The following is a 56,864-nucleotide window of genomic DNA, read 5'->3' on the forward strand; positions in this document are numbered from 1 at the left end:
TGTTGCCGACCGAGGCGAGGGTCTCGTAACGGCCGCCGGAGCAGATCGAGCCGAAGCGCTCGTATCCCTGCAGCTGGGTCTCGTAGACCGTGCCGGTGTAGTAGTCCAGGCCGCGCGCGATCTTGAGCTCGGCGCGGATCAGGCCAGGGGCGTGCTCGTTGGCGGCCTCGACGACCTGTCGCAGTTCGTCAAGGCCCTCGTCGAGCAGCGGGTCGGTGACGCCGAGGGCTCTGACCAGGTCCACGAAGGAGGCGTCAGATGTCGAAATTTCGGCCAATTTCAGGCATGCTTTGGCCTGCGCGTCGGTCGCGCCCGCCGTCTCGATCAGAGCGGCCGCCACCTTTTCCGGGCCGATCTTGTCGAGCTTGTCCACGGTACGCAGGACCTGGGCGGTGTCCTGGAGCCCGAGGCCGCGGTAAAAGCCCTCGCACACCTTGCGGTTGTTGACCTGGATGGTCGCCTGCGGGATCGGCAGCGAGCGGAACGCGTCGCCGATCACCAGCGGCATCTCGGTGTCGAAGTGGAACGGCAGCGTGTCCCGGTTGACCACGTCGATGTCGGCCTGGAGGAACTCGCGGTACCGGCCCTCCTGCGGTCGCTCGCCCCGCCACACCTTCTGGATCTGGTAACGGCGGAACGGGAACTGCAGCTTGCCGTGGTTCTCCGTGACGAACCGGGCGAACGGCACGGTCAGGTCGAAGTGGAGGCCGAGCTGGTCCTCCTTCTTCGGGTCGTCCTCACCCTGGAGGCGGCGCAGGAGGTAGACCTCCTTGGACGTCTCGCCCTTGGACAGCAGGGTCTCGATCGGCTCGACGGCACGCGTCTCGAGCGGGGCGAAACCGTAGAGCTCGAAGGTGGAGCGGATCTTGTCGAGCGTGTACTGCTCGATCATGCGCTGCGACGGCAGCCATTCGGGGAAGCCGGAAATGGGCACTGTGTTTCTCCGTTTTTCTACAGACCTCGGCGCGGCGCAGCGGTCAGCTCCCGCAGGTACGGGTTCGACGCGCGCTCACGGCCGATGGTGGTGGCCGGTCCGTGGCCGGGCAGTACGACGGTCTCGTCGGCCAGCGGCAGGATCTTGTCCCGCAGGCTGGTCATCATCGTCGCCGTGTTGCCGCCCGGCAGGTCGGTACGCCCGATGGATCCCGCGAAGAGGACGTCCCCGGAGAAACAAACTTCCTCGGAATCGTCGCCCGGCAGGCGGAACAGCACCGACCCGCCGGTATGGCCGGGCGCGTGATCGACGGTGATCTCCAGGCCGGCGATGCTCAGCACCGCGCCGTCGGTCAGCTCGGCGACGTCGTCGGGCGCGCTGTATCGCAGGCGGCCACCGAACATCTGGGTCAGATCGGCGCTCAGCCCTTTCGCCGGATCGGCCAGCATCTCCAGGTCGGCGGGGTGCACGTACGCCGTGATGCCGCGCGCACCGCAGACCGGCGCGACGGAGAAGGTGTGGTCGAGGTGCCCGTGCGTGAGCAGCACGGCGGCCGGGTGCAGCCGGTGCTGGGCGAGGGTCTCCTCCAGCTGGTCGAGCACACCGATGCCGGGATCGACGATCAGGCACTGCTCGCCCGGGCCGGCGGCGACCACATAACAGTTGGTGCCGAAGGCCTCGGCCGGAAAGCCGGTGACGAGCACGGTGACGCCTCTCCCTCAAATCGGGGGTAAATCGTAACGAGCCTAGCCGGGCGGCCGCACACCACTTTCTCAGGAGGTACCCGTACACTCTTGCGGGCGTGTGGCGTGCCGCACCCCTTGACATACACAGGGAAGGGACAGCTTTCGGTGGCTCCCAGCAAGGACCGGCAGCGCAAGCTCGCGCGGGCGAAATTCGATCGGCAACAGGCCCGCCGAGCTGTCAGCGAGCGTCGTCGCCGCCGCATCACGGCGGGCGTCGGCACCGGCCTCGCCCTGCTGCTGATCATCGCGGGTGTCGCGTGGGCGGGCGGCGCCTTCGACAGCGACGACACCACCGACACCGAGGCCGGCGACATCTGCCTGTGGACGCCGCAGAACGCGGCGAGCAACACCGACCTGAAAGAGGTCGGCACTCCCCCGACGAAAGATCTGCCGGAGTCCGGCACCGAGACCATGACGATCGCCACCGACAAGGGCGACCCGATCGTGGTCAGCATGGACGTGGAGAACGCGACCTGCGCCGCGGCCAGCTTCTCGTTCCTGGCCGGCAAGAAGTTCTTCGACAACACCACGTGCCACGCGATCACCGCTGACGGCGCGGTGCAGTGCGGTGACCCGAGCGGCACCGGCAACGGCGGGCCGACGTACAGCTTCTACGACGAGAACCTGCCGGACGGTGCTCCGGAGCCCGAGCCCAGTGCGAGCGCCGCTCCGGCCGCCGAGGTGACCTACCCCAAGGGCACCGTCGCGATGGTCGGCAACCCGCCGGGCAGCAACGGCAGCCAGTTCCTCATGTTCTTCAAGGACTTCACGGCGGCCGATCCGGCGTACTCGATCGTCGGCACCGTCACCGGCGGTCTCGACACGCTGGAGAAGATCGGCAAGATCCCCACGGTCGAGAGTGACGCCGGCGAGAAGGTCACGCCCAAGGAGAAAATCACCGTGCAGACCCTGACCGTCGGCGCGGCCGACGCCGCCGCCCCTTCGGCCAGCGCGGACCAGTCATGAGCGCGCCCGACAAGAGCGAGACTGCTGACAGCGCCGCCGCCGAGAGCTTCACAGCCAACAGCGCTACAGATGTGAGCGCACAGGACGAGAGCGAGCCGGACGTGAGTGCGCAGGACAAGAGCGCGACAGACGTGAGTTCGCCGGATGAGACCAGCAGTGGAGGGAACGACGTGTCGTCGATCAAGGACCGGCAGCGCGCGGCGGCGCGAGCCCGGCTCGAGAAGGAGATGGGCGAGCGGGCCACGGCCGCGCGCAAGCGCCGCCGTAACCAGGCGATCTTCGGAGCCGCCCTCGCGGTGCTGGTCATCGCCGGCGTGGCCGTCGTCCTGGTGAACCAGCTGAAGGACGACCCGAAAGACACCGCGGCGGCCGCTTCGGCCGGCACCGTCGCCTGCTCCTGGACCCCGGCTGACGAGGCCACCGGCGGCAAGGTCAAGGACGTCGGCCTCCCGCCGACCACCGTGCCGAACGTCGGCACCAGCACGCTGACCTTCGACACCAACCTCGGTGCGATCTCGGCGACGATCGACCTGGCGAAGGCTCCGTGCACCGGCGCCAGCTTCAAGCACCTGGCCGAGAAGAAGTTCCTCGACAACACCAAGTGCCACCGCCTGGTCAACGAGGACACGTTCAAGGTCCTGCAGTGCGGCGACCCGTTCGCCACCGGCAAGGGATACCGCGAGACCGACGGCACCGGCGGCCCCAGCTACACGATGGTCGAGGAAAACCTGCCGACGGACACCACGAACCCGTACCCGGCCGGCTCGATCGCGATGGCGAACACCGGCCAGGCCGGCAGCACCGGCAGCCAGTTCTTCATCGTCTCCGAGGACACCCAGCTCTCGCCGAACTACACGCTGCTCGGCACGATCACCACGGGCCTGGACATCGTGAAGGACGTCGTGAAAGCCGGTGACGACGGCGCGTTCGACGCCTCCGCCGGTGGCGGTCACCCGAAGAAGGAACTCGACATCAAGACGATGACGGTCTCCTGATCCACTAAAAATGGCGGCCCCCTCGGGGGCCGCCATTTTTTTGTGCTTTATGCCCCGGACGTCACCCGGTAGGCATCGAAGACACCGTCCACCTTGCGCACCGCGGCCACCAGGTGGCCCAGGTGCTTGGGGTCGGCCATCTCGAAGGTGAACCGGCTGACCGCCACCCGGTCACGGGTGGTGGTGACCGTCGCGGAGAGGATGTTGACCCGCTCCTCGGACAGCACCCGGGTCACGTCGGCCAGCAGCTTGTGCCGGTCGAGCGCCTCCACCTGGATCGCCACCAGGAACGTGGACGCCGACGTCGGTTTCCAGGTGACCTCGACGACCCGCTCCTCCTGCTCGCGCAGGTCCTGCGAGTTGGCGCAGTCCTCCCGGTGCACGCTCACCCCGCCGGAGCGGGTGACGAAACCGAAGACGGCGTCGCCGGGAACCGGGGTGCAGCAGCGGGCCAGTTTCACCCAGACGTCCGAGACGCCCTTCACCACGACACCCGGGTCCTGTGCGGAGCTCCGGTTACGCGGCGGGCGGGTCGCGACGGCGGTCTCGGCGATGTCCTCGACCGCGCCCTCCTCGCCACCGAAACCGGCGACGAGTTTCTGCACCACCGACTGCGCGGAGGTGGCGTTCTCCCCCACCGCGGCGTAGAGCGAGGCGACGTCGGGCAGGTGCAGGTCGCGGGCGATCGTCGTGAGGTTCTCGCTGGTCAGCATGCGCTGCAGCGGCAGGCCCTGCTTGCGCATGGCCTTGACGATCGCCTCCTTGCCGTCCTCGATCGCCTCCTCGCGGCGCTCCTTGTTGAAGTACTGCCGGATCTTGGTCCGCGCGCGGGGGCTCTTGACGAACCCGAGCCAGTCCTGCGTCGGGCCGGCGGTCGCCGACTTGGAGGTGAAGATCTCGATCACGTCGCCGTTGGAGAGCGTCGACTCGAGCGGGACCAGCTTGCCGTTGACCCGGGCGCCGATGCACTTGTGCCCGACCTCGGTGTGCACCGCGTACGCGAAGTCCACCGGTGTCGAACCCGTCGGCAGCGGGATCACGTCGCCCTTCGGGGTGAAGACGTAGACCTCCTGGCTGGAGAGGTCGAAGCGCAACGCGTCCAGGAACTCGGACGGGTCACTCGCCTCCCGCTGCCAGTCGAGCAGCTGCCGCAGCCACGTCATCTCGTCGATGTGCGCCGGCGGGCCGACGATCGTCGCGCCCTTCTGCTCCTTGTATTTCCAGTGCGCGGCGATGCCGAACTCGGCGGTGCGGTGCATCGCGAACGTGCGGATCTGCATCTCGACCGGCTTGCCGGTCGGGCCGATGACAGTCGTGTGCAACGACTGGTACATGTTGAATTTCGGCATCGCGATGTAGTCCTTGAACCGGCCCGGCACGGGCTGCCAGTTCGCGTGGATGACGCCCAGCGCGGCGTAGCAGTCGCGGACCGTGTCGACCAGGATGCGCACGCCGACCAGGTCGTAGATGTCGTTGAAGTCGCGGCCCCGCACGATCATCTTCTGATAGATCGAGTAGAGGTGCTTGGGCCGGCCGGTGGTCTCGGCCTTGATCTTCGCCGACTTGAGGTCGAGGCTGACCCGGTTGGTCACCTGGCGCAGCAGGGCCTCACGCTGCGGCTGGTGCTCCCCGATCAGGCGGTTGATCTCCTCGAACCGCTTGGGGAAGAGCGTGCCGAACGCGAGGTCCTCGAGCTCCCACTTGATCGTGTTCATGCCGAGGCGGTGGGCCAGCGGCGCGAGGATCTCCAGCGTCTCCTTGGCCTTCTGCTCCTGCTTGGGGCGGGGCAGGAAGGTCAGGGTCCGCATGTTGTGCAGCCGGTCGGCCAGCTTGATGACCAGGACCCGGGGGTCCTTGGCCATCGCGACCACCATCTTGCGGATGGTCTCGGCCTTGGCCGCGTCGCCGAGTTTCACCCGGTCGAGCTTGGTGACGCCGTCGACCAGCAGCGCCACCTCGGCGCCGAAGTCGTCGCGCATCTGCTCGAGGCCGTAATCGGTGTCCTCGATCGTGTCGTGCAGCAGCGCCGCCACCAGCGTCGTGGTGTCCATCCCGAGGTTGGCCAGGATGGTCGCCACGGCGAGCGGATGCGTGATGTAGGGGTCGCCGGACTTGCGGTACTGGCCCGAGTGCCAGCGGGCGGCCACGTCGAACGCCTTCTGCAGCGCGCGGGCGTCCGCCTTGGGGTGGCTGGCCCGATGCGTCGCGATCAGAGGCTCGAGAACCTCGCTGACCTGTGTGCTCTGCCAGGGTGCGTTGAACCGGGCGAGCCGGGCGCGAACCCGCCGGCCGGTTGGCGCGCTGGCGAGCCCGAAGCCGCTGCCCGGAGTGTCCTCCGGAGCGAGTGGCTGAGTGGTCTCCAGATCACCGTCAAGCGTCTCATCGGGCGTGGCTTCGCCTCCGCCGTTCCGCGAGCTGTCGGTCGGCTGCACCGTGCCCTCCGCCGGAGGGGCGACGTCGCTGGACACCGGCCTCCTCACACCTTCGCTGGGAACCGGCTGTGGAAGTCGGTTCATGCCAGGGTTGGTCACCTTGGACCGCCCATCTTACCCGCACCGCCCTGCCGGATGGCCCGGCCGAACCCACGAATACGCGAGGGTGGCCGGGCGAAGAACATCGAAGAGGGATTCAAACGGTCAGCAGCGCGTGTACCGGGCGCGTGCCGAGCCGTTCACGTCCGTCGAGAAAACTCAGCTCCATCAGCACCGAGAAGCCGGACACTATTCCGCCGGCCTGCTCCACCAGGTCGATCGCCGCGCCGGCCGTACCGCCGGTGGCGAGCACGTCGTCGACCACCAGAACCCGCTGCCCGGGCACGAAAGCGTCAGTGTGCACCTCCAGGGTGGCCTCGCCGTATTCGAGCGCGTACGAGGCGGAGAAGGCGGGACGGGGCAGTTTGCCGGCCTTGCGTACCGGGACGACTCCGGCGCCGGTGGCGTACCCGATCGCGGCCGCGATCAGGAAGCCCCGGGCCTCGACCCCGGCGACCACATCGAAAGGGCTCTGATGGGCGATGATGCCGTCCACGGCCTTCTTGAAGGCCGGTCCGTCGCCGAAGAGCGGCATCAGGTCCTTGAAGACGATGCCGGGCTTGGGGAAGTCCAGCACGTCGACGGTGCCCCCGGCGACGACTGCGGCCAGCTCCGGGCCGCTGTCCCCGGTCACGATTTCGGTAGTCACGGTCGGACAGCCTAACGGCCCGCCATCAGCGAGGATGACGGGCCGTTGGGGTTGTTTCAGCTTTTGATCAGCTTTTGATCAACGGCGCTTGCCGGGGCGGTTGCCGGCGCCGCCACCACGGTTGGTGGTGTTGCGCTTGGCGACCGGCCGGGCGCCCGGCCGCGGCGTGGTGCCGGCGAACGCCGGAACCTCGTCGGAGTCGGTCGCGTTCGCCGGGCGGGTCCGCTCGGCACGCGGGGCCACGTCGTCGGACCGGCTCGCGCGTCGGGCCAGGACCCGGGCGTTGTGCGCCTTGATCTTCGGCTCGCGGTCCTTGAGCGCGCTCAGCACCGGGGCGGCGAACACGATCGAGGAGATGACGCCGAAGCCCATGCCGACGAAGAGCACCAGGCCGAGGTCCTTCAGGGTGCCCGCCCCGAACAGGCCGGCGCCGATGAAGAGCAGACCACCGACCGGCAGCAGCGCCACCAGACCGGTGTTCAGCGAACGCATCAGCGTCTGGTTCACCGCGAGGTTGGTGGCCTCGGCGTAGGTGCGGGAGCTGCCGGCCGTGAGGCCACGCGTGTTCTCCTGCACCTTGTCGAAGACCACGACCACGTCGTAGAGCGAGTAACCCATGATCGTCAGGAAGCCGATCACCGTGGACGGCGTCACCTCGAAACCGACGAGCGAGTAGACGCCGGCGGTCAGCACCAGGTCGAGCAGCAGCGACGCCAGCGCGGCGATCGCCATCCGGTACTCGAACCGGATGATCAGGTACGCGCAGACCAGGATGAGGAAGACGACAAGACCGAGGACGGCCTTCTCGGTGACCGCACCACCCCAGGCCGCCGACACCTGGTTGTCGCTGATCTGGTCGGCGGGAACCCCGAGGTCCTCGACCAGGGCGGTCTTGGCCTCCTCGGTCTCAGCGGTGGTCAGAGCCGGGGTACGGACCCGGAAGAACGAGTCCGCGCCGGTGCCGACCTGCTGGGCCGCGGCGATCTGCGCGTCCGGCTCGACGCTGTGCACGGCCTTCGCGACCGCGTCACCGGCCTGCTCCTGGGTGAGCGTCTGGCCGTTGGACGTTGCCGGGACGGTGAACTCGGTGCCACCGGCGAACTCGATGCCGAGCTCGAAGCCACGGATCAGGATGCTGCCGAGCGAGATCACCACGATCGCGATCGCGATCGCGAACCACGTCTTCCGGCGGCCGACAATGTTGATGTTCGCTTCGCCCTGGTAAAGGCGGGTAGCGAGACCGGGACGGGCCATCTCAGGCCTCCTTAACGTCGGTCCGGTTGCGCAGGACGCGGCCGAGGCCACTGACCCGCGGCGACATGAACGCCTTCGTGCTGGCGAGCACCGTCATGATCGGGTGCCGGAAGAGGAACACCACGAGCAGGTCGAGGACGGTCGAGATACCCAGGGCGAACGCGAAGCCCTGCACCGCACCGATCGACACGACGTAGAGGACCACGGCACACATGATCGTGATCGTGTTCGCCGAGATGATCGTCCGGCGGGCACGGTGCCAGGCACGCGGCACCGCGCTCCGCGGCGACCGGCCCTCGTGGATCTCGTCCTTCAATCGTTCGAAGTAGATGACGAACGAGTCCGCCGCGACACCCAGCGACACGATGAAACCGGCGATACCGGCGAGGGTCAGCGTGTAACCCAGGGTACGTCCGAGGAACACCAGCGCGCCGAAGGTCAGCAGAGCGGACAGCCCCAGGCTCAGGAAGATGACCGTGCCGAGCAGGCGGTAGTAGAAGAACGCGTAGATCGCCACCAGGCCCAGGCCGATCGCGGCGGCGAGAAGACCTGCCTCCAGCTGCTGCAGGCCGAGGGTCGCCGAGACGGTCTGCGCCGGGCCGGACTCGAAGGTGACCGGGATGGCGCCGAAGTTCAGCTGGTCGGACAGCTCCTTGGCCGAGGCCGCGGTGAAGTCGCCGGTGATCTGCGACTGGCCGCTCAGCACGCCCTGGATCTGCGGCGCGGAGAGGATCGTCTTGTCGAGCACCACGGCGACCGCGCAGTGGTCGGCCGTGCCGTACAGCGACTGCACCGCGACGAAACACGGGTCGGTGCTTGTCGCGTTGAACGCCGTGCGGGTCAGCTCGGTCCACTTGGTCTGGCCGGTGCTGGTGAAGTCGAGGGAGACGACCCACTGGTTCTGGGTCTGGTCCAGCTGCGGGCTGGCCTCCTTGATGTCGTCACCGACAACCTCGGCCTTGTCCATCATGACCTTGGCGCCGCCCTGGTAACAGGCCACCACCTGGGAGTTGATGTCGTCGATCGAGCCGTTGGGCCGGGCGTCGAGCTGGCCGCAACCGATCGTCGGCACGTTGAACTGCATGGCCGGGGTGAGCGCCGCGACCTCGGGGCCGGTCAGCTGGGCGAACGCCTTGAACGGCAGGCCCGCCTCGGCGTCGGTGCTCAGGTCGACCGGGGCGGTCAGCTTCTCAGCGGCGGCCCAGGCGTCCTTGCCGACCTTCTTCTGGGCGGCGGCGAGCAGTTCCTTCTGGTCCGCGGTCTGCGGTGCGGCCGGAGCCGGCGCCGAGGCGGAAGCCGAGGGTGCCGGAGCGGCGGCGGACGCCGCAGGGGCCGACGGCGTGGCGCTGGCCGCCGGAGCGGCCTCGCCGCCACCCTGGCCACCTGTCGAACCGCCACCCTGGCCGCCGGTCGACGCCGACGGGTTGGAGGTGACTGCCGGGGCTGCGCCCGAGGCGGCCGGCGCGGCCGACGGCGAGGTCGCCGGGGCCGCGGCACCGCTCGCCGAGACGCTCGGGGACGGCGACGCCGGGTTCAGCGCGGCGGCCGACACGTCGATCGTCGTGCCGGTCAGCAGGCGGAACCGCATGTTCGCGGCCTGCGACAGGTCCTTGAGCTGGTCGTCGGCCTCACCGGCGAGCGAGACGACGATGGTGTTGTTGCCCTGGATGACCACCTCGGCCTCCGAGACGCCGAGCGCGTTGACCCGGTTCTCGATGATCTGGCGAGCGGTCTCCATGGCCTCCTGCGTCGGCGGCGCGCCCTGCTGCGAGGCGATGTACGTGGCCTGGGTGCCACCGACCAGGTCGAGACCGAGTTTCGGCTCGAGACGGTCGGTGAAGCTGCCCTTGGCGCCACCGGCGAAGAAGACCAGCAGATACAGGACTACGAAGACCAGACCGAGCACGCCGAGTTGGCGTCCGGGATGCATCTGTCCCTGTGGTGGTCGTGCCACGGCTTATGGTCTCCCTGCGTTTACGGCCGCGCGTGGGGCACGGCGTTCTCAGTAAGGGCCGCTTGAGGGCGGCCTGACGAACCGGCCCGTCGGCTGGTGCCGAAGGGCCGGTCGGTACAACGAGTCTGGTCAGTCCTGCTTGCGCACTTCGGTGACCGGGCTCTCCGGGGTGACCGGGCTTTCCGGCTCGTCCGTGACGGGCTCATCGGTGACCGTACCCGCCTTCGTCAGCACGCGAGCGATCGCGGGACGGGCGAAACGGACCTCGACCCCCGGAGCGACCTCGAGCGTGACGACATCGGCGTCGGCCACGACGACCGTGCCGTGCAGGCCGCCGATGGTGACGATCTCGTCGCCGGCACCGAGGGTGTTCTGCATCTCGAGGGCTTCTTTGCGCCGCTTCTGCTGCGGGCGGATCATCACGAAGTACATGAAGCCGAAGAGCAGGACGAGAATCAGCAGGAACGAGTAGTTTCCGCCGCTCGCTTGTTCAGCTGCCTGGAGCACTGAAAGAGCCTTCCGTAGGCCATCGGCGCGACGGTGGGCGAGCGCCGATGAGAGATGCAAATGCCAGTTGGAACGGCGGCGAGTCTAATAGGTCAACCTTGAGATAACGACTGCGGCACACGTCACGTTCACATCACGAGCAAAACTCACGCGTCCCGGGCGAACAGGTCACCTTGGAACACACCGGACCGACCGTCGGTCGGCGGTGTCTTTCCGAGGTGCGCCCAGCCCGCCTCGGTCGCCACCCGGCCCCGTGGCGTACGCGCCAGCAGACCGGCCCGGACCAGGAACGGCTCGCAGACCTCCTCGACCGTGTCGGACTGCTCGCCCACCGCGACGGCGAGAGTGGACAGGCCGACCGGACCGCCCTTGAACGACTCGATCAGGGCACGCAGCACCGCGCGGTCCAACCGGTCCAGGCCGAGCGCGTCGACGTCGTAGACCTTCAGGGCGGCCTTCGCCACGTCCTCGGTGACTATGCCGTCCGCGCGTACCTCGGCGAAGTCGCGTACCCGGCGCAGCAGGCGGTTCGCGATGCGCGGCGTGCCGCGCGAGCGGCCGGCGATCTCGGCCGCGCCCTCCGCGGTGATCGGCACACCGAGGATCCGGGCCGAGCGGTGCAGCAGCGCGTCCAGATCAGCCGGTGAGTAGAAGTCGAGGTGCGCGACGAAGCCGAAGCGGTCGCGCATCGGCCCGGAGAGCAGTCCGGCCCGGGTGGTCGCGCCGACCAGGGTGAACGGCTCCACGTCCAGCGGGATCGCGGTCGCGCCGGGTCCCTTGCCGACCACCACGTCGACCCGGAAGTCCTCCATGGCGCTGTAGAGCAGCTCCTCGGCCGGTTTCGCGATCCGGTGGATCTCGTCGATGAAGAGCACGTCACCGGGCGCCAGGCCGGTCAGGATCGCGGCCAGATCACCGGATCGCTCGATCACCGGGCCGCTGGTGGTACGGATCCCGGTGCCCAGCTCGGCGGCCACGATGTTCGCCAGGGTGGTCTTGCCGAGGCCGGGCGGGCCGGACAGCAGGATGTGGTCCGGCGGCGTGCCCCGGCCCATCGCGCCCTGCAGCAGCAGTTCGAGCTGGTCGCGCACCCGGTGCTGGGCGATGAAGTCGGAGAGCCGTTTCGGCCGGACGCTGGACTCCGCGTCCAGTTCCTCGTCCTCCGCGAAAGGCGAGACGACGTCGTCGCTCATCGGGTCTTGCCCAGCAGGCGGATCGCCTGGCGCAGCAGGACCGGGACCGGCGGCGTCTCACCGTCGATCGTCTCGGTCAGCGCGGCCACCGCCTGGTCGGCCTGGGACGCGGACCAGCCGAGGGCGAGCACGCCCTGGCGTACCTGCTCCTGCCAGGCGCCGTTGAGCACACCCGCGGACGTGCCGCCGAGCCCCACCGGGCCGATCTTGTCCTTCAGCTCGACGATCATCTTCTCGGCGCCGCGCTTGCCGATGCCGGGCACCGCCGTGAGCACCGCCAGCTCGCCGCCGGCGATGGCCAGCCGCACCGTGTCGGGCTGGTGCACCGCGAGGACCGCCTGGGCGATCCGCGGGCCCACCCCGTTGGCGGTCAGCAGCAGGTCGAACATCTGCCGCTCGTCCTCGTCGGCGAAGCCGTACAGAGTGAGCGAGTCCTCGCGGACGATCAGTGTGGTGGACAGCCGCGCCTCGGTGCCGCTGCGCAGGCCGGCGAGCGTGCCGGGGGTGCAGAAGACCCGCATGCCGACGCCACCGACCTCGACCACGGCACTGTCGTGGCTGATCGCGGCGACCACACCGCGGACACTGGCGATCATCTTCTTCTCCCGCGGGCGGCGACAAGAGCGGCGGCTTCGATTTTCGCGCGGGTGCCCCCGCGCCAGATGTGGCAGATGGCGATGGCGATGGCGTCGGCCGCGTCGGCCGGTTTGGGCGGCGCGTCGAGTTTCAGCAGCCGGGTCACCATGGCGGTGACCTGTTTCTTGTCAGCCGTCCCGGAGCCGGTGACGGCCGCCTTCACCTCGCTCGGGGTGTAGGTCTGCACGGGCAGCCCGGCGCGCGCTCCGGCCAGGATCGCGACGCCGCTGGCCTGCGCGGTGCCCATCACGGTACGCGCGTTGTGCTGGGAGAACACCCGCTCGACAGCCACGCTCTCCGGCTTGTGCTCGGCCACCAGAGCGCTCAGTGAGCGGTCCAGGTTGAGCAGCCGGTCGGCGAGATCCTCGTCCGGTTCGCTGCGGATCACGTGGTACGCGACCAGCTTCCCCAGCCGCCCCGGCACCCCGTCGACGACACCGACGCCGCATCTCGTCAGCCCCGGATCGATGCCGAGCACCCGCACCACGGACCTCCCCCTCGCGTACGTGTGTTCGACACCCTAGTACGCCACCGGGTTGCGCCCGCCGCCGACACGCCTCGACGATGAGGGCTGGGAGGTGCCATGTACCTCATTCCGCCGATGGACGACGAGCCGCCGCCGGAGTACGTCGCTTTCGTCACGCTGCGCGCCCGTGACCTGCGCGCCGAGGCGGTGCGCCTGGTCGGCGGCGATCATGTGGCGGGCGAGCGGGTCTATCTGGACACGCTCACCGAGACGGCCGGGCACTGGAGGCGGCTGCGCTGGTGGGGCAGGCTGACGCGGACCGACGCCGTAGAACCCTTTATCCGGAAATTTCTGGATAAAAGCACTGAACAGTGGCGTGAGGATCAGATCTACGAGATCCGGGTGACCCCGATCCACGCGGTGCGCGAAGCCCCGCGAAACGGCAGCCTCGCACTCCGGAAAGCGGCCGTCATACCCGGAACGGCCAGGGCCTCTCTCGAAGCCCTGGCCGATGCCGAGATCGCCTGGGTGCACGCGTGGCGGCGCAGCCAGTGGCGGCACGTCATGCGCCTGGCCGGCGGCGCGGTGCTGCTGGTCGGCGCCATGATCCAGTACTTCAGCTCGCTGAGCACCGGAGGTTACCGATGATCACTCCTCGTCGAGCACCGCGAGGATCTCGTCGGAGATGTCGGCGTTCGCGAAGATGTTCTGCACGTCGTCGCAGTCCTCGAGCACGTCGATCAGCTTGAGCACCTTGCGAGCCGTGTCCTCGTCCACCGGCACCGTCATGGTCGGCACCAGCGAGGACTCCGCCGAGTCGTAATCGATGCCGGCGCCCTGCAGAGCGGTACGCACCGCGACCAGGTCGGTCGGCTCGCTGACCACCTCGAACGCCTCACCGAGGTCGTTGATCTCCTCGGCGCCCGCGTCGAGCACGGCGAGCATCACGTCGTCCTCGCTCTGTCCGGCCTTCGGGACGATCACCACGCCCTTGCGGTTGAACAGGTACGACACGCTGCCGGCGTCGGCGAACGTGCCGTTGTTGCGGGTCAGCCGGGTGCGAACCTCGGTGGCCGCGCGGTTCCGGTTGTCGGTGAGGCACTCGATCAGCAGGGCCACGCCGTTCGGGCCGTAACCCTCGTACATGATCGTCTGCCAGTCGGCGCCGCCGGCTTCGAGGCCCGAGCCGCGCTTGACCGCGTTCTCGATGTTGTTGTTCGGGACCGAGCTCTTCTTCGCCTTCTGAATGGCGTCGTAGAGCGTCGGGTTACCGGAGGGGTCGCCGCCACCGGTCCGCGCCGCGACCTCGATGTTCTTGATCAATTTCGCGAACATCTTGCCGCGCTTGGCGTCGACGACGGCCTTCTTGTGCTTGGTCGTCGCCCATTTGGAGTGGCCGGACATGCGTAACCTCCGTGTCTACCGTGCGGGTGCGGCCTGGCGGACCATCTCGACGAAGTACCGGTGTACGCGAAGATCGCCGGTGAGCTCCGGGTGGAAAGCCGTGGCAAGCAGGTTGCCCTGCCGAACGGCGACAATCCTACCGGCGGCGGGCCCGTCTGCTACGCGGCCCAGCACCCGCACGTCTTCACCGACCTCCTCGACCCACGGTGCGCGGATGAAGATCGCGTGAAAGTCTCCGCCCTCGACCTCGTCGATGGTGACCGGCGCCTCGAACGAGTCGACCTGCCGGCCGAACGCGTTGCGCCGCACGGTCATGTCGATCCCCTGGAACGACTCCTGGTCGGGCCGGCCGTCCAGAACCGTCCCGGCCAGCATGATCATGCCGGCGCAGGACCCGTAGACCGGCATCCCGTCGGCGATCCGCTTCCGGATCGGGTCGAGCAGGCCGAAGGAGACGGCGAGGTTGCTGATCGCCGTCGACTCGCCGCCCGGGATCACCAGAGCGTCGACGTCGGCCAGCTCCTCGGGGCGGCGGATCGGCCGGGCCAGCACGTCCGACTCGGCCAGCGCGGACAGATGTTCTCGCACGTCGCCCTGCAGGGCCAGCACTCCGATGTTCACCGGCCAACTCTAAGCAGCGGCCCTAATGCAGGCCACCAGCAGGTCGATTGGCTATCGAGACGCCGTTGACCAGTTCGTAGTCTGCCGTTGACACATCCCGTACTTCGCGCTGAGGAGCCGAACCCATGTCTGAGAACCAGCCCGCCATCGGAACCGCCCGCGTCAAGCGCGGCATGGCGGAGATGCTCAAGGGCGGCGTGATCATGGACGTGGTCAACGCCGAGCAGGCGAAGATCGCCGAGGACGCGGGCGCCGTCGCCGTCATGGCGCTGGAGCGGGTCCCGGCCGACATCCGCGCGCAGGGCGGCGTCTCGCGCATGTCCGACCCCGACATGATCGACAGCATCATCAGCACGGTCTCGATCCCGGTGATGGCGAAAGCTCGCATCGGCCATTTCGTCGAGGCGCAGGTCCTGCAGTCGCTCGGCGTCGACTACATCGACGAGTCCGAGGTGCTGACCCCGGCCGACTTCGCGAACCACATCGACAAGTGGCAGTTCACCGCCCCGTTCGTCTGCGGCGCCACCAACCTGGGCGAGGCGCTGCGCCGCATCACCGAGGGCGCCGCGATGATCCGCAGCAAGGGCGAGGCCGGCACCGGCGACGTCTCGAACGCCACCACCCACATGCGCAAGATCCGCGCCGAGATCCGCCGCCTGCAGACCCTCCCCGAGGACGAGCTCTACGTCGCCGCGAAGGAGCTCCAGGCGCCGTACGAACTGGTCAAGGAGGTGGCCGAGGCCGGCAAACTCCCGGTGGTCCTCTTCACCGCCGGCGGCATCGCCACCCCCGCCGACGCCGCCATGATGATGCAGCTCGGCGCCGAGGGCGTCTTCGTCGGCTCCGGCATCTTCAAGTCCGGCAACCCGGCCCAGCGCGCCTCCGCCATCGTCAAGGCCACCACCTTCCACGACGACCCCGACGTGATCGCCAAGGTCTCCCGAGGCCTCGGCGAAGCCATGGTCGGCATCAACGTCGACGACATCCCGGCCCCCCACCGCCTGGCCGAACGCGGCTGGTGACCCCCAAGATCTCCCGACGGCCCTCGCGCTTTGCGCGGGGGCCTTCCCCCATGCCAACCCTTCCGTGGGTACGCCCACCGCCCTGCCCCGTCCCGCCCCGCCACACAGCCAGGCGGCCCACAGCCCGTGTCGATTTCGGGCTCGATTCGAACCCAAAGTCAACACGCAAGGGCAAGCCCCCGCCCCACCGTGCGACCGCCCTGCCGTGCGACCGCCCCACCGTGCGACCGCCCCACCGTGCGACCGCCCCGCCGTGCGACCGCCCCACCGTGCGACCGCCCCACCGTGCGACCGCCCCGCCGTGCGACCGCCCTGCCGCCTGGCGTGTGGCTTGCTGCGGCTGAGCCCCGCGGCTGCGGCTGAGCCGCGATCTTGGCGTCGTCCGGCTGCGGCGAAGTGACCTGTGCTCGCTAGGAGCCGGAATCGAGCGACCGCCGCCCGCCGGAGCAGGGCCCACGACAACCCCTGCCGAGGGCCCACTGTGTGCTCCCGTCCCGGCTCCGACCCCACGTCCGCACGTCCGCACGTCCGCACGACCCCACGACCCCACGACCCCACGACCCCAGCTTGGTGTGTCGACTTAAGGCTCAGCGTGTCGATTTTGGGTGCGATTCGCACCTCAAGTCGACACGCGCGCCACGAAACGGCTGCCTGTGTTGAGTTTGGGTTCGGATCGCACCCAAATCGACACGCCGTGTCGGGGTGCGGCGGAGTTGCACTGCGGGCGGGCAGTTCGCGGGGGTCGGCGACCTGCGTTGGTGGCTCTGTGTGTCGCGCCCGCGGGCATCACGTGCCGATCTTGGTAACTGGCGGTGCCTGGGGGCCCCACCATCCTCCACACATGCGCGAGCAGCTCACGGCGAGTGATACTCCGCACCCGGAAAACTCCAAGATCGCGGAACGGCCGGCACGGGCCACTCGGCGGGACGCTGGGCACCGGCTCGCGAAGGACACCGGCTCGCGACGGACACCGGCTCGCGAAGGACGCCGGCTCGCGAAGGGCGCCGGCATCTAGGGCCGGGCTGAAACCCGGCAACAGTGCTGCTCGACCGCAGTGCTGGCTGAGATTGACCATGCACCGGTCGCGAGAGGCGCCGGACGGCCGTGAGTGGGCAGCTGGGTCGCGGTGGACTCTCGGGAGGCACGTTGATGCGGTTGAGGTGCCGTGACTCGTACCCAAAAAGGGAGGTCAGACGGCCTGGACCGGGCGTTGGGGTGGGGGTGTGTGGCCGGGGACGGTGAGGGGTGGGGGGAGCTCGGGCATGGTGGGTTCGACGATGTCGAAGTATTCCGGGCGGGGGTGGCGGCGGGAGAGGCGCAGGACGCGGACCAGGACGCGGCGGCGAGCGCTCAGCGCGTCGCGGACCAGGTCGGTGTGCACCTGGCGGGCCAGGACCACGCGGCGGCTCGTGTTGACCAGGGCTCGGGCGGCCGGGTCCGCAGGGTCGAGGTCCATCGCGCGCAGCTGGCGGGTGAGGTCGTTCTCGGCGGACTCGCGGTCGCCGGGGTCGGCGTCCAGGGCGAGGCGGGCCGCGGCGTAGAGCTCCACCCGGTCACCGTGCTCGGCCACCACCGCTGCCGCTGCCGCTCGGCGGACCAGATGCGCGTCCAGGGCGCGCTCGGCGGATTGGGCTCGCGCGTGCAGACGTTCCACGCGTTGAGCGGTCCAGCCGAGGTACGCCGAGAAGATCGCGGCCAGCACGACGACTCCCACCACCCACCACATGCGGGGCATCGTAGTGGTGGATTGTGTCGGACAGTTCCTCGTGGGACCTCGGTCACGACCACTCGTCGTCGAAAACCCGACCGTCGGTTGCTTCGATGGATGTCGCGTAGACCTCGAGCACCCGGTTGGCCACACTCGGCCAGTCGAAAGTAGCGACGACGGTACGCGCGCAGGAGGCCAGTTCGGCCCGTCGTTCCGGGTCGTCCAGCAGGTCACCCAGCAGGGATGTCAGCGCGGAGGCGTCGCCGTTGGGGAAGAGGGCGCCGGCCCGGCCGCCGTCCAGGACCCGCCGGAACGCGTCCAGGTCGCTCGCCGCGATGGCCGCTCCGGCCGCCATCGCCTCGGTCAGGATCATGCCGAAGCTCTCGCCGCCGGTGTTCGGTGCGACGTAGACGTCGACGCTGCGAAGCATCCGCGCTTTGTCCGCTTCGGACACTAAGCCGAGAAATTCCACCCTATCGTGGAGTTCGTCGGGAATATCGGCAAAAAGTTCGTCTCGGTCGCCGGGTCCGGCCACCAGCAGCCTCAGGTCCGGCCGTTTGGCCGCCAGTGTCACGAACGCGGTGCGCAGCAGCGGGAACCCCTTGCGCGGCTCGGTGAACCGGCCGAGGAAACCGATCGCCCCGCCGGAACCCGGCCAGCCCGGCAGCGGCTCCGCGTTCACGAACTTCGCGACCGCCACCCCGTTGGGGATCTCGACGGCTCCCCCGCCGAGGTGCTCCACCTGCACCTTGCGGGCCAGCTCGCTCACCGCGATCCGCGCGGTGATCTTCTCGATCACCGGCTGGAGGAAGCTCTGCAGCCCGGCGAGCGCCCGGGACCTGGTCATCGCGGTGTGGAACGTGGCGACGACCGGGCCGCGGGCGGAGAGCACGGCCAGGAAGGACAGGCTGGGCGAGAGCGGTTCGTGCACGTGCAGCACGTCGAACTCACCGTTCTTGAGCCAGCGGCGTACCCGGGCCGTGGAGACCGGGCCGAAGGCGATCCGGGCCACCGACCCGTTGTACGGCAACGGCAGTGCCCGGCCGGCCGACACGACGTAGGCGGGCAACTCGGCGTCGTCGTCGGCGGGCGCCAGCACGCTGACCACGTGACCGAGTCCGATCAGGGCCTCGGCGAGGTCCATGATGTGGTTCTGTACACCGCCGGGGACGTCGAAGGAGTAGGGCGAGACGATCCCGATCCGCACGGCGTCCCCCTTTCGAAAATCTAGATCCAGAGTCTCTGGAGCATGTGCCAGTCCTGCGGGTGATCGGCGATGCCTGCCGCGAACGCGTCGGCGAGCTGCTGGGTGGTCGCTTTGACCCGCTCGTCCAGCGGTCCCTCGGTGGGCGGCGTGATCGGCCGCATCCGTGCCTGGACCTTCTCGTCGTCGAACCAGAGCTCGACCGCGTAGATCGGCGCGCCGGTCCGGATCGCGAGGATCGCCGGTCCGGCCGGCATCCGGGTCTTGCCGCCGAAGAACTCGACCTCCACGCCTGACCGGGACAGATCACGGTCGGCGAGCAGCGGAACGACCCACCCGTCCTTCAGGTGCTCACCGAGCACGTCAAGCGGTGACCGCTCGCCGCCGGTGAGCGGCAGCACCCGCATGCCGAGAGCTTCCCGGTACGCGAGGAACTGCTCGTAGACGGCCTCCGGCTTGAGCCGCTCGGCCACCGTGATCATCCGCCAGTCGTGCGAGACGACCCAGGCGGCGGCCGCGTCCCAGTTCGCCATGTGCGGCAGCGCCAGGACGACGCCGTTGCCGTCGTGGACCGCTTTCGTCAGCCACCCGTAGCTCTCCGGCTCCATGAAGAAGCCGTCGAGGTACTCCTTACGGGTACGGTTCGTCAGCCGGAACGCTTCTTTCCAGTACCGGGCGTACGACCGCAGGCCGTCCCGGACCAGGGTGTCCGGCATGTCCGGGCCGACGACCTGGCGCAGGTTGGCACGCAGCCGCTGGGTGCCACGGCCGTTCGCCTTGTACGCCCGGTCGGCCGCCGCGGTGAAGAGTTTCCGCGCCACCGGCTCGGGAAGGGCGCGAACGACCTTCCATCCGGCCGAGTAACCGAAACCGACGAGCTTGTCCTTCACTCTGCTTGCTCTCTCACGTCCGGCGCGTGCTCTTTCACGTCCGGCGCTTGCTCTCGCACGTCCGGCGCTTGCTCTCGCACGTCCGACCGGGCCGCGCTGATCAGCCGCTGGAAGACCGTGAAGAGGGAGAGCGCGGCCAGCACCCAGAGCACGGCCGGCAGGCCCCAGTCCAGGCCGGCAGCGCCGAGCAGGCCACCGACACCGACGATGAGCAGCCGTTCCAGGCGCTCGACGATGCCGACGTCGGCGTTCAGCCCGAGGCTCTGCGCGCGGGCCTTCACGTACGACACGACCTGACCGGCCACCAGGGAAACCAGGGCGCCGATGACGCCCCACCAGATCCCCTCGGTCGCCAGGTAGTAGGCGACCGCGCCGAAGACCGCGCCGTCGGCGAGCCGGTCCATCGACGAGTCCAGAAGGGCACCGAATTTTCCGGTTCCGCCCCTCATGCGGGCCATTGTGCCGTCAAGCGCGTCGGTGAGCGCGAAGGCGGTTACGATCACAGTGCCCCAGAGCAGGTGCCCCTGTGATCCGAAGTAGGAACCGATCAGCACGCCGACAGTTCCGGCGACGGTGACCGCGTTGGGCGTGACACCGATCCGGAGCAGGAATCGAGCGACCGGGTTGACGCCGTAAGCGACGGCGGCACGGGCAGTTGTTTGAACGATCTTTGCCATGGCCGTCCCACCATATCGGCGTGCGACCTGCGGTGGTACGCACCCGTCCCCACGTTGGCCGGATCGTCACCATCCGGAACAGTGGTCCTTGCCACTAAAACGCCCGAGGTGTGGGATTCAAGCAACAGAACTGAAATGACGGGAGCGCTCGGCATGGCGCAGAAAACTTCGGAGAAAGGACTCGCCGGCGCCGCCGCGCCGGTGGTGACAGATCCCGGCAGAGTTCGCAACGTGGTGCTGGTGGGCCACTCCGGTTCGGGGAAGACGACGCTGGTGGAGGCCCTGCTCGCGGCCACCGGCACGATCCCCCGGGCCGGTTCGGTGGCGGACGGCACCACGGTGACCGACCACGACCAGGCAGCGGTACGCCAGCAGCGCTCGGTGGCGCTGGCCTGCGCGCCGCTCGTGCACGACGGCGTGAAGATCAACCTTTTGGACACCCCGGGCTTCGCCGACTTCGTCGGTGAGCTGCGGGCCGGGCTCCGCGCGGCAGACGCGGCGCTCTTCGTGGTGTCCGCGGTCGACGGCGTGGACGACTCCACTGTCGCGCTCTGGGAGGAGTGCGCCTCGGTGGGCATGCCCCGCGCGGTGGCGATCACCCGGCTGGACCACCCGCGCGCCGATTACGAGGAGGCGCTGCAGGACTGCCAGGAGGCGTTCGGCGACAACGTGATGCCGATCTACCAGCCGATGCTCGGTGACGACGGCCAGTCGATCGTCGGCCTGCTCGGGCTGGTCACGCTCCGCGTCCTGGACTACTCCCAGGGTTATCCGCCACGGGCCGGTGAGGCCGAGCGGGAGCACCTGAACCCGATCGCCGACGACCGGAACGCTCTCATCGAGGGGATCATCGCGGAGAGCGAGGACGAGACCCTCATGGATCGGTACGTGGCCGGCGAGCTGATCAGCACCGACTCACTCATCCCGGACCTGGAAAAAGCAGTCGCCCGCGGCAACTTCTACCCGGTCATCCCGGTCTGCGCCGGCACCGGGGTCGGCCTCGACGCGCTGCTCGACGGCCTGGTCGGTGGCGCGCCCTCGCCGCTGGAGCACGAGCTTCCGGTGGTGACCGGTGTGGACGGCTCACCCCGGCCGCCGCTGAGCTGCGATCCGGACGGGCCGCTCGTGGCGGAGGTGGTGCGTACCACGATCGACCGGCACGTCGGCCGGGTCTCGCTGGTCCGGGTCTTCTCCGGCACCCTGCGCCCGGACCAGACGCTGCACGTCTCCGGGCACGGCATGGCCGAGCGCGGCCACCCCGACCACGACGCCGACGAGCGGGTGGCGCACGTGTACGCCCCACTCGGCGCCCAGCTTCGCGAGGTACCGAGCTGCATCGCCGGTGACCTGTGCGCGATAACCAAGTCGGGCACCGCGGAGACCGGTGACACCCTGTCCGGCAAGGATCAGCCGCTGCTCATGGAGCCCTGGTCGATGCCGGAACCGCTGCTGCCGATCGCCGTGGTCGCGAAGACCCGGTCCGACGAGGACGCTCTCGCCAAGAACCTGGGCCGGCTGGTCGCCGGCGATCCGACGCTGCGGCTGGAACGTAATCCGGAGACGCATCAGCTGGTCCTCTGGACGATGGGCGAGTCACACGCCGACGTGGTGCTGGACCGGCTCCGGGCCGGCGGCGTCGAGCTGGACACCGAACCGGTGAAGGTGGCGCTGCGCGAGACCTTCGGCGCCGGGTCGAAAGGTCACGGCCGGCACGTCAAGCAGTCCGGCGGCCATGGTCAGTACGCGGTCTGCGACATCCAGGTGGAACCGCTGCCCCGGGGCGAGGGCTTCCAGTTCGTCGACAAGGTGGTCGGCGGCGCCGTGCCGCACAACTACATCCCCTCGGTGGAGAAGGGTGTCCGGGCCCAGCTGGAGCGCGGTCTGGTCGCCGGGTTCCCGGTGGTGGATCTGAAGGTCACCCTGTACGACGGCAAGGCGCACAGTGTCGACTCCTCGGACGCCGCTTTCCAGACAGCCGGCGCGCTGGCCCTGCGCGCGGCTGCCGAGAGCGGCCAGCTGACCCTGCTGGAACCGGTCGACGAGGTCGTCGTGAAGGTTCCGGAGGTCTACGTCGGCCCGGTGATGAGCGATCTGTCCGGCCGGCGCGGCCGGCCGATGGGCAGCGAGTCCGACGGCGAGGCGAGTCTCGTCCGTGCCGAGGTGCCCGCCACCGAGCTGGTCCGTTATGCCGTGGAGCTGCGGGCCCTGACCTCCGGGACCGGCACGTTCACTCGTCGTTATGTCCGCCACGAGCCGATGCCGGCCCATCTGGCCGATGCGGCCAGGAAGGAACACGCTCGCTAGATGGTTATGGCGCTTGCCGCCTCGTGCAGCGGTGCCAGCACCTTGTTGATGACCTGCTCCTTGCGCGGGTGGAACTTCAGGGTGCGCATTCCGTAGTTACGGAACCCGATGGCGAGGCGGCTGGCCGGAACCATGTCGCCGGCCATCTTGCGACCGAATACGAGGTTTTTCTCTACATAAGGCCGCATTAGTCGCTCATATCCGTCGAATCCACCACCATTGTTCAACTGCTCGGCCAGGACGTACGCCCCGACCAGCGCCAGACTCGTACCCTGCCCCGCAGCCGGTGACGGGCAGTAGCCCGCATCGCCGAGCAGCACGACCCGGCCCGACGAGTACGACGACGCCTGGACCTGGCTCAGCGAGTCGAAGTAGAAGTCCGGCGCGTGGTCGAGCGCGGCCAGGAAGTCGTCGCTGCGCCAGCCCCGGCCCGCGAAGGCCGCCCGGAGCAGGTCCTTCTGGGCGCCGACGTCACGGCGGTCGTACGCCAGCGGCTCGGACGCGAAGGTCATGCCGACCCGGGCCGGTCCGTCGGCGTCCATGGCATAGGCGAAGATCAGCCGGCCGGGCTCGGTGTACATGATTTCTTCGCGCTCGAAGCCCAGATCGTTGGGGACCTCGAAGATCGAGATGTAGGCGCCGAGGTGGTCGAGCGTGACCTCCGGCATGACCAGCTGCCGGGTGGTCGAGTTGAGCCCGTCAGCAGCGACGATGACGTCGTATTCACCGGTGCGGCCGCTGGCGAAAGTCACCGATTTCTCGGAGATCCCGGAAATGCTGTCACCGTAAACGATCTCAGCGCCGCAAGCGTCGGCGAGCAGAACCCCGAGGTCCCCCCGCATGATCTCGAGGTCGTCACCGCGGCGCCCCATCAGCAGATCCGCCGGCAACGAGGCGATCTTGCGGCCGTCGCGCCGCACATAGGTCACCTGCTGCATCCTGGTGTCCCGTTCCTTGGCCGCCGCGTGCAGCCCCATCTTCTGCAGCACGGTCGCGGCCGCGCCCCGGACGTCGACCTTGTAGCCACCGGCACGCAGCTCCGGCGCCCGCTCCACGATCGTGACGTCCCACCCGGACCGGACCAGCCAGTACGCCAGAGCCGGACCCGCGACACCCGCACCTGAGATCAACGCTTTGCGATTCGTCATGACTCGACTATACAAACGTCTTATACGTTTGTATAGAAGTTAGGATCACGAACATGGGCCATCGCGAAGATCTGCTGCAAGGCGCCAAGAAGGCGCTGCTGGAGAAGGGGTACGCGCAGACGACGGCGCGCGACATAGTGGCGGCGTCGGGCACCAACCTCGCCTCGATCGGATATCACTACGGCTCGACAAAGGCCCTGTTGACCGCCGCGATGCTCAGCGCCATCGAGGACTGGGGTGAGGCGTTCGGGCAGGCGCTCACCGAGGAGAAGGACGACGACCCCGCCGACCCGATGCTGCGCTTCTGGCAGCGGGTGATCGGCTCGATCCAGTCGCACCGGGCGCTCTGGCTGGCCAGCGTCGAGGTGCTGATCCACAGCGAGCACATGCCTGACCTGCGCGCTCAGCTCGCGGCCGGCCTCCAGGAGGGCCGCAGCGGGATGGCCGCAATGGTCACCGGCACTTTTGAGGGCGACCTGGACAAGGCGACGATCCGCACGGTCGGGTCTGTTCAGATGGCGCTGATGTCCGGCGTTCTGACCCAGTGGCTCACCGACCCGGCGACCGCCCCGTCCGCCGAGGAGATCGTTGAGGGCATCCGCAGGCTAAACGGCGGACCAGGCCTTCACCAATAGCTCCCGGGTGTCGGCGAGCAACTGCGGCAACACCTTCGTCGCTCCGATCACCGGCATGAAGTTGGCGTCGCCACCCCACCGCGGCACCACGTGCTGGTGCAGGTGGGCGGCGATCCCGGCGCCGGCGATCGAGCCCTGGTTCATCCCGATGTTGAAGCCGTGCGGGTTGCTCACCGCCCGGACCACCTTCATCGCGGTACGCGTGAACGCCGCCACCTCACCCACCTCGGCCTCGGTGAGATCGGTGTAGTCCGCGACGTGCCGGTACGGGCAGACCAGCAGATGCCCGGGGTTGTACGGATACAGGTTGAGCAGCGCGTAAACGAGCTCACCCCGCGCCACCACCAGGCTGCTGGGCTCCGGCAGCCCCGGCGCGACACAGAACGGGCAGCCCTCAGGCTGGTTCTGGCCGGCGATGTAATCCATCCGGTGCGGCGCCCAGAGCCGCTGAAGGCCGTCGTCCACGGCTCAAATACTAGGCATGCACGGGGAACAGCCGCCTGCTCGCCGCGGTCCGGGCCATCGGTGGTGTCCGGAACCGCATCCAGCCCTCCGCTCGCGCCGTCCGTACTTCCGGTCGGACGGCGCGAGCGTGAGCTGAGAAACGGTCAGGCCGCGGACGGCGCGAGCGTGAGCTGAGAAACGGTCAGGCCGCGGACGGCCCCACGTTGGTACGCGAACGCACCACCTCGGCCACGTGCGCCACAGCCTCGTCGATCGATACGCCGTTGCGCTGCGAGCCGTCGCGGTACCGGAACGAGACGGTCCCGCCGCTCACGTCGTCGTCACCGGCGATCGCCATGAACGGGATCTTCTGCTGCTGCGCGGTCCGGATCTTCTTCTGCATCCGGTCGGTGGAGTAGTCCACCTCGGCCCGGATGCCTTCCTTGCGCAGCTTGGCAACGAACTCCGCGAGGTAGTCGGCGTGGTCGTCACGGATCGGGATGCCCACCACCTGCACCGGCGCGAGCCAGGCCGGGAACGCGCCCGCGTAGTGCTCCACCAGTACGCCGAAGAACCGCTCGATCGAGCCGAACTTCGCCGAGTGGATCATCACCGGCTCCTGCCGGGTGCCGTCGGCCGCCTGGAACTCCAGACCGAACCGGGCCGGCTGGTTGAAGTCGTACTGAATGGTCGACATCTGCCAGGTCCGGCCGATCGCGTCCTTCGCCTGGACGCTGATCTTCGGACCGTAGAACGCCGCGCCACCCGGGTCGAGCACCAGCTCCAGGCCGGTCTCCTTGGCCACGTCCTCAAGAACGCTGGTGGCCTTCTCCCACTGCTCGTCCGAGCCGATGAACTTGTCGCTCTTCGGGTCCCGGGTCGACAGCTCCAGGTAGTAGTCGTCCAGGCCGAAGTCGTCCAGCAGCGAGCGGACGAACGCCAGCAGGTGCTTGATCTCGCCCGGTGCCTGCTCGGCGGTCACGTACGAGTGCGAGTCGTCCTGGGTCAGGCCACGGACCCGGGTCAGGCCGTGCACCACGCCGGACTTCTCGTACCGGTACACCGAGCCGAACTCGAACAGGCGCAGCGGCAGCTCACGGTAGGACCGCCCCCGCGACCTGAAGATCAGGTTGTGCATCGGGCAGTTCATCGCCTTGAGGTAGTACTTCGCGCCTTCGAGCTCGCTCGGCGGGAACATCGTGTCCGCGTAGTACGGCAGATGGCCCGAGGTGTGGAACAGGCCTTCCTTGCTGATGTGCGGGGTGCCGACGTACTGGAAGCCCTCCTCGATGTGGCGGGCCCGGACGTAGTCCTCCATCTCCCGCTTGATCACACCGCCCTTGGGGTGGAAGACCACCAGACCGGAACCGATCTCGTCCGGGAAGGAGAAGAGGTCCAGCTCGGTGCCGAGCTTGCGGTGGTCACGACGCTCCGCCTCGGCGAGCCGGTTCAGGTACGCCTTCAGCTCGTCCCGCGACGGCCACGCGGTGCCGTAGATCCGCTGCAGCTGCGGGTTCTTCTCCGAACCGCGCCAGTAAGCGGCGGCCGAGCGCATCAGCTTGAACGCCGGGATCAGCCGGGTCGACGGCAGGTGCGGCCCGCGGCACAGGTCGCCCCAGACCCGCTCGCCGTCCTTGTTGATGTTGTCGTAGTGGGTCAGCTCACCGGCGCCGACCGCTTTCGCCTCGTCGTCGACGTCACCCTTGATGTCGACGAGCTCCAGCTTGAACGGCTCGTTCGCCAGCTCGGCCTTGGCCTCGTCGAGCGACGCGTACTCCCGCCGGCGGAAGGTCTGCCCCGCCTTGACGATCTCCTGCATCCGCTTCTCGAGCTTGCCGAGATCGTCCGGCTGGAACGGCTTCTCCACGTCGAAGTCGTAGTAGAACCCGTCCCGGATCGGCGGCCCGATCCCAAGCTTGGCGTCCGGAAAGACATCCTGGACCGCCTGCGCAAGCACGTGCGCCGCCGAATGCCGCAGCACATCGAGCCCGTCCGGCTCATCGATGGCGACCGGCACCACCTCGGCGTCAGCAGCAGGCGCCCAGTTCAGATCGCGCAACCGCCCGTCGGCGTCCCGCACCACGACGATCGCTTTCGGTCCGTGCGCCGGCAGACCGGCGGCGGCCACCGCGTCGGCCGCCGTAGTCCCGGCCGGGACGACTAGAGGGTCGGCCACAGCGGGGTTACGGAGTGCAGACACGGTATTTCTCCATTCAGACGGTGAGCCCACGGCAATCCGGGCCCCACGATGCTATCCGTCCCGTTTTCCCACACCCCGACCGGCGCGGCCAGCGATTTTCCCCTCACCCTCCCTTCATGGGTACGCCCAACGGCCTCCCCGAACGCAACAGAACCTCCCGTGCCTGGAGTCCACCGTGTGCCCGAGTCCACCCTGCGCCCGAGCCCACCGTGCGCCCGAGCCCACCGTGCGCCCGAGCCCACCGTGCGCCCGAGCCCACCGTGCGCCCGAGCCCACCGTGCGCCCGAGTCCACGCCCTGACCGTGGTCAACTCACACAGCACGAGCACCGAGCCCAGAGCCCACCGTGCGCCCGAGCCCACCGTGCGCCCGAGCCCACCGTGCGCTTTCGACCTCCTTCCAAGCAGCCATCGGCGCTCTTTGCTCTATTTGCGCCCTTTGCGCCACCGAAAAGCCGCCCTCCCGGCCGATCTTGAGCTTTTGTACACACCCGGCGGTGGAGAAAGGCTCAAGATCGGCAGGCAAGCCTCATGTCGGAGCGACCACTTGAGTTTTCGCCATCCTGCGGGCCGGCTACAGATTTGGGCGCGGCGACAACTCTCGCTGTGAGGCGTTGCCGCAGATCTTGTGCGGTTCAACCGTCCCGTCGACCACAAACTCACAACTTCCCGGTAGCCACCGCTGCGGGCGGTCGTTTCAGGGTGGTTCGCGAGGTCCCGGGTGACGCGTAGTCACCACGATGGCGGTTGGTGCTGGCTTTGTGGAGACCGGTGGAGGTCAGAGCACCCACAGGTCTCCAAGATCGAGCCTCAATGCGGGCAGCATCCCGCCCGGCACTCACCGCTCGTGACGATTCGGCGCGACGAGCGCTCCGGCCTGCAGATCCGTGCTTGCCGGTTCAACTGTGAACGGCCGAACCACGCGACCCATGACGAACGTGGCCCAGCTGGTCCTGAGTCAGACGCCGCAGGCTCGCGGCTCACCTCCGTCCCGCATGCGCTCACCGCCCAAGCAACCCGCCCCGCATGCGCTCACCGCCCGACCGAACCCGCTCCGCGTGCGCTCAACGCCCTGCCGGAGGAGGACAAACGGACGCACGAACGCACGCACGAACGAACGCACGAACGCACGAACGCACGAACGGACGCACGGACGAACGGACGGACGCACGGACGAACGGACAAACGAACGCACGAATGAACGAACGCACCAACGCACCAACGCACCAACGCACCGACTGCTATTGCTCGCCGTCGGCTGTGTCCAGCCAGGCAGGCAGCGGCTCTCGCGTCGACAGCCACTCCCCCGGGATGCCGTCGAGGCCCGTATGCGCGGCCACCACGCCGCCGGCTATCGCGGCGGTGGTGTCCACGTCGCCGCCCGCCGAGACGCACGCCGTGATCGCGGCCGGGTAGTCCGACAGGCAATGAGCCGCTGCCCAGAGCGCGAACGGCACCGTGTCCTGAGCCAGCGCCCGAGCGCCGCTGCCCAGCCGGTACGCCGCCTCGTCGGCCCGGCGGATCGTGGTGGCCTCGACGAGGCCCTCGCGGACCAGGCCGGCCGGGGTGTGCGCGGCCACGGCCAGCAGCATCTGGCCGGGCGAAGGGCGGTGGCCGTGCAACCGGGCCGCGGCGGCCACCGCGGCGGCGACGGCGACGGCCACACCGCCGGCGATGCCTTCCGGGTGCGAGTGGGTCACCTCGGCGGCGCGTACCCCCTGTGCTGCCGCGTGCGCGAGTGAATCCGCATGCCAGGCGCCCAGCGGCGCGGCGCGCATGGCCGCGCCGTTGCCGCAGGAGCCTTCGCCGTCGAAGGCGGCCGCCGCCGCGATCGGCCAGGGCAGGCCGTCGCGGATCTGGCGCAGCATCACCACGGCGCCGGGGCCGTACCCCCGATAGGGGTCGTGCAGGCGGCCGAGCATCTCGGCGAAGGCATCGCGGTCGAAGGAGCCCTCGGCGAGGGTCGCCACCAGGCAGCACGCCTGCTCGGTGTCGTCGGTCCACTCCCAGGTTCCGTCCGGAACCCGGCCCTCGACCAGGTCCGCCGGCTTGTTTCCGGGCACGAAGTACTGGGCTCCGAGGGCGTCGCCGACGCTGAGACCGGCCAGGCTCTCCAGGGCCAACGCGAGTCGCGTACCGGGGAAAAGAGTGAATGACATCAGCGCTTCGGATCGTAATCCATCACCGAGAGTCATCAAAGAGTCTCGCTGGATCACCCTTTAGGTTCTCCTTGCGCGGGACGCTACGGTCTTCGCATGGCCACGGTTTTGCTCGTCGAAGACGATCATGTCGTGCGCGGTGCCATGCTCCGATCGCTTGCCGACCGGGGGCATGCCGTGCACGCCGTCGGCACGGCTCTGGAAGCGTTGCGGCGCGTCGCCGCGGAGACGCCGGACCTGGTCGTGCTGGATCTCGGACTGCCCGATCTCGACGGTTCGGACGCGTTGCGCATGCTGCGCGGCATCACCGATGTGCCGATCATCATCGCCACCGCACGCGACGACGAGCAGACCGTCGTGCGCCTGCTGCGGGCCGGCGCCGACGACTACATGGTCAAGCCGTTCACCGGCGCTCACCTGGACGCCCGGATCGCCACCGTGCTGCGCCGGGTGGGCCGGGCCAGCCGGGCCGCGCAACCGGCCGTCTACGAGGTGGGCGAGCTCCGGGTGGACGTCGGCGAGCGCAGCGCCGCCCTCGGGGACCAGCCACTCGCGCTGACCCGCAAGGAATTCGATCTTCTGGCGTACCTCGCCGCCCGTCCGGGCCGTGTGGTGTCCCGCCGCGAGCTGTTGGAGGAGGTATGGCGACAGCCATCGGTCGGCGAGGACCAGACCATCGACGTGCATTTGTACTGGCTTCGCCGGAAACTGGGCGAGTCCGCGGCGAAGCCCCGCTTCCTGCGCACCGTGCGGGGGGTCGGATTCCGGTTGGTGGCGCCGGACTGAGGCTGCGGCTGGCCTACACCACCGCCGCCACCACCGCCGCCGTCGCACTGATCTTCCTGGTGCCGCTCGGCTGGAACCTGCGTAACGACCATCGGGACGCCGCCTTCGCCGCGGCCGCCGAGCGCACCGCGACCGTGGCCGGCGCGCTCACCGCCGGCGCCAATGCGAAAGGGGTCGCCGCGGCGCTCGCGCTCGCGGGCGGTGGCACCGTCGTGCACACCCCGGGCATCGCGCCGACGGCCGGCGGCCGGGCCGGCGCCGTGCTGATCGACAAGGCGTCCACCTCGCTGGAACCCACCGTCGAGGACGTGGACGGCGGCGTGGTCCGCCTGGTGCCGATCACCATCGGCGAGCGGCACTCGGTGATCGAGGCGTTCGTCCCGTCGTCCGAGCTGAACAAGGACACCGCCCGCGACTGGTGGCTGCTGCTCGGCCTCGCGGTCCTGCTGGTCGGCGGCGCCGTCTTCGTGGTCGACCGGCTGGCCCGCGGCGCCGTCTCCTCGGCCCGGCACCTGGTCGACGCGGCGCTCGCGGTCGGCGACGGCGACCTCGCCGTGCGCATCGACCCGTCCGGCCCGCGCGAGCTGGCCGAGGCCGGGTACGCGTTCAACCGGATGGCCGACCGCCTGGTCACGTCGCGGACCGACGAGCGGGAGCTGGTCGCCGACCTGTCGCACCGGCTGCGCACGCCGCTGACCGCGCTGCGGCTGGACGCCGAGGCACTGGACCCGGACGACACCCAAATAGGGGACTTCTCCCCCGCCGAGCTGGACCGCCGTCGGGGCATCCGGCGGATCCGCACCGCGATCACCACCCTCGAGGACGAGGTCAACAGCCTGATCAACACCACCCGGCAGGCGGTGGCGGCCCAGCTCTCCGCTCCGGAGGACGGCCTCTGCGACGCCAGCGAGGTGGTCCGCGAGCGGATGATGTTCTGGTCCGCGCTCGCCGGCGACCAGGACCGGCAGTACCGGGTGGTCGGCGCGCACCTGCGAATCCCGGTCCCGGTCGCCCGGGCCGAGCTGGCCGCCGCGCTGGACGCGGTTCTCGGCAACGTCTTCCGCTACACCCCGCAGGGCACCTCGTTCGAGGTGGGCCTCTCCCGCCGGGACGGCTGGGTGGCGCTGCGGGTGGACGACGCCGGTCCCGGCATCGACGATCCGGAGCAGGCGCTGCGGCGCGGCCAGAGCAACCAGGGCTCGACCGGCCTTGGCCTGGACATCGCCCGCCGGGTGGCGCAGGCCACCGGCGGCTCGGTGAGCCTGGACCGGGCCGCGATGGGCGGGGCGAGCGTGGTCATGCTGCTCGCCGACGCGGACGCGACACCGAAGACACCCAGCAGGTTCGGGCTGGTCGGGCGGGGCCGGCCGGCACGGGAGAAAGCACCGGAACGCAAGCGCTGGCAACGAGGACGGGAATGAGCAAGGGCTACGACGGACAGGTCCCCCGTACGACACAGCGCTGGCTTATATCTCTTTTAAAAGCGTTCCCCTCCGGCCGCCGGGCTGGCAGTCTTCCCACCGATCCAGTTCGGCGGTTTCCGGCTTCACACCGCCACCAAGTTCGACGAGGAGACGCAGTGTCCGCGCATCGCCGGCCAGCGTTCCGCGAGTCGCCCCCGGGGCGGCGTCGCGCGGCAGGCGACCACCGCCCACGCACACGCTCCGCAGCCTTCCGGCTCCTTCCGGTAGCGCTCGGCGTCGCACTGCTCGGTGTCGGCGGTGTGGTCGGTCCCAGTGTCATCGGCGCGGCCCCCACCGACGAGGTGGACCGTTTCGCCCTTTCCGCCCTGCCGACCGACGCGCCCGAGCAGGGCCTGGTCTACAGCGGACTCAAGCTCGCCTCGAAAGGCTCGCTCTGCTCCGGCAGCTATCTGCTCTACGAGCAGACCTGCACGCACGGTCCGGACTCGGCTCCGGCAGGCCTTTCGGTACGCCGTGACGTAGCCCCCGTGACGGAGAGCTCAGCACGCCAGGTGACAGTGGTCAGCCGGGAGACCGGCGCGGTGCCGCTGGACGCCGAGATCGCCCGCGACGAGGGCGGCAGCGCGTTGACCGCCGACGCGCCCGCGCTGATCCCGGACGCGGCGCCCGGCCAGGCCGACTTCATCCTCGGCCCGGAGGACGTGGCCTGTTCCGGCGACGGCCGCAGCGGCAAGCGGGTGCAGCTGCTCTACCTGCACGAGTCGACCGCCCCGAGCCGGTACGCGAAGTTCCTCAACTCGTTCCGGACCTGGGCCGCCGGCGTCGACGCGATCTACGACGCCAGCGCCGGGGAGACCGGCGGCTCCCGCCACATCCGGTACGTCACGACGCCCGAGTGCCGCGTCGACGTCGCCGAGGTGCAGCTGCCGGACGACTCGCTGAACTCGTTCACCGGCAGCATCAACGCGCTGCGCGACCTCGGCTACAACCGCACCGACCGCAAGTACCTGATCTTCTCGGACGCGAACGTCTACTGCGGCATCTCGTCGTTCGTGGCCGACACCCGTCCGGGCCGGGGCAACCGCAACAACGGCGGCCCGTCGTACGCCCGGGTCGACGCGGGCTGCTGGAGTTCGGCGATGGCCGCGCACGAGCTGACCCACACGCTCGGCGCGGTGCTCATCGACTCACCGAACTCGACGGGCGCGGGCAGCTGCACCGACGACTTCGACCTGCTCTGCGGCGAGGACCGCTCCGGCAAGCCGGTGCGCAACGTCTGCCCGAAGAAGCACGAGATCCGGCTGGACTGCGGCAACGACGACTACTTCAGCACCAACCCGAAGAAGGACAGCTACCTGGACCTGCACTGGAACGTGGCGCTCAGCGACTTCCTGCTGCGCAGCGACGGCGGCGATGACATCCCGGACGCTCCGGGCGCGGTGGTGCCGGACCCGACCGTCGAGGCCGCTCCGCCCGCGACGTCCGCCCCGGCGGCCACACCGGTCTCGCCGGCGCCGAGCACCGTGGCGCCCAGCGCCCCGGAGAGCCCGGCCGCGCCGTCACCGAGCGTCTCGGAGAGCGTGGCGCCGGACGCCGGTGTGTCGGAGAGCCCGGCGCCCGAGCCGAGCGCGTCGGTGACCGGTGAGTCGACCCTTCCGCCGATCGAGGAGGTCGCGCACACCGTGGCGCCCGCCCCGGCCGACGCCGACACCGCGGAGGGCGCGCCGGCCGAGGCGCCGGGCACCACCAACGACGGCGTCCAGGCGGTCCTGGAGATCCGTGAGGCGACCAGCACGTCGGTCCGTCTCACCTGGAGCTCGGGAGCCGACGACGCGCAGTACGAGGTCTCCGTCGGCGGCGAGCCGGTGGCCACCACGAAATCCACCCGGGCCCGGCTGATCGGCCTCAAGCCGGACGCCAAATACGTCGTGGAGGTCCGCAACACCAAGCTCGGGTACCTGGCGAAGGGCACCGCGGTCACCGCCCCGGCGGCCCGGCCGGTGCAGAACTCCTGGTTCGTGCTGACCAACTCGCTCACCGGCGGCGCGGCCGACCTGTACGCGGCCCGCGACACCGACGGCACCCCGGTGACCCTCGGCGACCAGGACGGCGGCGCCCAGCAGCAGTGGCAGCTGGTGCCCGCGGAGAACGGCACGTACTCGCTGGTCTCCCGGGCCAGCAACCGGTGTGCGGTCGCCCTGGCCGGCAAGCCGGTCGCCGGCGCACCGCTGGTGCAGGGCGACTGTTACGCAGCCGACGGCGCCCGCTGGACGCTGCAGGCCTCCGATTACGGCTTCACGGTGCGCAGCACCACCGGCGACCTGGTGATCGGCGTCGGCGCCCAGCGCTTCGGCGCGCATCGGGTGCTGGTGCTCCAGGAGGACACCGGCCAGCGTCACCAGAGCTGGACGGCCGTTCCCGACTGACCACCCCGTTCCCGACTGGACAAGCAGCAGGGAGATGTTGATGCCCGATGTGTTGAGCAGGAAGGAAACCGAGCCGGACGAGGGTCCGGCCCGGTTCAACGGACGGCGCCTGGTCCGCTGGCTGACGATCTTGACGATCGGCACGCTGACCATGCTCGTCTGCTGGCAGGACCCGCTCTACCCATAAATCGAGCTGTACGAATCGATCTCGGCGATCAGCGCGGACTTCCCGGCGGTGTCCAGGAAGCTGTGCCGGACCGCGTCGCGTGCCAGCCCGGCCACGCCGGCGCGGTCCAGCCCGAGCAGCCGGGCCGCGATCGCGTACTCGTGCTCCAGGGTGGTGCCGAACATCGGCGGGTCGTCGGAGTTGATGCTGACCGGCACCCCGGCGGCCACCAGTTTCGCGATCGGGTGCTCGTCGAGCGACGCGACAGCCCGGGTACGCACATTCGAGGTCGGACACACTTCGAGCGGAATCTGGTTCTCCGCGAGGTACGCCATCAGCCGCTCGTCCTGCGCCGCGGAGATGCCGTGGCCGATCCGCTCGGCGCCCAGCTCACGGATGGCGTCCCAGATCGTCTCCGGTCCGGTGGTCTCGCCGGCGTGCGGGACACTGTGCAGCCCGGCCGCCCGGGCCTTGTCGAAATACGGCTTGAACTGCGGCCGCGGCACCCCGATCTCAGGGCCACCCAGACCGAAACTGATCAGACCGTCCGGGCGATCCTCCAGGGCGATCCGCAGGGTTTCCTCGGCAGCCGCCAGCCCGGCCTCACCGGGGATGTCGAAGCACCAGCGCAGGTCCACGCCGAAGTCGCGGGCCGCGCTGGTACGCGCGTCCTCGATCGCCTCGCAGAACGCCGCCGCCGGGATCCCGCGGCGCACGCTGGAGTACGGAGTGATGGTCAGCTCCGCGTACCGGACCTGCTGCCGGCCCAGCTCGCGGCCGATCTCGTAGGTGAGCAGCCGCACGTCATCGGCGTCGCGGATCAGGTCGACCACACTCAGGTAGACCTCGATGAAATGAGCGAAGTCGCGGAACTCGAAGTACTCCGCGAGCCGCTCCGGATCGGCCGGCACGGGTGAGCTGCCCTCGTGCCGAACGGCCAGCTCGGCGACGATCCGGGGTGAGGCCGAGCCGACGTGGTGCACGTGCAGCTCGGCCTTGGGGAGTCCGGCGATGAATCCGGTCAGGTCGTGGGTCAACGGGTTCTCCTAGGCAGGCGGTTTCTGGGCCACCACGAAGATACGGCGGAACGGGAACGCCACGAGACCGTGCCGCACCGGATGGGCCTCGGCGATCCGTGGTTCCAGCTCGGCGCGGAACTCGGCCCAGGCGTCGTCGTCGAGCGCGGCCCGCACCGGGCGCAGCGCCGTACCCTCCATCCAGCGCAGCACCGGATGCTCCGGGCCGTCGGCCGGGAGCAGGTGAAGGTACGTGGTCTCCCAGGCGTCGACGGCCGCCCCGGCCGCGATCAGCAGGTCCGCGTAACCGGCGGCGTCGTCGACCGGGTCGGCGCGCAGCCCCGGCACCGAACCGGCGGCCAGCTCCCACACGGCCCGATGGCCGGGGCTGTCGAAGTTGCCCGGCACCTGCATGGCGAACCATCCGCCGTCCGGCAGGCCGGCGAACCACTGCGGCAGCAGGCCGAGATGCTCCGGCACCCACTGCAGCGCCGCGTTGGTGATCACCACGTCGTCCTCCGGCCCGGGACGCCACGCTGCGATGTCACCGAGCGAGAAGGCCACCGAACCGGCCTCTGCCGAGGCCTTCGCGATCATCTCCGGCGAGGAGTCCAGCCCGCTCACCCTGGCGCCGGGCCAGCGCAGAGCGAGGGTACGCGTGAGTTCCCCGGGCCCGCAGCCGAGATCCACGACCGATCGGGGTTGCTCCGCGCCGACCCGCTGGACCAGGTCGACGAACGGCCGGGACCGCTCCGCGCCGAAGCGCCGGTAGACAACCGGATCCCACACGATTGAACCCCCTTAAAACCGTACGCTCGTCTTGTTTGAAGTTATCAGCTGAGCGGTAGGGTCGTGACGTGGAGAAACGAGATTTTCGGAGGATGGGACGGACCGCTTCGGTGGTCGGTCTGGGCGCCTGGCAGCTCGGCGCCGACTGGGGAGACGTCACCGAGGCCGACGCGCACGCGACCCTGCAGGCCGCCGTCGACGCGGGCGTCACGTTCATCGACACCGCTGATGTGTACGGCGACGGCCGCAGCGAGCAGATCGTCGGCTCGTTCGTGAAGGACAAGCCCGGCCTGACCGTCGCCACCAAGATGGGCCGCCGCCTGCCGCAGGAGCCGTCCAACTACACCCTGGACAACTTCCGCGCCTGGACCGACCGGTCGCGCGCCAACCTCGGCGTCGACACCCTCGACCTGGTCCAGCTGCACTGCCCGCCCACGGCGGTCTTCGGCAGCGACGAGGTGTTCGACGCGCTCGACACCCTCGTGCAGGAGAAGCGCATCGCGGCGTACGGCGTCAGCGTGGAGAAGGTCGAGGAAGCACTCACCGCCATCGCCCGCCCGGGCCTGTCCAGTGTGCAGATCATCCTGAACGCGTTCCGCCTCAAGCCTCTGGAGCGGGTCCTGCCGGCGGCCGCGGAGGCCGGGGTCGGCATCATCGCCCGGGTTCCCCTCGCCAGCGGCCTGCTCTCCGGCCGGTACGACGAGAACACCACCTTCGCGGCGGACGACCACCGCAACTACAACCGCAACGGCGAGTCCTTCGACGTCGGCGAGACGTTCTCCGGCGTCGACTTCCAGGTCGGCCTGGAAGCGGTCCGGCGGCTGAGCCCGCTCGTGCCGGACGGCGCGACGATGGCGCAATTCGCGATCCGCTGGATCATCGATCAGCCGGGTCTGACCGTGGTGATCCCGGGTGCGCGTAACCCGCAACAGGCTCGTGCGAACGCGACCGCCGCCGATCTCGCTCCGCTTACGCCGGAAACCCGAGAAAAGGTCGCGGCCGTCTACGATGAGTTGATTCGCCCCCAGGTGCACGACAAATGGTGAACAATGAAACCGAGACACCGCGATTGCGGGGCTGGCTCACCATGTCGATCGGGCTGGTGGCGCTTGTCCTCGGCGCGGTGTGGACGCTTCAGGGCTTGGACTTCCTCACCGATCACCTCATGAGTGATCAGCCGGCGTGGGCCGCGGCAGGCGGCGCGGTGGCCGTGATCGGTCTGGTTCTGATCGTCGTGGGGATGCGACGCCGGACCGCCGGTAAGGGCTGAAAGTCGCTATTAACAGAGAAAGCCCCGCATCCTCGAAAGGGTGCGGGGCTACTCGATCAGGCCGGCCTCCGCCAGGCGGCCGGCGTGTCGGTCTGGCGACCGGCACAATCGACTAGGAGCTGTGGTCTCAGAGCGGGCGAACCTGCTCCGCCTGCGGGCCCTTCTGGCCCTGGGCGATCTCGAACTCAACCCGCTGGTTCTCTTCCAGAGTGCGGTAACCGCTCGTCTGGATGGCCGAGAAGTGGACGAACACGTCAGCACCCCCGCCGTCGACGGTGATGAAGCCGAAGCCCTTGTCTGCGTTGAACCACTTCACGGTTCCTTGCGCCATGCTGAACTCTCCTTCTGAAAATGCCGGCCCGCCCAACCGCAGTAGTGCGGGGCCGATGACCGTTTTCGAGCAGCGGCGCCGCGAGCTGGCCCTTTCAGAGGACGTCCCCTCTGCTTGTCCTCGTGACCCCACCACTGAGGTGGCGCCACCGTGGTCAAGCAGAAGCAGCGAACCACGTACACAAAAACTGGCAACACTGTACCCGAAATTGGGCCGGTAAAGCTGCCCCTCGAAGGAATCCAATAATGGATGGCCGATATGGAAAAGGTCCCCCACTTCGCCGTGACGAAGCGGGGGACCGGCAAGACTCCTGTCGATACCGAAGTTGATCTTTAAGGCCTTAGTCCGGCCAGTGACCGGTCACCCGGCGAGTGCCGATGGCGCCGCCACGATGGACCGCCGCCTTCACCACCGCGAAGATCGCGCCTTGCAGCGCGGCGGCCGCGAGGATCTCGCCCCAGCCGCGGTCCTCGTCACCGGCGTCCGGCGCATCGTCGTCGCCGGAGACGACCTTCCATGCCTGTTTGAAAAGGAGTCCGGCGACCGTACCGGCTGCGAAGCCGAGTGCGATGTTCACCGGCTTCAAAGCGACCTTCTCCAGTTTGCCTGCCATCAGCGCCTCCCCCGGACGATAAGAATGACTCCCACGAGCGCCGCCAGGCCGGCGGCGACGAGCAGAACGGGTGCGGGGTTTGCGCGTACCCTCGCTCCTGTCTCGGCGACGGGCTCTCGCGCCGCCTCGGCGGCATGACCGGACGCTTGGATCGCGCGCCCGGTGGCGGTGACCGCCGCCTCGCGCACCCGGCCGGTCAGCTCCGCCGCCTGGGTCAGCACCCGCTGACGGGTCTGCTCCACCTGTTCCTTGGCGCGGGCCTTGACGTCCGCACGGGCCGCCAGTGCCTGCACCGTCTCACCGAGCTCGGCTCGGGTCTGCTTTATCTCCTCGCGCAGCACTGCCAGATCCGGCTTCGCCGCGGAACCATTCGTCTCACTCATACCCGGGTACGCTCCTTGACCGCGTGCTTGACCTCGTCGACATCGGCCTTCAGCCCCGCGATGGCGGCCGCCGGCTCGGGCGGGACCGCGCGGCTCACCTGTTTCTTGCCCAGCAGAGCCAGCACCCCGGCGACCGCGAAGAGCACCACGGTCACGATCAGGGCGGCGAGCCAGAGGTCAAGGAACAGGTCGAGCACGATGACCAGCGTCGCGATGAGCGCGCCCACGCCGTAAGCGGCGAGCACACCCGCGCCGCTGAACAGCCCGATGCCGATCCCCGCGTGCTTACCCTTTTCCGCCAGCTCCGCCTTGGCCAGCGTCAACTCGTCGCGGACCAGCTTGCTGAGCTGCTCGCTCGCGCGCTGGACCAGCTCACCGGTGGACTGCTCGGAGAGCGTCCGCGAGGGCTGGGCGGTCGTCGGTGTGGCCGCGGGAGCGTTCAAGACATCGGCCATCGTGTCCCCCTTTCCGTGTGATCGGGGTATGCCCTGATCACACCCCGCTCAATCCTCGCTTCGAAGACCGGACGGCGGGGTCAGCTACGCGACACCGCGGCCGGATCGGGACCGCCGAACGCCATCCCCCGCGAATCGCCGTCCTGACCGCCGCTGAACACCCGGGCGGCGTCCGACGACGTGTCCATCCCCTCGGCGAAAATCCGGTCGGCCTCGTCGGGACCCGCCTGGTGCGCGAGCTTCACCGGCTCCGGCGACCGCAGCTCGGCCCGCATCCGCGGCAGCGCGTCCCGCTGGTGCTCCCAGATCCAGCTGACCATGCCCTCGCGTACCAGGCAGCGCAGGTCCCAGAGCGCGGGCGCGTCGGCGGCGCTGACCAGCGCGCGCAGCCGGATCAGGCCGCTGGTCGCCTGAGTGACCTGCAGGACGCAGACCCGCTCGTCCCACAGCTCGGAGCCCTCGCAGATCCGCCGCAGCTCGGCGCGCAACGGCTCGATCGGCGTGGACCAATCCACGTCGACCTCGGCGGTGCCGAGCACCGCGGAGCTGGTACGCGTCCAGTTCTGGAACGGTTTCGTGGTGAAGTACGAGGTCGGCAGGATGAGCCGGCGGTCGTCCCAGATCTGCACCACGACCACGGTCAGGGTGATCTCCTCGATCCGGCCCCACTCCTGCTCGACGACGACCACGTCGTCCACCCGGATCGCGTCGCTGAAGGCCAGCTGGATCCCGGCGAAAAGGTTGCCGAGGGTGCTCTGCGCGGCGAGCGCCGCGATCACGCTGATCACGCCGGCCGAGGCCAGCACGCTGGCGCCCAGGGCGCGGATGTCCGGGAACGTCATCAGCATGACGCCCGCGGTGATCACCACGATCGCCGCGACGGTGACCCGCCGCAGCATCACCACCTGCGTCTTTATCCGCCGGCGCCGGCGGTTGTCCGGCACGTCGGTACGCCAGCGGGCGAGCGCGACGTCCTCACAGACCAGTAGGGTCGCGCCGATCAGCCAGGCGGACGAGGCGATGCAGAGCAGCACGAGCATGTGCATCACGCCGCCCCGGAACGGGAACTCCCCGGCGAACACCCGGATCGCCTGCTGCACCGCGACCAGGGTCACGGTCACCAGGAACGGTCGATGAATCTTCTTCGCCATGTCGGCGGCGAGATCGGATCGCTGACCCAGACGACGGATCACCCGATGGACGATCTCCACCAACACGATCGCCGCACCCGCCGCGATCACCACGGCGAGCACGGCGGTCAGAACGCTGGACACTGAGCTTTCCCTCCCACGTAGGGTTCTGTGCCAGCGCCCTAGTTTGCCCCTCGGGAGGTCGTGCACACCGGTAACGGCAGATGTCAGACATAGCTCACACCTGCCGCCGGCCGATTCAGATCTTGCGGTACTTGGCCTGAGCGATGCAGTAGACACCGAACGCGGCGATGCCGGCGGCGATCAGGGCCAGCACCCAGACGCCCCACGAGTTGCCGGCGAGGGTCTTGAGTGCGGCGTCCAGACCGCGGGCCTTCTCCGGGTCGTACTTCACGGCGGCCGTCACGATCAGCACACCGGCGACCGCGTACGCGGTGCCCTTGGCCATGTAACCGGCCATGCCGAGCCGGATGATCGGCTGACGGGTGCCGGTCGGCATCTGACCGGTGTTGAGGTGGCGGACGAACTTCTTCTTCCAGCCGTAGATGAACATGCCGATGCCGATGCCGAGCACCACGAGGCCGATCAGGCCGACGAGCCAGCGGCCGCCGTTCGAGCCCATCAGGCCGGCCGTCGTGCTCTCGTTGCTGTCACCCATCGAGGACTTCGCGCCCTGCACGACCTTGATCGCGGTCCACGCGAGGTAGCTGTAGAGGATGGCGCGGACGCCGGAGAGGGCCCGCTCGGCCGTCGCGCCACGGGTCTGCTCGCCGCTCTCGCCGATCACGGCCTCGAAGACCTGCCAGATCGCCATCGCGATCAGGCCGATGGCAATAATGACGAGCAGCGTCTTGCCGAAGGAGTGGCGGGCGATCTCCTGCAGGGCTCCGGACTGGTCGCTGTCCTGTCCGGAGCCGCTGAAGGCCACCTGCAACGCGATCCAGGCGAAAAGCAGGTGGATGATTCCGTAGCCGATGAACCCACCGCGGGCGACGTACTCGAGCGGCTTGCTATCGGCGGCGCGTGACGCGCGCTGCTTGACATTGGAGGTCGTGGAGGACATGCCCTCAATGTGACCGAGAGCGACTTCCGTCAAACCCCATGTGCGAATGGCGCGATCGTGTTACCGCGAGATCTGCACCTGGACCTGGTCCTGGGTGATGCTGTCCAGCGACACCTGCAGGCCCGCGACGTCGACGGCCTGCTGGCCCTTGGTGAGCGAGATCTGCTCACCGGCCACGTCCAGGGTGACCGTGGTGTCGTCGGCGCTGATGAATTTCGCCTCGACACCGAGGACACTCACGCTGGCGTTGGTCTCCCGGTCGATGGAGACGGTGCACTCGTCGAGGCTGCAGTTGACGTTGTCGCTGCTGCACCCGGTGAGCAAGGTGAGCCCGAGCGCGGCAACAGCGGCGGCGGAAGCAATGCGGCGGCGAGACTTGGAGATCAACACCCTTCCAGGGTACGGGGTTCCGGCAACCCTAAGCTGTGAAGGGTGAGCGACTTTCAGGTACGCGACAACCCCACCGCACGCCGCTTCGAGCTGCTTGTCGACGGCGAGGTGGGCGCCCTTGCCGTCTACCACATCCGCGGCGAAGCGGTGATCATCCTGCACACCGAGACGGCGCCCGAGATGCAGGGCCGCGGCCTGGCGAGCGAGCTGGCCCGGCAGACCCTGGACCAGATCCGCGAACGCGGCCAGAAGGTCGTCCCGTCCTGCCCGTTCTTCGCCAAGTACATCGGCGAGCACCCGGAGTACGCCGCCCTCGTCTCCAAGGGCTGACAGCGCCGAGGCCGGCTTGTGCTCGTGGTCGTCCCGGGGCCGCGGGACGACCACGAGCACAACCCGAGGCCGCGGAGGCGGGTCAGGCGGCCACCGGCTGCGGGGACGGGACGTCCACCCCGGCGATGATCTCGGCGGCGGCCAGCCCGAGGGCGCGGGTCGCGCCGTACGTGGCGATGTGCACTCCCCCGGCCACCTCGACCGGGATGCCCATCTCGACCACGATGGCGTCCGGGCGTACCGCCAGGACCGCGGTCAGGGTCTCGGCGATCCAGGTGTGCCGGTGCACGTCGCGGACGACAAGCACGAGCGGCCGGTCGCCGGCCCCGGCCAGAACCGGTTCGGCCCGGTCGGCGAGGCCGTCCAGATCCTCCGCGGTGAGCCGCCGTGACGTGGTGCCGGGCAGCAGATCGGCGAGCGGAGCGCCCAGTCCCCACGGGGTCTCACTGCCGATCGCGATGTTGCGCGGGGGCGCGAACTCGACGACGTGCGGCGTACCGGTGATCGGCAGTTCGGGTCCGCCGTCCGCGACGGTCACCTTGACGGCCCGGCGGGCGGCGGCGAAGCCGACAGTCGATCCGCGGCCACCGGGAGCAGCCAGGACGGCCACCTCGGGCTGCGCGGCGGCGTCGGCGAGGGCCCGCGCACCGGTCTCGGTCTGCCGGCGGGTGGTCCAGGTGGCGAGCGCGCGTACCCGGGCGACCGCGTCGCGCAGCCGCTCCTCCGGGAGTTCGCCGCTGCGTACCGCGGCCACGATGGCGTCGCGCAGCCCGATCGCGGTCTGCTCGTCGGCGTTGTCGCCACCGACGCAGATCGCGTCCACTCCGGCGGCGAGCGCGCGGACGGCAGCGCCCTCCAGGCCGTACCGGCGGCGGACACCCTGCATCTCGATGCCGTCGGTGACGATCAGCCCGTCGAAACCGAGCTCCTCGCGGAGCAGGCCGGTCAGGATTCGCCGGCTCAGCGTGGCCGGCAGCTCCGGGTCGTACGCGGGAACCAGCAGGTGCCCGGTCATCACCGACTTCGCGCCGGCCGCGATCGCCGCGCGGAACGGCACCAGCTCGACCTCGGCCAGCTCGGCGGCGGTCCGGTCGATCAGCGGAACGTCGTGGTGCGAGTCCACACTGGTGTCACCGTGCCCCGGGAAGTGCTTGGCGCAACCGGCGACGCCGGCCTCCTGGAGCCCGCGGATGAAGGCCGCTGTGTGCCGGGCCGCGAGCTGCGGTTCGGCGCCGAAGGCCCGTACGCCGATGACCGGGTTCGCGGGGTTGTTGTTGACGTCCGCGTCGGGCGCGTAATCGAGGGTGATGCCGGCGTCGGCGAGGTCGCGTCCCAGATCGCCGGCGACCGCCTCGGTCAGCTCCGGGTCGTCGATCGCGCCCAGTGCCAGGTTGCCCGGGCGGGAGCTGCCGAGCCGCGACTCGAACCGGGTGACGTCACCGGCCTCCTCGTCGATGGCCACGATCACATCGGGGTACTCGGCTCGCAGCTGGGCGGTGAGCGCCGCGACCTGGGCCGGCGACTCGACGTTGCGGGCGAAAAGGGCGACTCCGCCCAATCCGTTCCCGAGCCAGCGGCGGACCCAGTCCGGTGCGGACGTGCCGACGAAACCCGGCTGCAGGACAGCAGCGGCGAGTTCCGGCAATTCGCCGTGATTGGACATACGCCCCCGTACCTCCGATGTATTGACGAACGACTATGTGAACGTTCTCGCCGTCCGGGCACCCATGCTCACACCCGATCCCAGTTTAGTCAACAAACCTTTCTATTAACTGTGGAGCGCTCCCGGTAAGCTGCCGGAGTGCCGCCCAACGTGTTAGCGGAAGCCACCGTCGACTGGTCTGAGGTGCATGCCGTCCGCCTGCTCGGCGTGGCCCTGGCCGTCCTGTTCCTGCTGTGGGCAATCCGCCGCATGTTCCGGGGCAAATAGGGGTAACGGGCCGCCCATGTTCAAGAAGCAGGGATTGCCCATCTACGGCCCGCGGCTGCGCAAGGTCGCCCGCAAACACTTCGGTTGGCAGTCGCTGCGTCCGGGGCAGTTCAAGCCGATGCGTGCCGTGCTGCGCCGCAAGGACGCCCTCGTGGTCCTGCCGACCGGCGCCGGCAAGTCGGCCATCTACCAGATCCCGGCCGTGCTGCTGCCCGGGCCGACAGTGGTGATCTCACCGCTGCTCGCGTTGCAGCAGGACCAGATCGCCGCGCTCAACGATCTGGCCGACAGCAAGGTCCGCGCGGTCCGCGTCAGCTCCGCCGAGACGCAGGCCCAGAAACGCGAAGCGATGGAACTGCTCCGAACCGGTCAGGCGGAGTTCCTCTTCATCACACCGGAACAGCTGAGCGACCCGGAGCGGATAGCCGAGGTACGCGCGCTCAAGCCCGGCCTGGTCGCGGTCGACGAGGCGCATTGCATCTCCACCTGGGGCCACGACTTCCGGCCGGACTACCTCGCTCTCGGCGAGATGATCAAGCAGATCGGCCGGCCGCCGATCCTGGCTCTCACCGCGACCGCCTCGCCGCCGATCCGCGAGGACATCATCGAGCGTCTCCAGCTGAACGAGCCGGAGATCCACGTGTCCGGTCTTGACCGCAAGAACCTCTTCCTCGAAGTGGCGTACTGCCCGGACGAGGACTACCGGTGGCGGCGGCTCACCGCGATGCTCGACGCCGAGCAGCGGCCGGGCATCATCTACGTCGCCACCCGCCGGGCCGCCGAGGAACTCGCCGAGCGGCTCACCACGGCCGGCTACAGCGCGGAGTTCTACCACGGCGGCATGGCAGCCGGCCTGCGCGAGCAACGGCACCAGGACTTCAGCGACGACAAGGTCGACATCATGGTGGCGACCTCGGCGTTCGGCATGGGCATCGACAAGCCGAACATCCGCTGGGTGGCGCACATGGCCCTGCCCGACTCGCCGGACAGCTACTTCCAGGAGATCGGCCGGGCCGGGCGCGACGGCGAGCCGGGCCGCACCGTCCTGCTCTGGCGCTCCGAGGACGAGGCGATCCAGCGCTTCTTCGCCGGCGGCTCCCCCGACGCCGGCGAACTGCAGGAACTCGCCGGCATCCTGCACAAGGGCCCGCAGACCAGGACCGCGCTGCAGAAGGCGACAGGCATGGGCCCCCGCAAGATCGGCCAACTGCTCGGCCTGCTCGAAGAGGTCGGCGCGGTCCGGACCGGCACGGGCAACAAACTCTCGGTCCCGCCCCGCGCACCACTCCCGGCCGTCGCGGCCAAGGCCGCCATTGATGCGTACGAGCGACAGCAGGCGATCGTCCGCTCACGAACCGACATGATGCGCGCGTTCGCACAATCCCGGCAGTGCCGCACCGAGACATTGCTCGCCTATTTCGGCGAGGACATCAAGCGCCAGTGCGGACACTGCGACAACTGCGCCGACGGCACCGCAGCCGAGGTCGACGCCACCGAACAGGACGGCCCCTTCCCGGTCCACTCCCAGGTCCGCCACAGCGAGTGGGGCACCGGCATGGTGATGAACTACGAGGAGGAGCGGATGACCGTCCTCTTCGACTCGGTCGGCTACAAAACCCTCTCCGTCCCGGTCGTGGTCGAGCAAAATCTACTGACCGCCGCCTGACCAGCCAGACCCCGCACAGCGATGCCGCCACCCGGCGGCGTCCGCGATCTTGTAAGTTTGCGCCGCTCCCGGGATTCGCCATTTTGCGGAGCGGTTGCGGGTTCGGGGGTGGCGTGCCGGTTTCTCGGTGCTAGGTGCCGCTCGAAGATCTTGTGCAGTTCGGCCGGCCGATCGACCACAAGTGCACGAGGTACGGGACGGCCATCCATGGCATGTCGGTTTTGGGTGGTCTGGGAGTGTTGTGGTGACGCTCAGCCACCACAGCGGGTGGACGTGCCGGATCTTGGAGACTCGTGGGTGCCCATGCCCCACCGGTCTCCACGGTTCGGCCAACACGGCGCTCACAGTTTCGGCTGGTAAACGCGGTGTTTCACCGTTCGACGTGGGAGCGCGGTGCTTCACCGTTCGACGTGGGAGCGCGGTGCTTCACCGTTCGACGTGGGAAGGCGGTGCTTCACGGATCTTGTGGAGTTCGGCGAACCGTTTGCGTATAACTCCGCAAGATCGGCCGCGCCCTTTTCGATCTTGCGGAGTTGTGTGGACACGTCTGCGGGGAAGTCCACAAGATCCAGGCGGGGTGGGACAACGGGGCGGGGTGGCGGGGTGGCGCGGGGGCAACGAGGAGCTTCACAGTTCCGACGTCGCGTACGCGGAGCCTCACCGATCTTGGGGAGTTCGGCGAACCGTTTGCGTATAACTCCGCAAGATCGGCCGCGCCCTGGTCGATCTTGCGGAGTTGTGTGGACACGTCCGCGGGGAAGTCGACAAGATCCAGGAGGAGGGAAGCCGAGCGCCGCTGCCTCAACCAAGGACTCACCGGGCCCGACAGGGGCGCCAGCGCGGCTCGCACGTTCGCCAGCGGTCACGGAGGGTGCGTGTCCGGCCAGGAGTACGGACGCCCGAAGTCGACACGCCGCCCCGGTTCACGCGGCAACCCGCGAGTTCACGGTCGACCCTACGGCCGAACCGCTGGGACCTCGAACACCAGCCAGGCTCCAACAATCCAACCGCCAACGGCTTCACGACCGCTCCGGGCCGCACCGAACGGTCGCCGTGTTGTGCAGCCGGCAGCCCTGAGTGCAGCCCAGTTGGGCGCCTGACGACAACACTCCGCGCCTATCCGGTTTTCTGAGCAGGGGCTGGGCCGGTGGAGTTTCTGACGATCAGTCGCTGGCCGGTGGATCGGCGGCGGGGGCGGGTGCTCTGGGGCTTCAAGGCGAGTTCCAGGGCCATCCGCCCCATATCGGTCATCGGCAGGCGGACCGTCGTGAGGCTCGGTGACAGGTCGCCGGCGACCGAGACGTCGTCGAAGCCGACCACCGACATCCGTTCCGGCACCGGGATCTCGCGTTCGCGCAGCACCGCGAGCACACCCATCGCCATCGCGTCGTTGAGCGCGATGATCGCGGTGGTGTCCGGGTGGTCGCGCAGGATGCGCGCGGTGGCGGTCCGGCCGCCCTCCCGGACGAAGTCGGTGTGCACGATGGGCATGTCGTCGAGGGAGAGGCCGGCCGAGCGCAGCGCCGCCGCCACCCCGGCCATCCGGTCGATCACGGTGTTCAGCTCGGGTGTGCCGGCGACCAGGGCGATCCGGCGGTGGCCCAGTTCGAGCAGATGCTCGCCGAGGGCGCGGCCGCCGGCCTCGTTGTCCGGCAGCACCGCGTCGGCGCCGAGCGCGTGCCGGCCGATCACCGCGACCCGGCCGCCGCCGCGCTGATAGCCGGCCAGGACCGTGCGGGCCTCGGCCTCCACCCGCGGGTCGCCGTAACCGGAACCGGCCACGATGATGATCCCGACCCGCTGGGCGATCAGGTTCCGGATCTGGCGCAGCTCGTGCTCGGGGTCACGGCCGGAGTGGCAGATCTGCACGAGCAGGCCCTGCTCGCCGGCGAGCTGGATGACACCGCCGGCGATCTCGGAGAAGTACGGGTCGTCGACCTGGTGCACGATCAGGCCCACTGTCGAGCTGGAGCCGCCGGCCAGGGTCCGGGCGTACGGGTTGGCGACGTACCCGAGCTCGGCGGAGACCTGGCGGACCCGGTTGGCGACCTCCTCGCTCACCCCCTCGCGTCCGGCGAGCGCCCGCGAGGCGGTGGCCAGCGAGACGCCTGCCCGTTGAGCGACGTCGATGAGGCGCAGCCCGGGGCCCGGTTTCGGCATCGTTAACTCCCAAGCTATTGCCCGTGATTGATGTCACAGCATAGAGTACGCAAGCGCTTACGGAAGCGCTTTCGTACTCGGCCCGAAGGGACGTCCGAGGATGTCGACCACTTCTCACCGCGCACGACTCTCCGCATACTCCCTGGCTGCGACCTTGATTCTGACACTCGGCGCCTGCTCCAGCAGCGACGGTGACGCCGCCGGCGACAAAACCGACCCGATCACCATCGGCGTCTCACTCCCCCTCACCGGCGACTTCTCCGAGCCCGGCAAAGGCGTCCAGCAGGGCTACGAAGCCTGGGCGAAGATCGTCAACGACTCCGGCGGCCTGCTCGGCCGCCAGGTGGAGCTGAAGATCCTTGACGACCAGTCCAATGCGGACCGGGTTGTCGCCGACTACGAGCAACTGATCGGCAAGGACGAGGTCGATCTGGTCTTCGGCCCGTTCTCAACCCGCCTCGTGGTGCCGTCGGCGCGCGTCGCCGAGGAGTACGACATGCTCTTCGTCGAACCGGCCGGGGCCGCCAAGGAGGTCTTCGAGCAGGGCTTCAAGAACCTCTTCTACGCCGCGCCCGCGGTGGCGAACGACCACTACAACCACCTCGCCGACAAGATCCTGGCGATGCCGGCCGACCAGCGGCCCAAGACCGCCGCTTACGCAGCGATGGACGACCCGTTCGCGCAGGGTACGGCGTACGGCCTGAAGGAAAAACTGGAAGCCGGCGGCATCAAGACGCTTGTCGACGAGGTCTACCCGCCGAACACCACCGACTTCAGCGGGATCGCCGCCAAGATCGCCGATTCGAAGGCGGACGTCCTGGTGGGCGGCTCGCAGTACCAGGACGGCGTGAACCTGATCGTGGCCCTGCAGCAGCTGGGTTACCAGCCGAAACTGGCGGCGTTCTCGACAGCACCGACCAACCCGGAGTTCGCCTCGGCGATCGGCAACAAGACCGAGGGCGTGCTGTCACCCACCGGGTACAGCCAGGACGCGCAGTACCCGAGCAACAAGGAGTTCGTCGAGAAGTACACGGCTCAGTTCGGCAAGGCGCCCGAGGAGGACCAGGCAAACGGTTACACCACCGGTCAGGTGGTGGCGGCCGCGGTGACCGCGGCCGGCTGTGCCGAGCAGGGCGAGTGCCAGCAGAAACTCGTCGACTGGGTACGCGCGAACACGGTGGAGACCGTGGTCGGACCGCTCAGCTGGGACGAGACCGGCAAGCCGAAGGGCGCCCACATGATCCAGCAGTGGATCGGCGGCGACATCAAGATCGTGCTGCCGGAGGACGTCAAGGAAGCCGAGTTCCTCTATCCGAAGCCGGCCTGGTGAGGCGCTGATGCCCTCCGGTGCGTTGCTGTTTCAGAGTGTGCTCCTGGGGCTGTTGCTGGGCGGTCTCTACGCCCTGCTGGCCTCGGGGCTCACCCTCTACTTCGGCATCATGCGGGTGGTGATGATCGCCCACTCGGCGTTCCTGATCCTCGCCGCGTACCTGGCCTGGTGGCTGCACGAGCAGGCCGGCATCGACCCGCTGCTCTCGATGATCGGCACTGTCCCGCTGTTCTTCCTGGCCGGCGTCGGTCTGCAGCGGGCTCTGCTCACCCGGTTGCGGCCGGCCACCCTGACCATGATGTCGGTGCTGCTGACGTTCGCCATCGCGCTGCTCATCGAGGGCCTGCTCGGGTACGCGTTCTCCGGCACCCAGCGGCGCATCAACCTCGGTTACGGGTCGGCCAGCCTGGAGGTGCTCGGCGCCCGGATCGCGGTGGTCAAGCTGATCGCGTTCGGGCTCGCCGTCGTCGCACTCACCACTTTGTACCTTCTGATGAAGAAGACCCGGTTCGGCTGGGCGCTGCGGGCGACCATCCAGCACCGGGACGCGGCCAAGCTGCTCGGCATCGACACCGACCGGGTCGCCGGCTTCGGTTTCGGCATCGGGCTGGCCACCGCGGCGGTCGGCGGCACCGCGCTCTCGCTGGACACCACCATCTACCCGTCGCTGCACTGGCACTGGATCGGCCCGCTCATGGCGATCATCGTGGTCGGCGGCCTCGGCAGTGTGCCCGGCGCGGCCATCGCGGCGCTGGTGCTCGGGATGGCGCAGAGCCTGCTCCAGATCCCGATGGGCACCACCTGGGCGCAGACCGTCTTCTACGTCGCGCTCTTCGCCACGCTGGCGTTCCGGCCACAGGGATTCTTCGGAGGCCGCCTTGCCCAACGCTTCTAGGATTCTGAAGATCGGGGCGATCCTGCTGCTCGCGGCAGGGATCCTCGCCTTCCCGAGCCTCGCGCCGAACCCGTACATCCTCTCCGTGGGTGTGCTGGTGCTCAACTACGCGGCGCTCTCCACCTCGTGGAACTTCGTCGGCGGCTTCACCGGTTACATCTCGCTGGGGCACGGCGCGCTGGCCGGCCTGGGTGCCTACGGCACCGGCCTGCTGGTCGCGAAGGGCGGGCTGCCGCCCTTCCTCGCACTCTTCGCCGGTGCCACCCTGGTTGCCGCACTCGCGGTTCCGATCGGTTTCGCCGCCTTGCGGGTACGCGGGGCGTCCTTCGTGATCGTGTCCATCTCTCTGGTCCTGATCCTGTTGCTGATCTTCCAGAGCTGGGCATCGGTGACCGGAGGTTCTCGGGGCCTGGTCGTGCCGAGGCCGTTCGACCTGAGCCGCCCCGAGCACCATCGGGTCTTCTACTACCTGTTCGCCGGCCTGCTCGCCCTGGCGCTGCTGGTCTGGTGGCTGATCGACAGGTCCCGGTTCGGGCTGGGCCTCAAGTCGATCCGCGAGGACGAGGACAAAGCGGAAGCCCTCGGTACGGCGACCTACGCGTACAAATTGATCGTCTTTGTGGTCTCGGCCTTTTTCACGGCGCTGACCGGTGGGCTGTACGCGCTCTGGTTCGGTGACCTCGATCCGGTCTTCCAGTTCTCCATCCTGACCGGGTCCTACCTGGTGCTGATGGCGCTGCTCGGCGGGGTGCGGCAGCTGTTCGGCCCGGTGGTCGGCGCGATCATCGTGGGCACCGCGCTGGAGTACTTCAAGGGCGCTTACGGTGACACGCCGCTGCACCTGGTTGCGACCGGGCTGCTGCTGGCGCTCGTGGTGCTCTTCATGCCGGACGGGGTGCTGCCGGCGATCGCTGAGGTGTTCAAGCGCTTCGACCGTACCCCGAGCAGCTCGATCCGCGAGGTGACCGCCGAGGAGCTGCGGGAGCAGCGACTGGCCAAGGCTGAGGGAGCGGCTCGATGACCTCCACTCTGGAAACCACCGATCTCCGGAAGGCGTTCGGCGGGGTGACCGCCCTGGACGGCGCGACCGTCGCGTTCCAGCACGGCAAGGTGAACGCGCTGATCGGGCCGAACGGCTCGGGCAAGACGACGTTCTTCAACTGCGTCACCGGCATGATCAAACCGGACGGTGGCGCGGTCACCTACGACGGCCGGGACATCACCGGCAAGGCGCCGCACACCATCGCCCGGCACGGCATGGGCCGGACCTTCCAGCTCTGCCGCACATTCCCGCGGATGACCGCGCTGGAGAACGTGCTGGCTGCCGTACCCGTTGGTGGTCTTCTGCCGGGATTGCGCGGCGCGAGGCGCCGCAGTGAGATCGACCGGGCGATGAGCTGGCTGACCCGGCTCGGCATCGAGCATCTGGCCGGCAGCGAGGCCCGGGACATGTCGTGGGGCCAGCAGAAACTCCTGGAGCTGGCCGGGGTGCTGATGTCCGAGCCCGCGACCGTGCTGCTCGACGAGCCGGCCGGCGGGGTCAACCCGGCACTGCTCGACCGGATCGGCGTGCTGGTCCGCGAGCTGAACGCGGAAGGCCGCACCTTCGTGATCGTCGAGCACAACATGGATCTGGTCATGAGCATCAGCGACCACATCGTGGTCTTCGACCGGGGCCGTCCGATCGCTTCCGGTCCGCCCTCGGTGATCCGGACCGACGAAAAAGTGCTGGGAGCCTACCTTGGCGTCTGAACTCTCCCTCGTCGACATCGTCGCCGGTTACGGCCGTGCGGCGCCGGTTCTCCGCGGCTTCTCGGTCGAGGTGCCGGCCGGGAAGATCGTCTGTCTGGTCGGCCCGAACGGCGCCGGCAAGTCGACGGTGCTGAAGGTGGCCGGCGGCCTGCTCAAGCCCCGCGACGGCAAGGTTCTGGTCGGGGCTGCGGACGTCACCGGCCGTGGACCGCAGGCCATGCTCGCGGCCGGGGTCTCGCTCGTCCTGCAGGGTCACAGCGTCTTTCGCGAGATGACCGTCGAGGAGAACGTGCTGCTCGGGGCGTACACGGTTCGCAATCCGTCCGTTGTGGCGAAACGCGTGGCGTTCGTGAAAGAGGTCTTCCCGGTGGTCGCCGACCGCTGGGGATCGCTCGCCGGCCTGCTCTCCGGCGGGCAGCAGAAACAGGTGGAATTCGCCCGGTCGCTGATGGTGGACCCGAAGGTCGTTCTGCTGGACGAACCGTCGATGGGTCTCGACCCGAAAGCGACAGGCACCGTTTTCGAACAGGTCGTGCGGATGCGCGACGCCGGCACCGCGGTCCTGCTCGTCGAGCAGAACGCCCGCCGCGCGCTCGAGACCGCTGATCTGGGGTGCGTGCTCGATCTGGGGCGCGTACACATCTCCGGGCCCGCTTCGCAGCTGCTCGCTGATCCGCAGCTCGGGGAGCTCTATCTAGGCGGCCGTCCCGCCTCGTTGAAACCGAAGATCTGAAAGGTCGTCCATGAGACGAACCCTGGGAATCGCGGTCGCTTTTTTACTCATCGCGGCCATCGGAACACCGGTCAACGCTGGCGATACCGGCCCGCGTGACGTTCATCCGTCCCTTCGCTCCGACCTCGTCGCCTTCTACGACTTCGACCACCCGATGCCCGACGACGCGGCCCTCGAACGGGACCTGGGCCGGTCCGGGACCGAGATCGAACTGATCAACGGCGGCGCCGCGCAACGGGTGGCCGACTCCGCGTACCCCGGCAGCCGCCGGGCTCTGCAGACCAAGCAGGTCAACCCGGACGCCACCGGGAACGACGACTGGAAGGCCGGCATCTACTCGCCGACCGGCGTGCGTACGCTGCGCGCTTTCAACGCCGTGGGTGGCACCACGGTTCTGGGCTGGTTCAAGCGCTCGATGGACGGCCCCGCACTCAACACCGTCACGCCCGCCCCGGACGACCGGTTCAACGCGATCGGCCTGGCCGGGGTGCTGACCGGCGACTCGGACGGGCACGGCGTACGCGCCCTGCTCGAACTGATCGACGTGCAGGGAACGCTGCGTCTGGTCGCCCTCGGCCGGCGGCTCGACGGCGGCGCCTCGCAGACGTTCGCCGCGAGCGAGGACTGGAAGACGCTGCTGCCCAAGGACCAGTGGGTGCACATCGCCGCGACGTTCGACTTCAACGCCGGGACGATGGCGCTGTACCGCAACGGTGTGCCGGTGGACGGCTTCTACACGATCACCGGCGACCCGTGGCTGGTGGCCGGCCCGGGGCCGCACGTCACCACCGCCACCGACCCGCGTGGCATCAAGATCGGCGGGAGCTTCCCGCAGAACAGTGTCGAGCGCAACCCATGTGACTGCCGGATGGACGCGCTCATGTTCCTGGACCGCTCGCTGTCGGCCCGGGACGTCGCGAACCAGTACCGCTACATGAAGAACCGGGGGTAATTCATGCGTCGCTTCAGTCTGTCCCTTCTGCTAATACTGTCCACATTGGTTACCTCGCTCGGCCTTCTGCCCGGCCGGGCGATGGCCGCCGAGGCGATCGACGATCCGATCGTCGAAGAACCCGTCGCGTCCCGGCTCGGCCTGGAACTCACCGAGTACGCCCAGTTCCCGCAGTCGTTCACCAACCCGCCGCTGATCGACCAGCGGCTCAACCGGATCGCCCGGATCAACACGATCCTGGAACTTCCGGACGGCTCCGGCCGCCGCGCGGTCCCCGATCTGAACGGCAACCTGTACCTGGTCAAGAACGGCGTGCCGCACGTCTACCTGGACGTGGCCGCCACGTTCGCGCCGGCGTTCTTCTCCGGCCGGGGCCTCGGCCAGGGCTTCGGGTACGTCACCTTCCACCCGGACTTCAAGCGCAACGGCCTGTTCTACACGATCCACACCGAGCAGGCGGTGCTGACCACGGCGGTGCCGGACTACCAGCAGTCCGAGCCCACCCTGTTCCACGGCGTCATCAACGAGTGGCACGCCACCGACCCGGCCGCCGACACGTTCTCCGGCACCCACCGGGAACTGCTGCGGATCGGCTTCGCCGGCCAGATCCACGGCTTCCAGGAGATCAACTTCAACCCGACGGCGCGGCGGGGTTCCGCTGAGTACGGCAAGCTCTACCTGGCGGTTGGCGACGGGGGCATCGGCGTACGCACCACCGACCCGCAGAACCTGGCGATTCCGCACGGCAAGCTGCTGCGGATCGACCCGCGCGGCACCAACTCGCCGAACGGCAAGTACGGCATCCCCGCCGACAACCCGTTCGTGAGCCAGGCCGGCGCGGCCGGTGAGATCTGGTCGTACGGATATCGCGATCCGCACCGCTTCAGCTGGGACACCGCCACCGGGAAGCTGTACCTCGGCCACATCGGTGAGAAGACCATCGAGGCGATCTACGAGGTCCGCAAGGGTGACAACGCGGGCTGGAGCGAGCGCGAGGGCTCCTGGGTCTTCGACCGGGCTGCCACCAACGTCTGCGACCGGTTGTATCCGCTGCCCGCCGACGACGCTCAAAACGGGTACGTCTACCCGGTTGCCGCGTACGACCACAACCCGGCGCCCGGCTGGAACTGCACCTCCGACGTCGGTGTCGCCGTGGCCGGTGGTTTCGTCTACCGGGGCAACGCCATCCCGGCGCTGCGCGGCAAGTACGTCTTCGGCGACCTGGTGGCCGGCACCGTGTTCTACACCGAGGTCAGCGAGATGCGGCGCGGCGGGCCCCGGGCCACCATCCACCGGCTGAACCTGTTCACCCCGGCCGGCGAGCCGGTCCGGTTCCAGCAGCTCTCCAGCCCCGGAGCGCCGGGCGACCCGAACCGGGTCGACCTGCGCTTCGGCACCGACGCGCGCGGTGAGCTTTACATCCTGGCCAAGGCGAACGGCAAGGTCTGGAAGGTGACCGGCACCCGGACGTTCGCGGCCGGACCGGTCGGGCACACCAAGGTCCACGGTACGGCCGTCGCCGCCAACTGGGCGCCGGTCACGCCGTCGAAGTGGCAGTTCACCGGCCAGGAGATCATCCTCGCCGAGGCCGGCACCGACCCGGGCCCGCCGCGGCGGCCGTTCGAGTACGCGGTGCTGACCAAGGGACCGGCGTTCGCCGGTGTCGAGGTCACCGCTTCGGTCAGGCTGGACACGCCTGTCGACGTGTCCAATCGCGACGTGATCATCGTGTTCGGATACCAGTCACCGACGCAGTTCTATTACGCGCACCTCTCGTCGGACAACACGATCCTTCCGCACAACGGCATCTTCAAGGTCAACAACGGTGACCGGGAGCGGATCGATTACCAGTGGAACGGCCGGTCACGTGGCGCCAACCCGGCGATCACCGACACGGCCTGGCACAAGATCAAGGTGAGGCACCTGCCGGCGACGGGCGAGATCGCGGTCTACGTCGACGGCAACAAGGACCCGGTCTTCACGGCCGGCGACAAGACGTTCGCCTCAGGCCGCGTCGGCTTCGGCTCCTTCGACAACGTGGGCCGAGCCCGCGACTTCACGGCAGTGGGCACCCCCGCCCCCTGACCCGCACGTCACACGCGGTGGCCGGGCGGACTTTCCGCCCGGCCACCGCCGCACCCGCACCCGAGCACACCACCGCCCCGCCGCCACGCCCTCACCCGCCACCCGCTGCTCGCCGCCCGCCACTCGCCGCCCACCGCCCCCTGCTCGCCGCCCGCCGCCCGCCGCTCGCTGCCCGCCGCTCGCTGCCCGCCGCCCGCTGCTCGCCGCCCGTCGCCCGCCGCTCCTCCTGGATCTTGTGGACTTCCCCGCAGACGTGTCCGCACAACTCCGCAAGATCGACCAGGGCGCGGCCGATCTTGCGGAGATACGCGCAAACGGTTCCCCGAAATCCACAAGATCGGCGAAGCACCCCGCTCACCACCTCGGAACCGTGAAGCACCCCGCTCACCACCTCGGAACCGTGAAGCACCCCGCTCACCACGGCGAGACGGTGAAGCACCGCGATCGGCGAACCCTGGAGACCCATGGGGCATAGAACCACCCGAAACCCACATGCCACAGACGGCCGTCCCGCGAACTCGTGCACTCGCGGTCGATCAGCCGGCCACACCGCACAAGATCTCCGAACGGCACCTCGCACCCACTACCGCTCCACAAATGGCGAAACCCGAGTGGTTGAGGCGGCGGGCACAAACTCACAAGATCACGGACGGCACGGCGGGGGCCGCCGTTCAGCGGATTGGGAGCAGGCCCAGGCTCTGGGCTCGGCGTACCGCCTCGTGGCGATTGTGGGCCGTCAGCTTTGTCAGGACCGCTGCCACATGGGCGTCGACTGTCCGGGTTGACAGGACCAGGCGGGCCGCGATCTCCGGGTTGCTCAGGCCGTCCGCCAGCAGACCCAGTACCTCGGCCTGGCGACCCGTCAAGCCCGCCGCGTTCGTTCGCGTCGACGGGGCTGGGCCTCGGGGGATGCGGGACACGCCCAGTTCGCGCAGCCGGGACCGGACACGACGCGCCAGCGGCTCGGCGCCCGCGCCGTCGAGCAGACGGACCGCGGTCAGCAAATCGGCCGGATCGTCGCCGTAGCTCAGCGCCAGCGCCTCGTCGTAGGTGCAGCCCGCCGCCCGCCACCGTAGCGCCGCTTCTTTCGCGCGGCCGGCGGGCATCAACGCGTACGGAAGAGGGAGCGGAACCGACGCGCCGAGCTGGACCAGCCAGAAGCCGAAGGCGCCGAGGCGGCGGCCGCCCTCCGCGGCGTGGCGTTCGAGATAGACCGGCGTGAGGCGGTCGATGAGCCCGGCGTCGCCGCGCAGCCAAGCAGCCTCCGCCATCGCCGCGCCCGCCGGGCCGATCCGCTGCGCCTCGCCGATGCCGCGAGCGATCTCCCAGGCCTCCTCGATCATTTTCTCGCCGCCGGGAAGACCGCGACGGACGCGGACAAGGCCCCGGACCACCAGAGCAGGGGTACGCATCATCGACGGCGCGCCCTCCTCCCAGCGGGCGTGCTCCTCGGCCTCGTCCCACTCGCAGAGCTGGAAATGCACCACCGAGCGGGTGATGTGCAGGTAGCGGAGAAAACCCAG

At 69.1% G+C, this 56,864-nt stretch carries 54 protein-coding genes (2 of these 54 cut by a window edge); 22 read left to right on the forward strand and 32 right to left on the reverse strand.

The genetic code is table 11. The features are described from left to right. Both hisS and ACQP2E_RS29525 read right to left on the reverse strand, forming a co-directional pair. Nucleotides 1–892, reverse strand: the 5' portion of a protein-coding gene (gene hisS / locus ACQP2E_RS29520) for a histidine--tRNA ligase (protein ID WP_433834083.1). It extends 380 nt beyond the left edge of the window; 892 of the gene's 1,272 nt are visible here — the first part of the coding sequence; the start codon lies at nt 890–892; its stop codon lies off the left edge, out of view. Nucleotides 893–951: 59 nt separating this feature from the next. After that, nucleotides 952–1,638: an MBL fold metallo-hydrolase gene (locus ACQP2E_RS29525; RefSeq protein WP_433826212.1), complete on the reverse strand. Its 687-nt coding sequence runs from the start codon at nt 1,636–1,638 to the stop codon at nt 952–954. Between the two features lie 147 nt (nt 1,639–1,785). Here ACQP2E_RS29525 and ACQP2E_RS29530 point away from each other — a divergent pair, with 147 nt between their 5' ends. After that, nucleotides 1,786–2,646 carry a peptidylprolyl isomerase gene (locus ACQP2E_RS29530; protein WP_433826213.1) on the forward strand — a complete coding sequence of 287 codons (861 nt, stop codon included), beginning with the start codon at nt 1,786–1,788 and terminating at the stop codon, nt 2,644–2,646. Nucleotides 2,647–2,816: 170 nt separating this feature from the next. Further along, on the forward strand, nt 2,817–3,641 hold the full coding sequence (locus tag ACQP2E_RS29535; RefSeq protein WP_111649651.1) for a peptidylprolyl isomerase: 825 nt from the start codon (nt 2,817–2,819) through the stop codon (nt 3,639–3,641). A gap of 47 nt (nt 3,642–3,688) precedes the next feature. Here ACQP2E_RS29535 and ACQP2E_RS29540 read toward each other — a convergent pair whose 3' ends face one another. The 8 genes from ACQP2E_RS29540 to ruvC all read right to left on the reverse strand — a co-directional run bounded on the left by ACQP2E_RS29540 (nt 3,689) and on the right by ruvC (nt 12,849). Further along, a complete protein-coding gene (locus ACQP2E_RS29540) occupies nt 3,689–6,109 on the reverse strand; it encodes a RelA/SpoT family protein (RefSeq protein ID WP_111649586.1) in 2,421 nt (806 codons plus the stop codon). 160 nt (nt 6,110–6,269) lie between these two features. Next, nucleotides 6,270–6,821 carry an adenine phosphoribosyltransferase gene (locus ACQP2E_RS29545; RefSeq protein WP_433826214.1) on the reverse strand — a complete coding sequence of 184 codons (552 nt, stop codon included), beginning with the start codon at nt 6,819–6,821 and terminating at the stop codon, nt 6,270–6,272. Nucleotides 6,822–6,899: 78 nt separating this feature from the next. Then, nucleotides 6,900–8,075, reverse strand: a complete 1,176-nt coding sequence (secF, locus tag ACQP2E_RS29550; RefSeq protein WP_433826215.1) for a protein translocase subunit SecF — start codon at nt 8,073–8,075, stop codon at nt 6,900–6,902. A 1-nt stretch (nt 8,076) separates the two neighbouring features. Then, the gene (gene secD / locus ACQP2E_RS29555; protein ID WP_433834085.1) at nt 8,077–10,005 is read right to left on the reverse strand and encodes a protein translocase subunit SecD; all 1,929 of its coding nucleotides are present in this window, start codon (nt 10,003–10,005) and stop codon (nt 8,077–8,079) included. Nucleotides 10,006–10,158: 153 nt separating this feature from the next. Next, nucleotides 10,159–10,536 carry a preprotein translocase subunit YajC gene (gene yajC / locus ACQP2E_RS29560; protein WP_433826216.1) on the reverse strand — a complete coding sequence of 126 codons (378 nt, stop codon included), beginning with the start codon at nt 10,534–10,536 and terminating at the stop codon, nt 10,159–10,161. Nucleotides 10,537–10,682: 146 nt separating this feature from the next. After that, on the reverse strand, nt 10,683–11,729 hold the full coding sequence (ruvB, locus tag ACQP2E_RS29565; RefSeq protein ID WP_433826217.1) for a Holliday junction branch migration DNA helicase RuvB: 1,047 nt from the start codon (nt 11,727–11,729) through the stop codon (nt 10,683–10,685). Next, nucleotides 11,726–12,325, reverse strand: coding sequence for a Holliday junction branch migration protein RuvA (ruvA, locus tag ACQP2E_RS29570; RefSeq protein WP_433826218.1), 600 nt, complete (start codon nt 12,323–12,325; stop codon nt 11,726–11,728). Before ruvA ends, ruvB begins: the two co-directional genes overlap by 4 nt. Further along, a complete protein-coding gene (gene ruvC, locus ACQP2E_RS29575; protein WP_433834087.1) occupies nt 12,322–12,849 on the reverse strand; it encodes a crossover junction endodeoxyribonuclease RuvC in 528 nt (175 codons plus the stop codon). The genes ruvA and ruvC overlap by 4 nt, the downstream gene beginning before the upstream one ends. A 99-nt stretch (nt 12,850–12,948) precedes the next feature. Here ruvC and ACQP2E_RS29580 point away from each other — a divergent pair, with 99 nt between their 5' ends. After that, nucleotides 12,949–13,479 (forward strand): hypothetical protein, encoded by a 531-nt coding sequence (locus tag ACQP2E_RS29580; RefSeq protein ID WP_433826219.1) that lies wholly within the window; start codon nt 12,949–12,951, stop codon nt 13,477–13,479. Here the strand turns inward: ACQP2E_RS29580 and ACQP2E_RS29585 are convergent, their stop codons facing one another. Both ACQP2E_RS29585 and pdxT read right to left on the reverse strand, forming a co-directional pair. Further along, nucleotides 13,480–14,235, reverse strand: coding sequence for a YebC/PmpR family DNA-binding transcriptional regulator (locus ACQP2E_RS29585; RefSeq protein ID WP_433826220.1), 756 nt, complete (start codon nt 14,233–14,235; stop codon nt 13,480–13,482). Between the two features lie 15 nt (nt 14,236–14,250). Continuing rightward, entirely contained in the window at nt 14,251–14,856 is a 606-nt protein-coding gene (gene pdxT / locus ACQP2E_RS29590) for a pyridoxal 5'-phosphate synthase glutaminase subunit PdxT (protein WP_433826221.1), read from the reverse strand. A 125-nt stretch (nt 14,857–14,981) separates the two neighbouring features. Here pdxT and pdxS point away from each other — a divergent pair, with 125 nt between their 5' ends. Beyond that, nucleotides 14,982–15,878, forward strand: a complete 897-nt coding sequence (gene pdxS, locus ACQP2E_RS29595) for a pyridoxal 5'-phosphate synthase lyase subunit PdxS (protein ID WP_111649575.1) — start codon at nt 14,982–14,984, stop codon at nt 15,876–15,878. Nucleotides 15,879–16,719: 841 nt separating this feature from the next. Next, nucleotides 16,720–16,893 carry a hypothetical protein gene (locus ACQP2E_RS29600; RefSeq protein WP_433826222.1) on the forward strand — a complete coding sequence of 58 codons (174 nt, stop codon included), beginning with the start codon at nt 16,720–16,722 and terminating at the stop codon, nt 16,891–16,893. Nucleotides 16,894–17,067: 174 nt separating this feature from the next. On the opposite strand, the gene ACQP2E_RS29605 is transcribed toward ACQP2E_RS29600, so the two are convergent. From ACQP2E_RS29605 to pgsA, 4 genes are read right to left on the reverse strand one after another with little or no spacing between them, the layout of a single operon-like run. Further along, entirely contained in the window at nt 17,068–17,613 is a 546-nt protein-coding gene (locus tag ACQP2E_RS29605; RefSeq protein WP_433826223.1) for a hypothetical protein, read from the reverse strand. Nucleotides 17,614–17,656: 43 nt separating this feature from the next. After that, nucleotides 17,657–18,793, reverse strand: a complete 1,137-nt coding sequence (locus ACQP2E_RS29610) for a glycosyltransferase family 4 protein (protein WP_433826224.1) — start codon at nt 18,791–18,793, stop codon at nt 17,657–17,659. Nucleotides 18,794–18,813: 20 nt separating this feature from the next. Continuing rightward, the gene (locus tag ACQP2E_RS29615; protein WP_433826225.1) at nt 18,814–19,680 is read right to left on the reverse strand and encodes a phosphatidylinositol mannoside acyltransferase; all 867 of its coding nucleotides are present in this window, start codon (nt 19,678–19,680) and stop codon (nt 18,814–18,816) included. After that, on the reverse strand, nt 19,677–20,357 hold the full coding sequence (gene pgsA, locus ACQP2E_RS29620) for a phosphatidylinositol phosphate synthase (protein WP_433826226.1): 681 nt from the start codon (nt 20,355–20,357) through the stop codon (nt 19,677–19,679). Before pgsA ends, ACQP2E_RS29615 begins: the two co-directional genes overlap by 4 nt. 153 nt (nt 20,358–20,510) lie before the next feature. Here pgsA and ACQP2E_RS29625 point away from each other — a divergent pair, with 153 nt between their 5' ends. Further along, entirely contained in the window at nt 20,511–22,661 is a 2,151-nt protein-coding gene (locus tag ACQP2E_RS29625; RefSeq protein WP_433834088.1) for an elongation factor G-like protein EF-G2, read from the forward strand. Here ACQP2E_RS29625 and ACQP2E_RS29630 read toward each other — a convergent pair. After that, nucleotides 22,658–23,809 (reverse strand): FAD-dependent monooxygenase, encoded by a 1,152-nt coding sequence (locus ACQP2E_RS29630; protein WP_433826227.1) that lies wholly within the window; start codon nt 23,807–23,809, stop codon nt 22,658–22,660. The genes ACQP2E_RS29625 and ACQP2E_RS29630 overlap by 4 nt on opposite strands. Before the next feature lie 53 nt (nt 23,810–23,862). Between ACQP2E_RS29630 and ACQP2E_RS29635 the strand changes: the two genes are divergently transcribed. Continuing rightward, nucleotides 23,863–24,444 (forward strand): TetR/AcrR family transcriptional regulator, encoded by a 582-nt coding sequence (locus ACQP2E_RS29635; protein ID WP_433826228.1) that lies wholly within the window; start codon nt 23,863–23,865, stop codon nt 24,442–24,444. On the opposite strand, the gene ACQP2E_RS29640 is transcribed toward ACQP2E_RS29635, so the two are convergent. From ACQP2E_RS29640 to ACQP2E_RS29650, 3 genes are all read right to left on the reverse strand, one after another. Then, nucleotides 24,415–24,870 carry an HIT family protein gene (locus tag ACQP2E_RS29640; protein WP_433834090.1) on the reverse strand — a complete coding sequence of 152 codons (456 nt, stop codon included), beginning with the start codon at nt 24,868–24,870 and terminating at the stop codon, nt 24,415–24,417. The two genes, ACQP2E_RS29635 and ACQP2E_RS29640, sit on opposite strands and share 30 nt — an antisense overlap. 220 nt (nt 24,871–25,090) lie before the next feature. Further along, nucleotides 25,091–27,088 (reverse strand): threonine--tRNA ligase, encoded by a 1,998-nt coding sequence (gene thrS, locus ACQP2E_RS29645; protein ID WP_433826229.1) that lies wholly within the window; start codon nt 27,086–27,088, stop codon nt 25,091–25,093. Between the two features lie 1,239 nt (nt 27,089–28,327). Continuing rightward, nucleotides 28,328–29,245, reverse strand: coding sequence for an ADP-ribosylglycohydrolase family protein (locus ACQP2E_RS29650; RefSeq protein ID WP_433826230.1), 918 nt, complete (start codon nt 29,243–29,245; stop codon nt 28,328–28,330). 96 nt (nt 29,246–29,341) lie between these two features. On the opposite strand from ACQP2E_RS29650, the gene ACQP2E_RS29655 reads away from it, so the two are divergent. The 4 genes from ACQP2E_RS29655 to ACQP2E_RS29670 all read left to right on the forward strand — a co-directional run bounded on the left by ACQP2E_RS29655 (nt 29,342) and on the right by ACQP2E_RS29670 (nt 34,068). Further along, nucleotides 29,342–30,031: a response regulator transcription factor gene (locus ACQP2E_RS29655; RefSeq protein WP_111649565.1), complete on the forward strand. Its 690-nt coding sequence runs from the start codon at nt 29,342–29,344 to the stop codon at nt 30,029–30,031. Between the two features lie 2 nt (nt 30,032–30,033). Further along, nucleotides 30,034–31,452 (forward strand): HAMP domain-containing sensor histidine kinase, encoded by a 1,419-nt coding sequence (locus ACQP2E_RS29660; RefSeq protein ID WP_433834092.1) that lies wholly within the window; start codon nt 30,034–30,036, stop codon nt 31,450–31,452. 158 nt (nt 31,453–31,610) lie between these two features. Then, on the forward strand, nt 31,611–33,881 hold the full coding sequence (locus ACQP2E_RS29665; RefSeq protein ID WP_433826231.1) for an RICIN domain-containing protein: 2,271 nt from the start codon (nt 31,611–31,613) through the stop codon (nt 33,879–33,881). A gap of 40 nt (nt 33,882–33,921) precedes the next feature. Beyond that, entirely contained in the window at nt 33,922–34,068 is a 147-nt protein-coding gene (locus ACQP2E_RS29670) for a hypothetical protein (RefSeq protein ID WP_181557811.1), read from the forward strand. On the opposite strand, the gene ACQP2E_RS29675 is transcribed toward ACQP2E_RS29670, so the two are convergent. Both ACQP2E_RS29675 and ACQP2E_RS29680 read right to left on the reverse strand, forming a co-directional pair. Then, nucleotides 34,059–35,084: an adenosine deaminase gene (locus ACQP2E_RS29675; RefSeq protein WP_433826232.1), complete on the reverse strand. Its 1,026-nt coding sequence runs from the start codon at nt 35,082–35,084 to the stop codon at nt 34,059–34,061. The genes ACQP2E_RS29670 and ACQP2E_RS29675 overlap by 10 nt on opposite strands. Before the next feature lie 9 nt (nt 35,085–35,093). Then, nucleotides 35,094–35,852 (reverse strand): methyltransferase domain-containing protein, encoded by a 759-nt coding sequence (locus ACQP2E_RS29680; RefSeq protein ID WP_433826233.1) that lies wholly within the window; start codon nt 35,850–35,852, stop codon nt 35,094–35,096. 68 nt (nt 35,853–35,920) lie between these two features. On the opposite strand from ACQP2E_RS29680, the gene ACQP2E_RS29685 reads away from it, so the two are divergent. Then, nucleotides 35,921–36,898, forward strand: coding sequence for an aldo/keto reductase (locus tag ACQP2E_RS29685; RefSeq protein WP_433826234.1), 978 nt, complete (start codon nt 35,921–35,923; stop codon nt 36,896–36,898). Further along, the gene (locus ACQP2E_RS29690; protein ID WP_433826235.1) at nt 36,892–37,122 is read left to right on the forward strand and encodes a hypothetical protein; all 231 of its coding nucleotides are present in this window, start codon (nt 36,892–36,894) and stop codon (nt 37,120–37,122) included. The genes ACQP2E_RS29685 and ACQP2E_RS29690 overlap by 7 nt, the downstream gene beginning before the upstream one ends. A gap of 127 nt (nt 37,123–37,249) precedes the next feature. On the opposite strand, the gene ACQP2E_RS29695 is transcribed toward ACQP2E_RS29690, so the two are convergent. The 7 genes from ACQP2E_RS29695 to ACQP2E_RS29725 all read right to left on the reverse strand — a co-directional run bounded on the left by ACQP2E_RS29695 (nt 37,250) and on the right by ACQP2E_RS29725 (nt 41,508). Then, a complete protein-coding gene (locus ACQP2E_RS29695; protein WP_011905669.1) occupies nt 37,250–37,453 on the reverse strand; it encodes a cold-shock protein in 204 nt (67 codons plus the stop codon). Between the two features lie 340 nt (nt 37,454–37,793). After that, nucleotides 37,794–38,066: a DUF4235 domain-containing protein gene (locus ACQP2E_RS29700; protein WP_433826236.1), complete on the reverse strand. Its 273-nt coding sequence runs from the start codon at nt 38,064–38,066 to the stop codon at nt 37,794–37,796. Then, complete coding sequence (locus tag ACQP2E_RS29705; protein WP_433826237.1) at nt 38,066–38,449, reverse strand: DUF3618 domain-containing protein; 384 nt, start codon at nt 38,447–38,449, stop codon at nt 38,066–38,068. Before ACQP2E_RS29705 ends, ACQP2E_RS29700 begins: the two co-directional genes overlap by 1 nt. Next, nucleotides 38,446–38,904 (reverse strand): phage holin family protein, encoded by a 459-nt coding sequence (locus ACQP2E_RS29710; protein ID WP_433826238.1) that lies wholly within the window; start codon nt 38,902–38,904, stop codon nt 38,446–38,448. The genes ACQP2E_RS29705 and ACQP2E_RS29710 overlap by 4 nt, the downstream gene beginning before the upstream one ends. An 80-nt stretch (nt 38,905–38,984) precedes the next feature. Next, entirely contained in the window at nt 38,985–40,178 is a 1,194-nt protein-coding gene (locus ACQP2E_RS29715) for a mechanosensitive ion channel family protein (protein WP_433826239.1), read from the reverse strand. Nucleotides 40,179–40,293: 115 nt separating this feature from the next. After that, nucleotides 40,294–41,118 (reverse strand): DUF1206 domain-containing protein, encoded by an 825-nt coding sequence (locus ACQP2E_RS29720; protein ID WP_433826240.1) that lies wholly within the window; start codon nt 41,116–41,118, stop codon nt 40,294–40,296. A 60-nt stretch (nt 41,119–41,178) separates the two neighbouring features. Further along, on the reverse strand, nt 41,179–41,508 hold the full coding sequence (locus ACQP2E_RS29725) for a hypothetical protein (RefSeq protein ID WP_433826241.1): 330 nt from the start codon (nt 41,506–41,508) through the stop codon (nt 41,179–41,181). 42 nt (nt 41,509–41,550) lie between these two features. Between ACQP2E_RS29725 and ACQP2E_RS29730 the strand changes: the two genes are divergently transcribed. Then, nucleotides 41,551–41,838, forward strand: a complete 288-nt coding sequence (locus ACQP2E_RS29730) for a GNAT family N-acetyltransferase (RefSeq protein ID WP_433826242.1) — start codon at nt 41,551–41,553, stop codon at nt 41,836–41,838. Between the two features lie 82 nt (nt 41,839–41,920). On the opposite strand, the gene ACQP2E_RS29735 is transcribed toward ACQP2E_RS29730, so the two are convergent. Then, nucleotides 41,921–43,501: a glycoside hydrolase family 3 protein gene (locus ACQP2E_RS29735; protein ID WP_433826243.1), complete on the reverse strand. Its 1,581-nt coding sequence runs from the start codon at nt 43,499–43,501 to the stop codon at nt 41,921–41,923. Between the two features lie 283 nt (nt 43,502–43,784). Here ACQP2E_RS29735 and ACQP2E_RS29740 point away from each other — a divergent pair, with 283 nt between their 5' ends. Further along, nucleotides 43,785–45,434 carry a RecQ family ATP-dependent DNA helicase gene (locus ACQP2E_RS29740; RefSeq protein ID WP_433826244.1) on the forward strand — a complete coding sequence of 550 codons (1,650 nt, stop codon included), beginning with the start codon at nt 43,785–43,787 and terminating at the stop codon, nt 45,432–45,434. 1,116 nt (nt 45,435–46,550) lie between these two features. Here ACQP2E_RS29740 and ACQP2E_RS29745 read toward each other — a convergent pair. After that, complete coding sequence (locus tag ACQP2E_RS29745; protein WP_433826245.1) at nt 46,551–47,594, reverse strand: LacI family DNA-binding transcriptional regulator; 1,044 nt, start codon at nt 47,592–47,594, stop codon at nt 46,551–46,553. Nucleotides 47,595–47,748: 154 nt separating this feature from the next. Between ACQP2E_RS29745 and ACQP2E_RS29750 the strand changes: the two genes are divergently transcribed. The 7 genes from ACQP2E_RS29750 to ACQP2E_RS29780 are packed head-to-tail and all read left to right on the forward strand — an operon-like array spanning nt 47,749 to nt 55,341. Then, nucleotides 47,749–48,924 (forward strand): amino acid ABC transporter substrate-binding protein, encoded by a 1,176-nt coding sequence (locus tag ACQP2E_RS29750; protein ID WP_433826246.1) that lies wholly within the window; start codon nt 47,749–47,751, stop codon nt 48,922–48,924. Nucleotides 48,925–48,931: 7 nt separating this feature from the next. Further along, nucleotides 48,932–49,819, forward strand: a complete 888-nt coding sequence (locus ACQP2E_RS29755) for a branched-chain amino acid ABC transporter permease (protein ID WP_433826247.1) — start codon at nt 48,932–48,934, stop codon at nt 49,817–49,819. After that, on the forward strand, nt 49,803–50,840 hold the full coding sequence (locus ACQP2E_RS29760; RefSeq protein ID WP_433826248.1) for a branched-chain amino acid ABC transporter permease: 1,038 nt from the start codon (nt 49,803–49,805) through the stop codon (nt 50,838–50,840). Before ACQP2E_RS29755 ends, ACQP2E_RS29760 begins: the two co-directional genes overlap by 17 nt. Continuing rightward, a complete protein-coding gene (locus ACQP2E_RS29765) occupies nt 50,837–51,571 on the forward strand; it encodes an ABC transporter ATP-binding protein (RefSeq protein ID WP_433826249.1) in 735 nt (244 codons plus the stop codon). The genes ACQP2E_RS29760 and ACQP2E_RS29765 overlap by 4 nt, the downstream gene beginning before the upstream one ends. After that, nucleotides 51,561–52,304, forward strand: a complete 744-nt coding sequence (locus ACQP2E_RS29770) for an ABC transporter ATP-binding protein (RefSeq protein ID WP_433826250.1) — start codon at nt 51,561–51,563, stop codon at nt 52,302–52,304. The genes ACQP2E_RS29765 and ACQP2E_RS29770 overlap by 11 nt, the downstream gene beginning before the upstream one ends. A gap of 10 nt (nt 52,305–52,314) precedes the next feature. After that, on the forward strand, nt 52,315–53,256 hold the full coding sequence (locus ACQP2E_RS29775) for a LamG-like jellyroll fold domain-containing protein (RefSeq protein ID WP_433826251.1): 942 nt from the start codon (nt 52,315–52,317) through the stop codon (nt 53,254–53,256). A gap of 3 nt (nt 53,257–53,259) precedes the next feature. After that, the gene (locus ACQP2E_RS29780) at nt 53,260–55,341 is read left to right on the forward strand and encodes a PQQ-dependent sugar dehydrogenase (RefSeq protein ID WP_433826252.1); all 2,082 of its coding nucleotides are present in this window, start codon (nt 53,260–53,262) and stop codon (nt 55,339–55,341) included. A 671-nt stretch (nt 55,342–56,012) separates the two neighbouring features. Here the strand turns inward: ACQP2E_RS29780 and ACQP2E_RS29785 are convergent. After that, nucleotides 56,013–56,864, reverse strand: the 3' end of a protein-coding gene (locus tag ACQP2E_RS29785) for an ATP-binding protein (protein WP_433826253.1). The gene runs 1,767 nt beyond the window's last position; 852 of the gene's 2,619 nt are visible here — the last part of the coding sequence; its start codon lies beyond the right edge, outside the window — the gene reads right to left on this strand; it ends in the stop codon at nt 56,013–56,015.

Source organism: Actinoplanes sp. CA-015351, from assembly GCF_050955685.1.
Taxonomy (GTDB): Bacteria; Actinomycetota; Actinomycetes; order Mycobacteriales; family Micromonosporaceae; genus Actinoplanes.

Bases quoted from the DNA above. Each gene is read 5' to 3' on its own strand.
- pgsA (WP_433826226.1), bottom strand. From the start codon at position 20,357: ATGGCAAAGATCGTTCAAACAACTGCCCGTGCCGCCGTCGCTTACGGC.
- ACQP2E_RS29605 (WP_433826223.1), bottom strand. From the start codon at position 17,613: ATGCCCCGCATGTGGTGGGTGGTGGGAGTCGTCGTGCTGGCCGCGATC.
- ACQP2E_RS29775 (WP_433826251.1), top strand. From the start codon at position 52,315: ATGAGACGAACCCTGGGAATCGCGGTCGCTTTTTTACTCATCGCGGCC.
- ACQP2E_RS29745 (WP_433826245.1), bottom strand. From the start codon at position 47,594: ATGCCGAAACCGGGCCCCGGGCTGCGCCTCATCGACGTCGCTCAACGG.
- ACQP2E_RS29695 (WP_011905669.1), bottom strand. From the start codon at position 37,453: ATGGCGCAAGGAACCGTGAAGTGGTTCAACGCAGACAAGGGCTTCGGC.
- ACQP2E_RS29655 (WP_111649565.1), top strand. From the start codon at position 29,342: ATGGCCACGGTTTTGCTCGTCGAAGACGATCATGTCGTGCGCGGTGCC.
- ACQP2E_RS29580 (WP_433826219.1), top strand. From the start codon at position 12,949: ATGTACCTCATTCCGCCGATGGACGACGAGCCGCCGCCGGAGTACGTC.
- ACQP2E_RS29640 (WP_433834090.1), bottom strand. From the start codon at position 24,870: ATGGATTACATCGCCGGCCAGAACCAGCCTGAGGGCTGCCCGTTCTGT.
- ACQP2E_RS29705 (WP_433826237.1), bottom strand. From the start codon at position 38,449: ATGAGTGAGACGAATGGTTCCGCGGCGAAGCCGGATCTGGCAGTGCTG.
- ACQP2E_RS29765 (WP_433826249.1), top strand. From the start codon at position 50,837: ATGACCTCCACTCTGGAAACCACCGATCTCCGGAAGGCGTTCGGCGGG.
- ruvB (WP_433826217.1), bottom strand. From the start codon at position 11,729: ATGAGCGACGACGTCGTCTCGCCTTTCGCGGAGGACGAGGAACTGGAC.
- ACQP2E_RS29690 (WP_433826235.1), top strand. From the start codon at position 36,892: ATGGTGAACAATGAAACCGAGACACCGCGATTGCGGGGCTGGCTCACC.
- ACQP2E_RS29720 (WP_433826240.1), bottom strand. From the start codon at position 41,118: ATGTCCTCCACGACCTCCAATGTCAAGCAGCGCGCGTCACGCGCCGCC.
- ACQP2E_RS29755 (WP_433826247.1), top strand. From the start codon at position 48,932: ATGCCCTCCGGTGCGTTGCTGTTTCAGAGTGTGCTCCTGGGGCTGTTG.
- pdxS (WP_111649575.1), top strand. From the start codon at position 14,982: ATGTCTGAGAACCAGCCCGCCATCGGAACCGCCCGCGTCAAGCGCGGC.
- ACQP2E_RS29710 (WP_433826238.1), bottom strand. From the start codon at position 38,904: ATGGCCGATGTCTTGAACGCTCCCGCGGCCACACCGACGACCGCCCAG.
- ACQP2E_RS29585 (WP_433826220.1), bottom strand. From the start codon at position 14,235: ATGTCCGGCCACTCCAAATGGGCGACGACCAAGCACAAGAAGGCCGTC.
- ruvA (WP_433826218.1), bottom strand. From the start codon at position 12,325: ATGATCGCCAGTGTCCGCGGTGTGGTCGCCGCGATCAGCCACGACAGT.
- ACQP2E_RS29625 (WP_433834088.1), top strand. From the start codon at position 20,511: ATGGCGCAGAAAACTTCGGAGAAAGGACTCGCCGGCGCCGCCGCGCCG.
- ACQP2E_RS29650 (WP_433826230.1), bottom strand. From the start codon at position 29,245: ATGTCATTCACTCTTTTCCCCGGTACGCGACTCGCGTTGGCCCTGGAG.
- ACQP2E_RS29780 (WP_433826252.1), top strand. From the start codon at position 53,260: ATGCGTCGCTTCAGTCTGTCCCTTCTGCTAATACTGTCCACATTGGTT.
- secF (WP_433826215.1), bottom strand. From the start codon at position 8,075: ATGGCCCGTCCCGGTCTCGCTACCCGCCTTTACCAGGGCGAAGCGAAC.
- secD (WP_433834085.1), bottom strand. From the start codon at position 10,005: ATGCATCCCGGACGCCAACTCGGCGTGCTCGGTCTGGTCTTCGTAGTC.
- ACQP2E_RS29600 (WP_433826222.1), top strand. From the start codon at position 16,720: ATGCGCGAGCAGCTCACGGCGAGTGATACTCCGCACCCGGAAAACTCC.
- ACQP2E_RS29635 (WP_433826228.1), top strand. From the start codon at position 23,863: ATGGGCCATCGCGAAGATCTGCTGCAAGGCGCCAAGAAGGCGCTGCTG.
- ACQP2E_RS29700 (WP_433826236.1), bottom strand. From the start codon at position 38,066: ATGGCAGGCAAACTGGAGAAGGTCGCTTTGAAGCCGGTGAACATCGCA.
- ACQP2E_RS29630 (WP_433826227.1), bottom strand. From the start codon at position 23,809: ATGACGAATCGCAAAGCGTTGATCTCAGGTGCGGGTGTCGCGGGTCCG.
- ACQP2E_RS29670 (WP_181557811.1), top strand. From the start codon at position 33,922: ATGCCCGATGTGTTGAGCAGGAAGGAAACCGAGCCGGACGAGGGTCCG.
- ACQP2E_RS29740 (WP_433826244.1), top strand. From the start codon at position 43,785: ATGTTCAAGAAGCAGGGATTGCCCATCTACGGCCCGCGGCTGCGCAAG.
- ACQP2E_RS29735 (WP_433826243.1), bottom strand. From the start codon at position 43,501: ATGTCCAATCACGGCGAATTGCCGGAACTCGCCGCTGCTGTCCTGCAG.